Raw genomic sequence first — 57,252 nt, forward strand, 5'->3', positions numbered from 1 at the left:
GCGCACCCCCTCCCCCACCCCCGGCCCCACCATCCGCATCACCGGCACCCCGGGCTTCGGCCGCCTCAAGATCCGCCACGCCCGCCGCTGACCGGCTCCCGCCGCACCGGCCGCCCGGCTGACCCCGGTACCGACGGTGCGGCATCCGGCACGAGTTCCGGGGCTGAGCGCACGGCGAAGGCCCGCCACCCTCCCGGGGTGCGGGCCTTCGTGTGAGCGGAGAGCGGGCCGGGGGTCAGGCGGCGACGGGCTCGTCGGTGGTCCGGGGGGCCGGGACGGTGGCCGGGCGGTCCTCGGCGAGGAGGTCGCCGGTGGGGGCGTTGTAGGCGGCGAGGTCGAGGGTCTTCTCGCGGGCGGAGACCAGGATCGGGACGACGACCTGACCGGCCACGTTGGTGGCGGTGCGCATCATGTCGAGGATCGGGTCGATCGCCAGCAGCAGGCCGACGCCCTCCAGCGGGAGGCCCAGGGTGGAGAGGGTCAGGGTGAGCATCACGATCGCGCCGGTGAGGCCGGCGGTGGCCGCGGAGCCGATCACCGAGACGAAGGCGATCAGCAGGTAGTCCTTGATGCCGAGGTCGATGCCGTACACCTGGGCGACGAAGATCGCGGCGAGCGACGGGTAGATCGCGGCGCAGCCGTCCATCTTGGTGGTGGCGCCGAACGGCACGGCGAACGAGGCGTACTCGGACGGGACGCCCAGGCGCTCGGTGACCCGGCGGGTGACCGGCAGGGTGCCGACCGAGGAGCGGGAGACGAAGGCGAGCTGGATCGCGGGCCAGGCGCCCTTGAAGAAGTTCAGCGGGTTGAGGCCGCCGACGAAGCGCAGCAGCAGCGAGTAGACGCCGAACAGGACGATCGCGCAGCCGACGTAGACGTCGACGGTGAGGGTGGAGAAGGGCTTGAGCAGGTCCCAGCCGTAGACGGCGACGGACTTGCCGATCAGGCCGAGGGTGCCGAGCGGGGCGAGCCGGATGACCCACCACAGGGCGGTCTGGACGAGTTCGAGGACGGCCTCGGAGATCTTGCGGACCGGCTCGGCCTTCTCGCCGAGCTTGAGGACGGCCGCGCCGACGACCACGCCGAGGAAGACGATCTGCAGGACGTTCACCTTGAGGAAGGCGTCGGCGATGTTGGTCGGGATGATGCCGGTCAGGAAGTCGACCCAGGTGCCGCCCTTCTCCACGCCCTTGACCCCGGCGGTGGAGAGGTTGGCGCCCTTGCCGGGGTCGGTGAGCAGGCCGAGGCCGAGGCCGACGGCCACCGCGATCAGCGAGGTGGCGAGGAACCAGAACAGGGTGCGGACGGCGAGCCGGGCGGCGTTGGTGACGTTCCGCAGGTTGGCGACCGAGACGATGATCGCGGTGAAGACCAGCGGCGGGACGGCCAGCTTGAGCAGCTGGACGAAGGTCTTGCCGATGGTGTCCAGGGTGGTGGTCAGCCAGCTGACGTCGCCGGCGCGGGCGATCCAGCCGAGCAGCAGGCCGAGGACGAGGCCGCCGACGATCTGGACCCAGAAGGGGGTGCGGCGGAGGCGTCCCAGCAGGGTGGGCGCGGGCGCGGTGGACATGGGTGTGCGTCTCCGGGGGCTGGTGGAGCGGGGGGAGGAGGGGTGGGGCGGAGGCGGCGGCACGACGGACGCGGGGGCCGGGCGGGGAGACCCGGGGGGACCGACGGGGTCGGTGGCGTCAGGAGTGGCGTGCCGCCCGCATACAGCCGCCGGAGCGACAGCGGCGCGGGCCGTCCACGGCACCGGGCAGACGCGGGCAGCACGGCACGAGCGAGGTGCTCGTCCCGGCCTGGCGCGCGGCGTCTGCGGTGGTCATGACCGGCACACTAGCAACAAACCTTTGAGATGTTCAAAGTACTTGTTTGAGATCGTTACCGAACCACCCTTTCCTGATGGGCCGTCAGCCTGACCAGGCAGCTTTGACGCCTTTCCGGTTATACGTATAACTTGAAGGGACACCACGCCGCCGGAAGGACACCCATGGGCTACACCGCCCTGCTCCGCGCCCCGCACGTCACCCGGCTGCTGCTCGGCACCCTGCTCGGCCGGCTCCCCGCCGGCATGACCGCCCTGGTGATCGCGCTCGCCCTGCGCGAGGCCGGCGCCCCCTACAGCCGGATCGGCCTGGCCACCGCCGCATACGCGATCGCCGCCGCCGTCGGCGGGCCCGTCCTCGGCCGGCTGGTCGACCTCACCGGGCAGCCCCGCGTCCTGCTCGCCTCCGCCGCCCTGGCCGGCACCGGCTACGCGCTGCTCGCCCTCGCCCCCGGCTCCGCCCTGGCCGCCCCGCTCGGCGCCGCGGTCGCCGGACTCTGCATGCCCCCGCTGGAACCCTGCCTGCGCTCGCTGTGGCCCGACGTCGTCGAACCCGAACAGCTCGACACCGCCTACGCCTTCGACTCCGCCTCCCAGCAGGTGCTGTACGTCGCCGGACCGCTCGCCGTCGCCGGGATCGCCGGCGCCCTCTCCCCCACCGCCGCGCTCTGGACGGCCGCCGTGCTCGGCCTGCTCGGCGCCCTGGTGGTGGCCGGGTCCGCGCCCGCCCGGGCCTGGCAGGCCCCGCCGCGCGCGGCCTCCGCCGGACTGCTCGGCCCGCTGCGCTCCCCCGGACTGGTCCTGCTGCTGCTCGGCCTGGCCGGCGCCGGCTGGGCGGTCGGCGCGCAGAACGTGCTGTTCATCGCGTACGCCGAGCAGCACCCCGGCGGCCTGCCCGGCGGCGCCGGGACGCTGCTCGCGCTGGCCGCGCTGGCCGGACTGCTCGGCGCGCTGGCCTACGGCACCGCCCGCTGGCGGGCCGGGACCGCGACCCGCACCTGGGTGCTCGCCCTCGGCATGGCCGCCTGCTACCTGCCGCTGCTGCTCCTGCCCGGCCCCTGGGCGATGGCCGCGCTGGCCTTCGTCTCCGGCCTGGGCCTGGCCCCGCTGCTGGCCGCCGCGTTCGTGCTGGTCGCCGAGCTCGCCCCGACCGGCACCGTCACCGAGGCGTTCGCCTGGCTGGTCACCCTGTTCGCCACCGGCAACGCGGCCGGCTACGCGGTCTCCGGCGCCCTGGTCGACACCTCGCTGCACGCCGTCGCCCTGTGCTCGGTCGGCGGCATCACCCTCGGCGGCCTGCTGCTGCTCGCCACCCGCACCCGGCTGCGCCCCGCCGACGCCCCGGCCCCCGCCCCCGCCCTGGTCTGAACGCCCGGACCCGGACCCGGCCGCAAACCGCTCGCCCGATCCGCGCCGCCCTGCTTGGATGCGCGGCATGACGAGTCACCAGCTGCCCGCCGGCCACAGCCTCTCCACCGACCCCGCCCGCCTCGACCGGGAGGCCGTGCACCGCTGGCTCTCCGAGGACGCCTACTGGGCGCTCGGCCGCCCCCGCGACAAGCAGGAGCGGGCCATCGACAACTCGCTCAACTTCGGCCTGTACGAGGACGCTTCGGGCACCCAGGTCGGCTACGCCCGGGTGGTCACCGACCACGCCACCTTCGCCTGGCTGTGCGACGTCTACATCGCCCCCGAGGCCCGCGGCCGGGGCCTGGGCACCGCGCTGGCCGCCGCCGTCCGCGACGAGCTCGCCGACCGCGGCCTGCGCCGCCTGGTGCTCGCCACCCGGGACGCGCACGAGGTGTACGCCAAGGTCGGCTTCGCGCCGATGGCGGTGCCGGAGAAGTGGATGATCCTCGGCGAGCAGTAGCCCCGCCGCCGGAGCGCCGGGCCGCCGACCCGGCCTCCGCTCCGGCCCCCGCTCGGGCCGCCGACCCGGCCGCCGCCCGGCCCCCGCTCAGGCCGCCGCGGTGGACCCGCGCACCACCAGCGTGGTCGCCAACGGGCCCGCCGGCGGCGGCAGTTCGCCCTCCAGCAGGGACACCAGCGCGGCCAGCCCGGCCCGGCCCAGCTCCTCGCCCGGCAGGTCCACCGTGGTCAGCGGCGGGCTGAGCAGCTCCGCCACCGGGATGTTGTCCATCCCGACCACCGACAGGTCCTGCGGGATCCGCAGCCCCAGCTGCCCCGCCGCCCGGTACAGCCCGGACGCCACCACGTCGTCGTCGCACACCACCGCGCGCGGCCGTCCCGGCCCGTCCAGCAGCTCCCGGGCCGCCCGCTCCGCCTCCCGGCTGCCCTCGTTCAGGCTGACCGCCAGCTCCCGCACCTCCAGCCGCGCCGAGGCCGCCGCGAACGCCGCCTGCCGGACCCGGAAGGTGTGCGCCGAGTGCACCGAGCGCAGGTAGCCGATCCGCCGGTGCCCCAGCCCCGCCAGGTGGTCGACCGCCGCCCGCATGCCCGCCGCCAGGTCCAGCTCCAGCGTCGGGCGGCCCGGGTGGGCCGCCGGGTCGGCGTCCAGGAACACCGCCGCGGTGTCCGCGGGCAGCGGGCCCAGCTGTCTGTCGTCCGGCGAGCAGACCAGCAGCCCGTCGAACCGCCCGGCCGCGGCCGCCTCGGCCAGCACCGCCGCGTCCCAGCCGCTGGAGACCACCACGGCCAGCCCGTGCCGGGCCGCCTCCTCGTGCACGCCGGTCAGCACCCGGCCGAAGAACGGCCCCAGCAGGTTCGGCACCGCCAGCAGCACCATCCCGCTGCGCCCCAGCCGCAACTGCCGGCCGGCCGCCTGCGGGCGGTAGCCCAACTCCCGGGCCGCGGCGTGGATCCGCTCGCTGGTCGCCGCCGAGACCCGGTGCCCGGCGCTGCCGGAGAACACCAGCGAGACCGTCGCCTGCGACACCCCCGCCAGCCGGGCCACGTCACGGCCGGTCGGTCGGCGGCGCGCGCCCTCGCCGGGCGGGCGCTCCGCCAACGCCGTCAGCCGGCCTGCGCCTGCCGGGACGCGGCCGCCCGGGCCGCGTCGTCCGCCGCGTCCTCGGCCGCGTCCCGCGCCACCGCCCGGGACTTGCGGGACTCGATCCGGGCCGCGATCTGCGCCGACATCTCGTCGCGCTGCTTGCTCAGCACCACGTAGCTGACCGCCGACGAAGCCACCGCGGCCAGCACGAACAGCAGCAGCACGCCCATCGCGCCGACCACCGGGATCACCTTGAAGTGGCCCAGCAGCAGGGCGACCAGCAGGCAGGCCAGGAAGATGCTCACCCGCAGGGAGGTGTAGCGGAGCGTGGCGTGGTTCTTGCTGCTCACCGGGGTTCGTCCTTCGCTGCCGGGTCGCGCCGCGGGGCGCGCGGGGGTAATGGCCCTCCCAGTGAAGCACGACCTCACACCGCTCAGGCGCGCAGGTCGAGCCACATCGTCACGTCGTCCCGGTCGTCCCCGGGGGCCACCCGGATCGCCCCCGGCACCCGGCCCACCTCCTGGTACCCGCTGCGCCCGTAGAACTTCTCCAGCCCGTGCCCGCCGCGCAGCGTCAGCCGCAGCCCGGCCAGCCCCCACTCCCGGGCCACCCGCTCCGCCTCCGCCAGCAGCTGCGCGCCGTAGCCGCGGCCCTGGAAGTCGGGGTGCACCATCACCCGCTTCAGCATCCGCCAGTGGTCCATCAGGTCGAAGCGCATGTCCTCGAAGAACACCACCGCGGCGACCCGTCCGCCCGGCTCGTAGCCGACCAGCAGCCGGTCCGGCCCCAGCGCCCCGAACTGCCGCTCCGCGACCGGCCGGACCTGCGCCGCCGCCACCGGCGGCACGAACCCCACCGCGCCCCCGGCGTTGGACACGTCCGTCCACAGCGCCGTGATCTCCTCGCGCAACGCGGGCGTCGGGTCCGGGTCCAGCACGAATCGCAAGGTCATGCGGCCAGCCTAGACGGGCGCGCCCACACCCCCCGTGCCCGCTCGGCGCAGCGCCAGGCAGCAGCCCACCGCCACCGCGCACAGCGCGCCCGCCGCGTACCAGGTGCTGTCGTAGTCGCCGAAGCTGTCGCGGGCCAGCCCCGCCAGGCCGGCCACCGCGGCGGCGCCGACCTGGTGGGCGGCCAGCACCCAGCCGAAGACGATCGGGGCGTCCGGGCCGAAGTGGCGGCGGCAGAGCGCGACGGTGGGCGGGACGGTGGCCACCCAGTCGAGGCCGTAGAAGATGACGAAGGCCAGGATCGGCGGCCGCAGGCTCTCGCCGAACAGGGCGGGCAGGCAGGCCAGCGAGAGCCCGCGCAGCGCGTAGTAGACAACCAGCAGCCGGACCGGCTCGAAGCGGTCGGTGAACCAGCCGCTGGCTATCGTCCCGGCGACGTCGAAGACGCCGATCAGGGCGAGCAGCGAGGCGCCGGTGGTGACCGGCATGCCGTGGTCGTGGGCGGCCGGGATGAAGTGGGTGCCGACCAAGCCGACGGTGGTGGCCCCGCAGATGGCGAAGGAGCCGGCCAGCAGCCAGAACGCCCGCACCCGCAGCGCCCCGCGCAGCACCCGCAGCGAGCGGGCGACCGCCGACCCGTCGGTGGCCGGCGGCGGCGGGGCCGAGGTCGCGCCGTAGGGCAACTGCCCGACGTCGGACGGGTGTTCGCGCATCAGCAGCAGGACGGGGACGGCCACCGCGGTGGCGCAGAGCGAGACCACCACGACGGCCGTCCGCCAGCCGTGCCGCTCGACGAGCGCGGCGAGCACCGGCATGAAGACCAGGTTCCCGGCCGCGCCGGCCGCGGTGAGGACGCCGGTGACCAGGCCCTGCCGGGCCTCGAACCAGCGGCCGGAGATGGTGGTGGCGAAGGCCCCGGCCATCGAGCCGCTGCCGAGGCCGACCAGCACGCCCCAGCACAGGATCAGCTGCCAGGGGTGGGTCATCAGCATGGTGAGCCCGGCGCCGGTGGAGATGGTCAGCAGCGCGCAGACCACCACCAGCCGGACGCCGAAGCGGTCCATCAGGGCGGCGGCGAACGGCGCGGTGAGGCCGTAGAGGGCGAGGTTGACCGAGACGGCGCTGGAGATGGTGGCGCGGGACCAGCCGAACTCGTCGTGCAGGGCGTCCATCATCAGGCTGGGCGTGGAGCGGAACCCGGCCGAGCCGATCAGCACGACCAGCGAGACGGCGACCACGATCCAGCCGTAGTGGACCCGGGGGGTGCGGCGGGGGCGGGGCGGGTCCCCGCCGCGGTCGGCGGCGGGGGCGGGGGTGAGTTCCAGTTCCTTCACCCGTCCGAGTCTCCCGGTCCGGCCCCGCCGCCACGACGGCTCCGGCTGCCACGAATGCCCGAATTCCTGACAGCGGGCGGCCGTTCAGTGCCCGGAGGCCACCGCCCCGCCGTCGGGCACCCGGCGCAGGCCGCGGATCGGCGGGCTGAGCAGCAGCGTCGCGGCGACGGCCAGGGTGACGACGCCGCCGATCAGGTACACCCGGGTCGCGCCCAGGGCCTCGACGGCGGGCCCGGCCAGCGCGGAGCCGATCGGGAACATGCAGACGGAGCCCGCCACTTCGTACGCGTGGATCCGGTTGAGCACCTCGCCGGGCACCTGGGTCTGCACGCTGGTGGCCCACATGACGCCCCAGAAGCTGATGCCGATGCCGGAGACCAGTTGGGCGGTGCCGAGCAGCGGCCAGGGCAGTCCGGCGGCGAACGCGAACTGCTGGACGGCGAAGGTGAACAGAGCCACCGCGCCGGCCGCGAGCGGGCGGGCCGGCTTGACCCGGATCGCCAGCAGGCCGCCGATCACGGTGCCCGCGCCGAACATGCCGTTGATCAGGCCGTAGACGGTGCCGCCCTCGCGCGCGATGACCTGGCCGGCCACCACCGGGCCGAGCGGGCCCCAGGAGAGCACGGTGAAGGCCATCCAGATCAGGATGACGCCCCACATCCAGCTGCGGGACCAGAACTCGTGCCAGCCGCCGACCAGGTTGCGCCACAGGCTGTCGCCGGGCGGCGGGGCGGGGACCGGGCCGAGCCGCAGCGCGAGCAGGCAGCAGGCGCTGATCGCGTACATCACGGCGGCGATCACCATCACCCAGCCGGTGGAGGCGGCGGCCAGCAGGCCGGCCAGCGGCGGGCCGACCAGGGTGGTGAGCGCCTCGGAGATCCGCAGCACGCCGTTGGCGCCCTGCACGTCGGTGGAGACCAGCGGGACGGTGGAGGCCGCGCCGGGCTGGAACATCGCGGCGGCGGTCCCGGCCAGGGCGAGCAGCAGGTAGAGCTGCCAGAGCTGGTCGACGCCGCGGAAGAAGAGCAGCGCGAGCAGGACCCGGGTGGTGAGGTTGAGCAGGTCGGCGAAGATCATCAGCCGCCGGGCGGTGAACCGGTCGGCCAGCACGCCGCCGAACAGCACCAGTCCGGCGAACGGGCCGAGCAGGAAGGCCATGGCGAACCCGACCGTGGAGGTCGAGTGGTGGGCGGCGATCAGGCCGGCCGAGACGGCGACGGGGAGCATCGCGTCGCTCAGCAGCCCGGCCGAGCGGGCGGTGAAGTAGAGGCGGAAGTTGCCCGACCAGATCGCGGGCGGTTTCACTGCGCTGACCTGCGGGGTGGGGGCGGCGTGTAGTTCGGGTGCGGTCACCTGGACAGTTTTGGTGTAGACCACTGCCGGTTTCCAGTGATTTCGGGTCACGATGCGGCGTCTGCGCGCCGGGTGACCGCACGGCGGCCCGCCGTGCGCACCCCGAGCACGGCACGGCGGACCGCCGTGCGGTCGGCGTCCGGGCCCTGAAGCCGTGACGCCCGGGCGGCCCGATTTCGCCGAGGTTCCGGACGGGGTCGGCCAACGACCCCCTGAGTGTCGGCACCGCCCGGTCTCCCTCGGCGTCCCCTCGCAACGGGCGCCGCACCCAAGAGTGATCAGTCGGATACGTCACGTCAATGGGTTGTCCGAAATTCAGACGGGGTTGTCCGAGGCGTGGGCCGCGCGCAACCGGCGCACGGCGCCGGGGCCGTCCCCGCTCAGCGGGCCGAGGCCACCGGGGCCGCCGGCTGCGCGGCCGCCGCGCAGGGCGTCCCGTCCGGGCCGCCGATCTCGCACCACACCCGCTTGCCGGAGCCGTCCGGGTACCAGCCCCAGCGCTCGCAGAGCAGCTCGACCAGCTCCAGGCCGCGGCCGTTGGTGGCGTCCTCGTCGGCCCCGGCGTGCCGCGGCGCGGGGGCGGTGCGGCTGGCGTCGGCGACCTCCACCCGGACGGCCGGCGCGGGCGCGGCGGCGGGGCCGACCGGCAGCAGCAGTCTGAGCACCGCCGGGTGGCCGGTGTGCACCACCGCGTTGGTGACCAGTTCGGAGACCACCAGCACCAGGGTCTCGGCCACCGGGGAGTCCTGGTCGATCCCGCCGGCCCGCAGCCGGTCGCGGACCCACCGCCTGGCCCGTGACACCTCCGCCGGGTCCGCCTGGACCGCCAGCTGTACCTGGAGTACCTGCACCGTTCCACCACCCGCACTAGGTATTCGGCCCGCTTGATCCCGCCGGTCCGGTCGGCCGCACGGAGCGGAGGTCACCGACCGGGACTGCCCATGGCATCGACACGAATACGCCCCAGAATGATTCCGCGACCGGGTCGCAGCAAGAGCTTCGGGCATATTCCAGCGTTCGGGGGACGGCTCGGTGCATACTGTCCCGCTCACCCTGCCGGGGTTCGCACGACCGGTCGGCGGCACCGCCCTCGCGGGTACCCCCGACCGTACCGCCGGGGGCGCCCCGGCACCGTCCCGCCACGGGCGAACCACCCTTCCTACAAATGTCCGACGGGCCTCGAACGTCCGGGCCCCGTACGGGGGAAGGGTGCTGAACGGGCGTCAGGCGGGCCCGCCGTCAGGCGAACACCACCGTGCGGGTGCCGTTCAGCAGCACCCGGCGCTCGCTGTGCCACTTCACCGCGCGGGCCAGCGCCTGGCACTCGACGTCCCGGCCGAGCGCCACCAGCTGCTCGGGGGTGACGTCGTGGGTGACCCGGGCGACCTCCTGCTCGATGATCGGTCCCTCGTCCAAGTCCGCGGTGACGTAGTGCGCGGTGGCGCCGATCAGCTTCACGCCCCGGGCGTGCGCCTGGTGGTACGGCTTGGCGCCCTTGAAGCTCGGCAGGAAGGAGTGGTGGATGTTGATGACCCGCCCGGACAGCGCCTTGCACAGGTCGTCCGAGAGCACCTGCATGTAGCGGGCCAGCACCACCAGGTCGATCCGCTGCTCGGCGACCAGGTCGAGCAGCTTCTGCTCGGCGTCCGCCTTGGTGTCCTTGGTCACCGGCAGGTGGTGGAACGGGATGCCGTACGACTCGGTCAGCTCGCGGAAGTCGGTGTGGTTGGAGACCACGCCGGCGATCTCCACCGGCAGCGCCCCGATCCGGGTGCGGAACAGCAGGTCGTTCAGGCAGTGCCCGAACTTGGAGACCATCAGCAGCACCCGCATCCGCTCCGCGGACTCGTGGATCTGCCACTCCATCCGGAACGAGGCGCCGACCGCCGCGAAGCTCGCCCGGAGCTTCTCCGCGGTCACCGGCTGCTCGGCCGAGAAGTGCACCCGCATGAAGAACAGGCCGGTGCCGCCGTCGCCGAACTGCTGGCTGTCGATGATGTTGCAGCCCGTCATGAACAGGTAGCTGGAGACCGCGTGCACGATGCCCTGCTTGTCGGGACAGGACAGCGTCAGGACGTACTGGGAGCGGACGGTCTCTTCCATCGTGCGGGGCCCCGTTTCTCGGCTCGGGTGGGTGGACGGCAACGGCCCAGCCTGGCACAGATCGCCCCGCCGCGGAGCCGCCGACCGCCACCCGAGACTCCCCCGGCGCCGCCGGTCAGCCGCGCGCGGTCAGCCGCGCCAGCTCCGCCGGCGAGCAGGGCGGCAGGTCCGGGTCGTCACCGTCGGCCACCGCCAGCCGGTAGTGCGCCTCGCGGGCCGCCCGCACCGCCTCCGGCCAGTCCGGGTGGCCCAGGTACGCGGCGGCCGGGGCGTCCGCGCCGACCTGGTGCACGATCCGCAGCACCCGCAGCACCGCGCCGTCCACCGCGACCGCCTCCGCGGAGTCCCGGAACACCGAGCCGACGTACTTCTCCGCCGACCAGCGGTCCAGCCAGCTGTCCTCCACCAGCCGGTACACGGCGTCGGTGAGGTCGCCGTACCCGCCGGGGCCGTCCAGCCAGGCCGCCCGCTGGAAACCGGGGTCGGAGAACATGTGCAGCGCCGAGCGGATCCGGGCCCGCCAACGCCACCAGGGCAGATCGCTCAGGGGCATGCCGCCCATCGTGCTGGAGCGGCCGCCCGTTCGAGAAGTGCTTCGGGCAGACCGGTACGCGGAATCCATGCTGTCTGACACGGGAGTCGATCGTACGTTCCCGGCCCCGCCCGCTCCACACCCCTCCCTCTACACGCGTCACGCACCGGTGGCGCTCCGTGTTACTCCCCCGTTGGCGATCCGTTCACATCACGTCCCTCTCGGCGTGCCCGGTGGCCACCACCCTTGATCCGCCGAGCCTGCGCAACGGAGCACGGGACAGCCCGCAGCAGCACGTCCAGGAGGAAGAGAGCGCCATGACGCGGAACGGAACCCCCCAGCCGCCCCCCGCCGTCAGCGGACGCCGCCGCGCCACCGCCGCCCTCGCGGCCTCGGCCGCGCTGCTGCCCGCCCTGCTCTCCGCCGCCGCCTGCGGAGGGCCCGCCGCCGCCGACGCCGCCGGCAAGGACGTCACCGTGATGACCTGGGCCCCGTCCGGCACCGGCGCCGCCGACCGCCCCGGCATGACCGCCCTCGCCGAGGCCATCGGCCGCGAACTCAACGACCACGACGGCCTGGCCGGCCGCAAGGTCCGGATCCTGACCTGCAACGAGCACGACACCACCGACGGCGCCACCGCCTGCGCCAGCCAGGCCGTCAACGCCCACGCGGTGGCCGTGGTCGGCTCCGCCAGCCAGTACGGCAGCAACTTCATGCCGATCCTCGAACAGGCCGGCATCCCCTTCATCGGCGGCTACGGCCTCTCCGGCCCCGAGTTCAGCAGCCCGCTCTCCTACCCGGTCAACGGCGGCCTGCCCGCCCTGGTCGCGGGCAGCGGACGCCAGCTGGTCGAGGCCGGCTGCAAGCAGATCGCCCTGATCCGCCCCGACACCCGGGCCGGCGACGCCCTGGTCAACTACCTCGGTGGCGCCGTCAAGCAGACCGGGATCAAGGTCGTCGACATCAAGGCCCCCGAGAAGTCCAACGACTACTCGCAGGAGGCCCGCCGGGCCATCGGCGACGACCGGACCGGCAACTGCCTGCTCTCCGCCCTCGGCGCCGAACCCACCGCCAACCTGCTCGACCCGTACCGCCGCGCCAACCCGAAGAACACCCAACTCGCCTCCGTCATCGGCTCCTTCCAGCAGTCCGTGGTCGACTCCACCGGCGGCGACAACGGCCCGCTGCGCGGCGCGTACGCCACCGGCTGGTTCCCCGCCGAGTCCTCCCCCGTCTGGGACGCCCTGCGCACCACCGCCCGCAGCTACGGCAACGGCGCCACCATCGACGTCTCCGACCCCGGCGTGCAGACCACCTGGGTCGCCTACCAGGTGCTCCGCCAGGCCGCCGGCCGGATCGACCGCAGCAAGCCGATCACCCCCAAGGCCCTCCAGGTGATCCTCGACAGCGGCGACCCCATCGACACCGCCGGCACCACCCCGCCCCTCGGCTGGGGCATCGCCAACATGCTCCCCAGCGCCGACTCCCCCCGCCTGGTCAACACCTCGGTGACCTTCCAACGCGTCCAGAACGGCCGCCTCACCGAACAGCACCAAGGCTTCACCGACGTCCGCTGGGTCCTCACCGGCGACACACCCCCGGCCTAACCCGCAGGGGCCAGACCCTGCGAAAGCAGGGGCGCGGGAAGAACCGCCGCGCCAGACCCTGCGAAACCACGGGCGCGGGGAGAACTGCCGCGCCAGGCCCTGCGCAAGCGGGACCGCGGGGAAGAACTGCCGCGCCAGACCTTGCGAAAGCAGGGGCGGGAAACTGCTGCGCCAGACCCTGCGAAAGCAGGGGCGCGGGGAACTGCGCGGCCAACCGAGCACCCACAGCCAGATCGCCTCGCAGGACAATGCGTTGCACTATCCCGCGACCGCACCGACGTGCGACTCCCGCTGCGCGCAGTTCCCCGCGCCCCCGGTTTCGCACCATCCCGCCGACGCAGCAGCAGCGCTCAGAGTTCGCCCGCGCCCTTGTCCGGCAGCCCCGTCTTCGAGGCGATCGCGCCCCACAGCTCCGCCGCCTGCTTCTTCGCCGTGGTGGCCGTGCCACTCGCGGCGTCGCCCTTGCGGAGGTGGTCGTTGTCCTTGGCCTTGCCCGGGTCGCAGCCGCCCGCCAGGTCTCCCGCCCACTGGGCGTACTCGGAGTCGGCGGTGGCGGACGCCTGCCAGGCCTGCTGGAGCTGGTCGACCAGCTTGCTGCCGTCGGCCAGCTTGTCGACCTTGAGGGCGCCGAGCTTGGTGAGCAGGTCCTGCCGCTGGCCCGCGGCGGCGGTGAGCGCGTTCTGCGCGTCCGGCAGGTTCTGGCACTTGCCGGCCGCGGCGACCGCGTTGACCACCGAGGTGCGGCTGGCGCTGGCGGTGCCGAGCAGGTCGGACATGGCCTGGGCCTGGGCCTTGGTCTCGGGGGTGACGGCGGCGTTGCCGCTGTTCGCGCTGGGGGCGTTGGCGCTCTGGCTGGCGGAGGTCCCGCCCTTCCCCTTGGCGGTGTCGTTGCTCTTGTCCCCGCCGCTGGACAGCACGCCGATCAGCACCGCGATCACCGCGACGCCAGCCACGCCCGCGCCGATCAGGATCTTCGGGTCGGGCTTGCGGCGGCCGCCGTCCGGCTGCTGGTGGCCGTTCCCGGCGTACCCGCCGTCCCCGGCGTACGCCGGCTGCTGCTGCGGGGCGCCGTAGCCGCCGCCGTAGGTGGGCTGGGCGGGCTGGGGGGCGTACCCGGGCTGCGGCTGCTGCACCGCCTGCTGTCCGCCGAAGGTCGGGTCGCCGTAGCCGGGCTGGGGACCGCCGATGGACGGGCCACCGATGGACGGGCCGCCGCCGGGCGGGCCGCCGGCCGGGTAGGGCGGCAGGTACTGGGTGGCGCCCTCGTCGCCCGTGGGGGCCGCGGGGGCCTGCTGCGGGGGCGCGCCCCAGTACTCGGGGCTGCCGCTCTGGCCGAGCGGCGGCGCGGACTGCTGCTGCGGGACGGGTGCCTGCGGGGGCGCGGGCGGCTGGGGCTGGGCGTACGGGGGCTGCGCGGCGGCCTGCGCCGGACTGCCCTGGCCGTCTGCGGCGGGCTCCGGCCGGAACAGGTCGTCCAGATTGAATTCGCCGGAGTTGGGATACGAGCGGCGCTGGCTCAACGCGATTCCTCACCTGTGCACGGCACCGGGATCCCGGGCCTTTCGGTTGCCCCGCCGGATTGCTGACGGCGGACCACAACTGCGAGGCCACGGTACCGGTTCACCGGCACAGGTGACTACGTGGGCTGCTGTTCTGTGCTATTGCTTCACGTCCGGGGGCCCGCCGCGGCGGGCCCCCGGACGCCGGGCGCTACGCGGCCTCGCCGTCCATCCGGGCGTGGAACTCCCGCACCGCCCGGTGGCCGCGGTACGGCTCCAGCCGGGTGCGGAAGTCGTCCAGGTACTCGACGCCGCGGTTGGAGCGCAGCCCGCTGAGCAGCCGGACCGCCTCGGTGCCGGTCTCGCAGGCGCGCTCCAGGTCGCGCTGCTGGAGCTGGGCGGTGGCGAGCAGGACCAGGTCGACGGCGCGCCGGCGGACCCGGTGCGCGGGGTGCAGTTCGAGCGCGGTGCGGGCGTAGTGCTCGGCCCGCTCGCCCTGCTGGAGGTCCCGGTGGCAGTGCGCCAACTCGTCGGCCAGGTACGCCTCGTCGAAGTGCACGATCCAGTCGGGGTCGTCGACGGGGTTGCGCCGCTCCATCGCGGCCAGTGCCTTGGCGGCGACGCTCTCGCAGGCGTACGCGTCGCCGAGCAGGGCGTGGCCGCGGGCCTCGGCGGCGTAGAACATCGCCATCGCGGTGGGCGTGGCCACACTGCGGGCGCCCTCCTGGGCGGCGCGGGCGAGTTGGGCGATCTCCCGGGGGTTGCCGAGGGTCGCGGCGAGGTGGCTCATCGAGGCGGCCAGCACGTAGCCGCCGTAGCCGCGGTCGTCGGCGGCCTGGGCGAGGCGCAGCGCCTGGATGTAGTACCGCTGGGCGAGGCCGGGCTGGCCGGTGTCGACCGCCATGTAGCCGGCCAGTTCGGTCAGCCGGGCGACGGCGCCGAAGAGTTGACGGCCCGTCTCGTCGCGGTAGGAGCCGCCGAGGAAGCCGGAGACCACGCTGTTGAGGTAGTGCACCACGACCGGGCGGACGTGGCCGCTGCCGAAGCGGTGGTCGAGGTCGACCAGCATCTGGGTGGTCGCCCGGATCGCCGCGACGTCGGCCAGGCCGACCCGGGTGCCGCCGGTGCGGGCGACCACCGGGTCCGGCGGGGTGATCAGCCAGTCCCGGCTGGGTTCGACCAGCGCGGAGGCGGCGACGGTGGTGCCGGCCAGGAAGTCCCGCTTGCCGACGTCGCTGCGCCACAGCTCGCAGATCTGCTCCAGCGCGGCGCCCAGGCTGGGCGCGAACTGCAGTCCGACGGCGGAGCTGAGGCTCTTGCCGTCGGCCATGCCGATCTCGTCCACGGTCACGCCGCGGCCGAGTTTGCGGCCCAGCGCCTCGGCGATCACCGCGGGCGCCTGCCCGCGTGGTTGTTGCCCGCGCAGCCAGCGGGCGACGGAGGTCTTGTCGTAGCGAAGGTCCAGTCCGTGCTCCGCGCCGCAGAGGTTGACCCGGCGGGCCAGGCCCGCGTTGGAGCAGCCCGCCTCCTGGATCAGCTGCTGCAGGCGCTCGTTCGGCTCTCGTGCGACGAGTGGTCTCGCGGCCATGGGATTTTTCCGCCTCCCCAACGCCGTCCGGACCCGACCGGAGGGCGACGACTGTGCAACACCATGCGGAATACCCACGGTGACGTACCCACTCCCCACGCGCCCGGGTGAATGCCCCTGTGCGCCCCCACTGCGCCCGTTACCGCCCCTGCTCAGCCGACCGGTTCCGACCAGGATCACCGTCCCGGGTGACAAGCCCCGTTCCGTTCGAGGCGTTCGGCCCCGGGCCGTAACCCGCACTCACGGACGGTAGTTGTGCAGCACGTGGACAACACCCCGGGAGCCCCCGAACAGAACCTGCCGCCGCTGCTGCTCGAAGCCGTCCGCTACGCCGAGGACCGGCACTGGGAGGTCGTGCCCGGCGCCTGGCTGCTCGACGGCGACGCCCCGGCCCGCTGCTCCTGCGGCGAGGAGCGCTGCGCGCTCCCCGGCGCGCACCCCCTCGGCGCGGACTGGCGGAACCGGGCGAGCTCCGGGCCCGGGGTGGTCCGCACCTGGTGGACGGAGAACCCGGAGGCCTCGATCCTGCTGCCCACCGGCCGGACGTTCGACGTGCTGGACGTGCCGGAGGTGGCGGGCTGCCTGGCGCTGGCCCGGATGGAGCGGATGGGGCTGCAGCTGGGCCCGGTGGTGGCGGTGCCGGCCGCGCCGGGGCGCAGCGGGCGGCGGCTGCACTTCCTGGTGCTGCCCGGCGTGGTCGACAAGCTGCCGGACATGCTCCGGCAGATCGGCTGGTCGCCGGAGCGCCTGGACCTGGTGGCGCGCGGCGAGGGCGACTGGGTGGTGGCCCCGCCGTCCCGGGTCGGCGGGTACGCGTCCGCGCAGTGGGCCCGGCCGCCGTCCGCGCTGAACCGCTGGCTGCCGGACGCGCTGGAGCTGGTCAGCCCGCTCGCGTACGCCTGCGGGCGCGAGGCCGGGGCGCCGCGCCCCGTGCAGCGCGCGGCGGCCGCCGCGCGCTGACCTCCCGAGCGTGCCCCCGGCCGATCCGGTGGGGGGCAGTCCGCGCGACACCCCGCGCGGCCGTGGCGGGCCCGGCCTCCCGATCCGGAGGTTCGGGCCCGCCGTTCGCCTGCTCGGGGCGCCCGCCACGGGCCGTCCCGGGCCGCCGCGGGGCCTCTGCCGAGCCGTCCGGAGCGCGATCTTCCGGAACCGGTCGTCATACCCGCAGGTCAACGCGGGAAGCCCACCGATCGGGTGACATCGCTCAAGGATTGGCCCCGGTTGCCGAGGGGATCATCCTCAGCGTCGGCACGGAACCGATGGAGCGGAAGGAGAGCGGACGGACCGAGAGCGCGGGGGGCTGCCGGGAGGGCGTTCGGACGGGGAAGCCGAATGCGGCAGCGGGAGGGAGCAGGGAGGGAGCAGGGTACGGCCGGGCGCGGCCGGGGAGCCGCGCACGACCGGCCCGCAGCGGGTGGGGACAGGAGGGGAGCGGGGTGGGGAACGGCGCAGGGCCCGGTGTGGGGACACCGGGCCCTGCGCCGTTCTGCCGCTCGTTCTGCCACTCTGCCGTTCTGCCGCCCGGCCCGCGTTCTGCCGCCCGGCCCGCTCCGCGGGCTACGCCTGGGCGACGAAGACGTGCGCGGCGATCTCCTTGCCGAGCTCGGCCGCGCTCTCGCCGCTGCCGACCAGCACGCCGCCGGAGGCCGGGGAGACCCGCACCGTCGCCCCCGGGCGGACGCCCGCCCGGCGCAGGGTGCGCATCAGCTCGCCGTCGGTCTGGATCGGCTCGCCGATCCGGCGGACCACCACGTCCACCCCGTCCTTGCCCGCGACGGCCTCCAGCGTCACCAGCCCGGCGTCGTAGCCCTCGCCCTCGGCCTTGGTGTCGCCGAGCTCGTCCAGGCCCGGGATCGGGTTGCCGTACGGGGACTGGGTGGGGTGGCCGAGCATGGCGAGCACCTTGCGCTCGACCGTCTCGCTCATCACGTGCTCCCAGCGGCAGGCCTCCTCGTGGACCTGCTCCCACTCCAGGCCGATCACGTCCACCAGCAGGCACTCGGCGATCCGGTGCTTGCGCATCACCCGGACGGCCAACTTGCGCCCCTCGCCGGTCAGTTCGAGGTGCCGGTCCTCGGCGACCTGGAGCAGGCCGTCCCGCTCCATCCGGCCCACCGTCTGGCTCACCGTGGGGCCGGACTGCTCCAGCCGCTCGGCGATCCGGGCGCGCATCGGGGTGATGCCCTCCTCCTCCAGCTCCAGGATGGTGCGGAGGTACATCTCAGTGGTGTCGATCAGCCCTGACATCGCCCCTGGCTCCGTTCTTCGGTGTCCTCACCGCAATTCTGACGCATGGGGATGACAACCGGCTGCGCCCGTCCGCTATGCCCGGGCCTTTTCGTCGTGGTTGACAGCCGGGTCCGGCGCGGGCCACCGTGCACGCCGTAGCTTTCTCCCAGAGCGGTCTGGACCACCCGGCCGCCCCGAACGCGGACGGAGCAGAGATGAGCGAACTGGTCGGCCGGTACCTGGACGCCGCCGTGGCCCACCTGGAGCGGATCCGCGCCGAGGAGGGGGAGAACATCGAGGCCGCCGCGGAGCTGCTGGCCGAGGCCGTCGAGCACGGCCGGCGGATCTTCACCTACGGCGCCGGGCACTCCTCGCTGGCCGCCCAGGACGTGGTCTACCGGGCCGGCGGCCTGGTCGTGATGAACCTGCTGAACGTCCCCGGGATGACCGGCGTCAACGTGATGCCCGCCCACCTGGGCAGCGCCCTGGAGCGGGTCTCCGGCCTGGCCACCACCACGCTCGACCTCACCCCGGCCCGCAGCGGCGACCTGCTGTTCGTGATCTCGCTCTCCGGCCGCCAGGTGATGCCGGTCGAGCTGGCCCGGCACGCCCGCGACCGCGGCCTGAAGGTGATCGGCGTGACCTCGCTGGCCTACCCGGGCGCGGTGAGCTCCAACGACCCGTCCGGCACCTACCTCAAGGACAACTGCGACGTCGTCCTGGACAGCAAGATCGGCCTCGGCGACGGCGAGCTCGACCACCCCGGCGCCGGCGCCCCGTTCGGCTCGGTCTCCACCATCACCACCAGCGCCCTGATGCAGTCCGTGACGGCCGCCGCGATCGGCAAGCTGGCCGACCGGGGCATCACCCCGCCGCTGTTCCGCTCCGGGAACGTGGACGGCGGCACCGAGTGGAACAACAAGGTGATCGCCGACAACGCGGACCGGATCTTCTACGCCTGGTAGCCCTCGCGGCGACCCGCCCCATTCGGCCAACTCCGGTCGTGCTCGCGTAAGTTCACCCGGCGCTGGGAAGGACTCACGGGACCGGTGAGACTGCGCTGCGGGGGCGGGGATGGCGGCTGGGACGGGGCGTTCGATCGGCTTCGTGCGGGAGCAGGACCTGCTCCCGCGCGTCTTCTGGGCCGCCGACGGCGCGTCCCTGCAGGGCCAGGCCCGGGCGGTGGCGCTCTCCCGCTGGGAGCTGCTGCTGCTGGTGGGCGCCGCCTTCGCGGGCTCCGCGGACGGCCCGGTCTGGGCCTGGGCCGCGGCCGTGGCGTACCTCGGCGCGCTGTTCATCGCCGTCACCGTCGCCCGGCAGAACCCGCAGCGGCTCTGGTACGACGGCCGGGCGGTCGCCGAGTCGGTGAAGACCCTGGTGTGGAAGTACGCGGTGCGCGCCGACTCCTACCAGCCGCCGCCGCGCAAGCTGCCCGACGCCGAGCGCCTCTACGACGTCCAACTCTCGGGCATCCTCGGCGAGTTCGACACCGACCTGGTCTCCCCCGGGGTCACCGAGGAGCTGAGCACCTGGCGCGCCCCGGCCCGCCACCCGCAGATCACCGACACCATGGAGAAGCTGCGCGAGCAGCCGCTGCCGGTGCGCCGCGAGGTCTACCTGCGCGAACGGGTGCAGAGCCAGCGCCAGTGGTACCAGGCCAAGGCCGTCCAGTGCCGCAACGCCACCCGCCGGGTCGGCCGGCTGGCCGTCGTGCTGCCCGCGGCCGGCCTGCTGCTGGCGGTGCTGCGCGCGCTCGGCGAGTTCGGCTTCGACGCGCTCGGCGCGATCTCCGCCGTCGCCGCCTCCGTCTCCGCCTGGGCCCAGCTGCGCCAGTACCGCCCGCAGGCCGCCGCCTACACCCTGGCCGCCGCCGAACTCTCCAAGGTGGAAGCCCAGTTGGCCTCCGTCGACCTGAGCGCCGCGGACTCCGAGGAGACCTGGGCCCGGCTCGCCCGGGACGCCGAGGACGCCATCTCCCGCGAGCACACCACCTGGCAGGCGCGCCGCGAGGTGCGCAGCCTCGACATCCCCAGCTGAGCAGGAGGGCCACCGCGTGGCGACACGGAGGATCGAGACGCCGGACGGCGGCGTCCTCGCCGTCGAGACGTCCGGGGACCCGTCCGGCCACCCGGTGTTCCTGCTGCACGGGACGCCGGGCAGCCGGGTCGGCCCGGCCCCGCGCGGCGCCGTGCTGGCCCGGATGCGGGTCCGGCTGATCTCCTTCGACCGGCCCGGCTACGGCGACTCCACCCGGCTGCCCGGCCGCGACGTGGCCGCCGCGGCGACCGACGTCACCGTCATCGCCGACGCGCTCGGCCTCGACCGCTTCGCCGTGGTCGGCCGCTCCGGCGGCGGCCCGCACGCGCTGGCCTGCGCCGCGCTGCTGCCCGACCGGGTCCGCCGGGCGGCCACCCAGGTCTCGCTGGCCCCGCGCCACGCGGACGGCCTGGACTGGTTCGAGGGCATGACCCCGTCCAACGAACGCGCCTACCGGCAGGCCGAGTTGGGCCAGCCGCGGATCGCCGGCCAGTTCCAGGTCCGGTCCCGGGTGATCCGCCGCGACCCGGCCCAGCTGATCCGCAACCTGGTTCCCGAACTGACCCCGCCGGACCGCACCGTGGTCGCCGACATCGGCATCCGCCGGATCCTGCACTCCACCTACCGGCAGGCGTTCCGCTACGGCGCCGACGGCTGGATCGACGACGTGCTGGCCTTCATCGCCGACTGGGGCTTCGCCGTGGAGAGCATCCGCGCCCCGGTCCGGCTCTGGCACGGCGCCGAGGACCGGTTCTCCCCGGTCGGCCACTCCGCCTGGCTGGCCGACCACATCCCCGGCGCCCAGCTCTACCTCGAACCCGGCGCCGCCCACTTCGGCGCCCTCAAGGAGATGACCGACGCCATCCGCTGGGCCGCCCACGCCTAGCGCGCTGCGCGCGCGGCACGAGGGCGGGGGCGCGAGGAACGGCGCGACCGGCCGCGCACCCCGGCAGGACCGCGGAACGGGACGAGCCGCCGTCCTGCCTCGCGGTCCTGCGGGAAGCGCCCGACCGGCCCCGCTCCCCCTCCCGTCCTCACCTCACAGCGGCTGCGGCTCCAGGTCCCGGTTGCTGCGCTGCCAGCCGCGGGCGGCGACCACCGACGGGTGCTCCTCGCCGAAGAGTTCGACCAGTCCGGCGACCGCCTGCATCCGCAGCGCCTCCGCCTCGCTGCGGCGGCCCGCGTCGCGCAGCGTGATGGCGAGGTTGGCCTGGCAGACCAGCGCGTCCGGGTGGGTGGCGCCGTACCGGTGGGAGAGGCCCTCGTACGCGGTGCGGCCGAGCGCCTCGGCCTCCCGGTGCTCGCCGTTCTCGGCGAGCGCGTTGGCCAGGTTGATGGCGGCGTTGAGGACGAACGGGTGGTCGTCGCCGAGGACCCGGGCCAGGCCGGCCGCCGCGGTGCGGCCGTGGGTGATGGCGCCCTCCAGGTCGCCGGAGCCGCGCAGGTAGATGGCGAGGTTGTTCTCGCAGGCGAAGGTGAACGGGTGGTCGTCGCCGAACAGCCGCCGGTGGCCCTCGTAGGCGTCGGTGGCGATGTCGCGGGCGGTCTCCTTGTCGCCGGCGGCGCTGTGGTCGGCGGCCAGGTTGAGCCGGCAGGCCAGCGCGTCGGCGAAGTCGGGGCCGAACAGGTCGACGTAGCGCTCGTAGGTGCGCTCGGTGAGTTCCCGGGCCTCGGTGTACTGGCCGGCCCGGCGCAGCGAGACGGCCAGCGACTTGGCGTTGCGCAGTTCCTCCGGCAGGTCGGACTGCTGGAGGTCGGCGAAGGCCTCGGTGACCTCCCGCAGCAGTTCCACCGAGCCCTTGTAGTCGCCCATCTCGCGCAGGTCGCGGGCCAGGTTGGACTTGGTGCCCAGGGTGTAGGGGTGGTGCGGGCCGCGGACGGCGGCGTTGCGCTCGACGGTGTCCTGGTCGAGGTCGCGGGCGGCGAGGCTGTTGCCGACCAGGCGGTGGTCGATGGCGAGGTTGTTGGCGACGGTGAGGGTGCGCGGGTCGTCCTCGCCGAAGAGCTCGACGAACTGGTCGTAGGTGTCCTGGTCGAGGGCGAGCGCCTCCTGGAACCGGTTGAGGTAGCGCAGGTCGGCGGCCATCGAGTTGGCGGTCATCAGGGTGTACGGGTGGTGCTCGCCGAGGAGTTCGCGCTGGCCGAGCAGGGTGGCCTGGTTGAGCGCCAGGGACTCGCCGTAGGAGCCCTTGGAGCGCAGCACGTTGGCGATCTGCAGGCGCAGGCTGAGGATCTGCCGGCGCCAGATCTTCTGCTCGGACAGGTCGGTTTCGTTCTCGGAGCGGACGGTCCAGGCGGTGTCGAGCTGGCGGCCGAGCTGCAGGGCCTGGTCGAGGTCGACGCGCTTCCACAGGTAGCGGACCCGGTCGATGAGCAGTTCGCGCACCTCGCGCTCGTCGCAGTCCTGGGCCCGGGACGGCGTGAGGTGGGGCCAGATCTTCTCCAGGGTGGGCCAGTTGGCGGGGTCGTCGGTGTCGCCGCGGGAGGGCCGGGCGTTGACCAGGATGCGGTGCACCTGGTGCATGGCGAGGTTGCGCTCGTTCTCGCTCATGCCGCTGCGGACGACGGCCTGGACCAGCCGGTGGACCTGGAAGGAGTCGGAGCCGGCGTCGGTCTTGGCCAGCGCGTAGCGGCTGACGGCGCGCAGCACCTTGCCGAGCAGGAAGGTGTCGGTGAGTTCCTCGTCGTACGGGAACAGCGCGATCCGCATCTGCTCGGAGAAGAAGAACTGCCGCAGCGAGATCGGCTCGGGCGCGAAGAACGCGCACAGTTCGAGCAGCCGCACGGCGGCCGGGGACTGCTCGCGCAGCCGGGCGATCGAGACGTTCCAGGTGAGGCCGACCGGGGTGGGGTAGTCGACGGGGGTCTCGCCGGCCGCGAGGACCTTGGTGGCCTCGGCCTTGAGCTGGTTGACGTAGGTCTCCACCGGGGTGCGGGTGGTCTCCAGCCAGGCGGCGGCGACCTCGACGGCCAGCGGCAGGTCGCCGACCGCCTCGGCGACCCGGTCGGCGTCGGCGCGGGCCAGGCCGCGGACCCGGCGGGTGAGGTGGTCGACGGACTCGGTGCGGTCGAAGACGTCGACGTTGAGCACGCCGGCCTGCCCGGACCAGCCCTGGTTGCGGGAGGTGACCAGGATGTGGCCGGGGCCGTCGGGGAAGAACCGGCGGATCTCGCCCGGCTCGTCCGCGTTGTCGAAGATCAGCAGCCAGTTGGGGGTCGGGATGCCCTGCCGGAGCGCGTCGCGGGTGGCCTGGGCGGCCTCGCTGACGTTGTCGCCGACCCGCAGTCCGAGCCGCCCGGCGAGGTCGGCGAGGTCGGAGACCACGTTCTCGCTCTGCTCGGCGTCGATCCACCACACCAGGTCGTAGTGCGACATGTAGCGGTGCGCGTACTCCAGCGCGACCTGGGTCTTGCCGACGCCGCCGAGGCCGTACAGGGTCTGCGGCGGCGGCAGCACCGCGGTGGTGCCGCCGGCCAGTTGGGCCCGCAGGTCGTCGAGGACCTTGACCCGGCCGGTGAACGAGTGGTTGCGCTGCGGCACCTCCCAGTAGGTGGGCTTGGTGCCGGGGAAGCGCGGTGCGCCGGGGCTGCGCTCGGGCAGTTCGGTCTCGGTGCGGCCGAGCGCCCGCAGCAGCGCGGTGGCGGCGGCGGCCTCGTCGCGGCCGATCAGGTCGACCGGGTTGCGGTTGTTGTACGGCGCGTTGAGGCGGACGTCGGAGACCCGGACCGGGATCAGCTGGCGGCGGGCCCCGGCCGGGTCGGCCAGCACGGTGCGGTCCCACAGCGCCTGGGCCTGCGGGGACTGCAGGTAGGAGGCGGACAGCAGGGCGACGGTGCGGTACGCGGAGTCGATGCCGCGGCCGGTGGCCTCGCGCGGGTTGGCCCCGGCGCCGAGGTCGCGCGGGACGACCCGGTAGCCGGCGTCGGCGAGCAGCGCGGAGATCCAGTCCGCCCAGGCCCGGTCCTCGGGGACGTAGCTGAGGTACAGGTCGGCGGGCGCGGTGGGGCGGCGGCGGGCGAAGCCGTCGAGGAAGCGCAGCCGCAGGTCCTCGGGCATCGGCGGCAGCCCGGCGACCTCGCCGCGGGTGACCTCGCGGGTGAGGCGCTCGTTGGCGGCGAGCATCGAGCCGGGCAGTCCGGTCTGGTCGCCGAACGGGGAGAGGATCTCCTCGTAGGCGTAGAACGGCCGGTAGGGGATCTCCACGCCGGCCCAGTAGCGGGCCAGGTCGGCCTCGCCGCGGCCGGCGGGCAGGCCGGCGAACTTGATCCGGGCCAGCGCCCGGCCGGCGTCGGCCTTCTCCTTCTCGCCCTCGTCGATCCGCATCGGGACGGGCAGGATCCGGATCTCCCGGTCGCCGTAGCGGTCCTCGATCACCCGGGCGATCCGGGAGGCGCCGTCGATCGACTGGTCGCTGAGGGTGAAGCAGACCACCAGGTCGTCGGGCATCTCGACGGTGCAGATGTCGGCGGTGTCGGTGAGGCCGGTGCGGCTGTCGATCAGCACGTAGTCGTAGCGGCGCTTCATGTCGGCGCGCAGCGACTGGATGAACCGGCGGCCCTCGTAGCGCTCGTAGAGCAGGTCCCAGTCGAGCCGGGCGACGGAGTAGTCGCGGTTCTGCTGCCCGGCGGGGACGAGGTCGATCCGTCCGGTGCCGGGGAAGTGCGGCCAGGCCAGCGAGAGGGCGTGCGGGTGGATCCGGGCGAAGTCCTCGATCCACTGCGGGTGGCGGTCGACCGGGCGGCGGGCCTCCTCCAGGTACTCGCCGAACAGGTCCATGATGCCGGTGGTGGCGGCGACCACCTCGGGGTTGAGGAAGGGCCGGAAGAACTGGGCGAGTCCGGGGGCCTCCAGGTCCCAGTCGACGACCAGGACCCGGTGCCCGTTGGCGGCCAGGATCCAGGCGGTGTTGGCCAGCGCCATGGTGCGGCCGGTGCCGCCCTTGTAGGAGTAGAAGGTGACGATCCGGCCCTGCCGGTCCTCGGTGGCGGTGTCGCGGCGGGGCGACTGGTGCTGCGGGCCCTTCGTCGGCCTCTCGGTCATGAGATTCCCTCCCCCGGGCCCTTAGTGCCCGTCGTGGTGCCGCACGCCGTGCTCACCGGTCGGAGTCCCGACCGTCCGGTGCCTTGCTGGCTGGTGCCGTCCGGGCCCGGTTCAGGGCCCGATGCTGGGTCTGCGGTCGACCGGGCCGTCCTCGGGCCGGTCCGGGTACTGCTGCTGCTCGTGGGCGGTGCAGGCGCGCATCACGGCGCGCTCCATCTCGCCCCGGAACTCCTCGATGCTGCCGGGGGCGCCCACCGCGGGCTCCTCGCGCAGGGTGGGCCGGCGCCGGGAGCCGCGGCTGACGGTCAGCACGCTGTCGCCGAGTTCGTCGAGCATCCGCTCGTGGTCGAGGTTCTGCTGGTCGGCGCGGTTCCAGGGCTCGATGACGGCGACCGCGCCGTGGTTGCGCCGGTCGAGCCGGCGCACCGCCTCGGAGCGCCGCCCGTCCAGGAACGCCCACCGGTCGACCAGCAGCACGCAGGGCGCGTTCGGCCGCTCCCCGGTCAGCAGTTGTTCGGACTCCTCCTCGAACTCCCCGACGGTGGGGTGGAAGCCCATCCCGCGGGCGATGTCGGCGGCGTCCTGGGCCAGCGGCCGGGCGGAGTCCGGGCGGTAGGGCTGCCAGTCGGTGCGCCGCTCGCCGTAGCAGAGCGGGCTGCGCTGGGGCGGCAGTTCGCGCTCCCGGTAGGAGAACACCGCGATCCGCACCTGGTCGGCGGCGTCGGGCGGGTCGAAGGCGGACGGCTGGGACTCGAAGTCGAGCACCTGCCCGGCCGGGATGACGGTCTGTTCGGCGACGTCGACGATCCGCCGGGCCAGCCGCCACACCGCGGTGTGGTACTCGGAGCTGAACGCGGCGATCTTCATCAGCGCGTACAGGCCCTCGTTGGCGTACTCGGCGCCGAAGCTGTCGTGGTTGAACTGGAGTTCACCGGCCACCCGGGGCAGCTGGTAGTGCTCCATCGACACCCACAGCGCCGGGACGATGCCGGTCATCCGCTCGGCGGTGGGCCGCCGCTGGTAGACCGAGCGGCGGGTGAACAGGTGCCACTCCCGGCCGCACGCCTCGGACTTGAAGTAGCGCGGCGAGTACAGCGGCACGAACACCCGGCAGCTGGCCAGTTCCCGCGACAGCCGCTCGGCCCACTTCTGCCCCTGGTGCATCGAGCGGTCCATGAACCCGACCGGGTGGCCGGACGGCGCGTCGGTGATCTGCAGGATCGCCTCGCACAGGTCCTGGTAGAGCTTGGCCACCCACAGGTTGGGGTCGGCCGCGCCCCGCGAGTTGATCCGCGGGGTGTGTGCGTAGCTGAGGAAGAAGTACGGCCTGGGAGCGTCCTTCCGCTGGCCCCCGCTGCTCACACGCGCCTCCCCCGAGCCCGCCTGTCACTGTCTCCCCGAAAGGGACTCAAGTGTAGGAAGACCGGAGGTCCGAATGGAATAGGGCCTTGATCTGATGGCGACTCAACTTCACCTGTTGCGGTACCAGTTGGCTGCGAGATCGACCGCTTCGCGGATCGGCATCAGGACGCTCGGGGCGGCGCCGACCGGGCCGCGCCGCAGGGTCGGCAGCTCCCGGAGCAGCATCGCGCCCATCGCCTCGAAGTGCCCGTCGTCCAGCCGGGTGGCGGTGAACTCCTCGACCACCCGCCGGGCGTCCTCGGTGCGCCGGACGCAGGTGTACAGCTGCTCGGGCCGGTCGGGCTGCCAGTACTCCAGCAGGTGGAGGGGGGTGCAGTGGCGCATCGGCGCGCCCAGCATCAGGTGCTGGGCGCCGCTGCGGTACATCCGGCCGACCGGCGAGTCGTCGCCGAGGTGGCAGTCCAGCGGGTGCACCGAGGTGAGCTCCCCGGCGGCCGGGCCGAGCGCGGCGAACGAGGTCTGCGGGTGCGGGCTGCGCAGCGCGCCGGGCCACTGCCGGACCACCTCGGCGAGCCGGCCCATGGTCGGGGAGGCGGCGGTGCGGCGGCGGTCCCAGGCGGGCATCCGGTCGTGGTAATCGGCCAGTTCGGCGCCGGTCAGGCCGGCGGTGTGCTCCCGGTAGTGGGGGGAGGTGCGGGAGTTCTCGGGTGTAGCGGTGTAGACGACCAGCGTGCCGTGCGCCCCCAGCGCCGACAGGAGCGCCTGCACCACCCCGTGCGCGCCCCCCGCGACCGGCCCGACCGCCCGCAGCGAGGACTGCACCAGCAGCGTCCCGCCCTCCCGGACGCCCAGGTCGCGCAGCTGGCCGGCCAGCCGGTCGACCGTCCGGGGCCGCCCGGTGCGCCCGGGTGCGGCCCGGAGCAGCGCGGTGTCGGTCACCGCCGTCCCGCCGCGGCCCGCCAGGCGGCCAGGTTCTCGGCGGCGGCCGCCCGGGCGGCCCGCTCGGCGGCGGCGCCGACCGGCACCGCCAGCGCGGGGGCGAGCGCGGTGCGCATCCCCGCGGTGAAGCGCCGGCCGAGCGGGGTGAGCGCGCCGGAGCCGTCCAGCGTCCCGATCGCGTCGGCGGTGTGCGCCCGCCAGGTGGCCAGCTGCAGCCGGGCCGCGGCGGCCTCGTCGCCCCGGGTGCCGTCGAGCGCCCGCACCCGGCTCGCCCAGTAGGCGGCGACCGCCAGGTGCGCGTAGGTGCCCTGCAGCAGGCCCTCCAGCGGGCGCGGGTCGGGCCGCCACGGCGCGTGGTAGAGCCGCTCGTCGGCCCGGTCGTGCAGGTCGTGCAGGTCGAGCACCGCGCCGAGCTTGACGTGCTGGAACTCGTGGGCGAGCAGCAGCGCCAGCACCGGCCCGGTGGTCGGCCGGGCGATGCCGACCGCCCCGTACGCCTGCCGGGCGGCGGCGCTGATGTCGCGCCCGGCCGGGCCGGGGGCGAGCGGGGTGACGGTGCCCAGGCCGGCCGCGAGGCCGGCCGCGTACTCGGGCAGGTCCCGGCCGAGCAGGTCCCAGGCTTCGCCCAACGCGCCCGTCCAGGCGAGGAGTTCGGCGTCGTCGAGCCGGTCGGCGGCGGCCCACTGGTGGCTGTCGCGGTGCGGGTCGGTGTCCTCCAGGGCGGGCGTCCAGCCGGGCAGGGCGACCCGGCGGACGGGCTGCCACCGGTGGTCGCCGGGCCGGTCCCACCCGACGGTGTGCCCGTCGCAGGCCAGCCCGTCGGCGGTGCCGCGCAGTACCGCCTCGGCCTTGCCGTCCACCCGCAGCCGGCCGAGCGTCGGCAGGTGCAGCCACCCCGCGCGGACCGGCAGCAGCAGTTCGAAGTCGACCCGCCCGCGGGCCGCGGCCGCCGCCGCCAGCTCGGCCAGCCCGCCGAGGTCCGCCCGCCCGTCCCCGCCGAGCAGCCGCACCGCCCAGGCCCGGGTGTACGGGTGGGCGAGCACCGCGTCGAGCGCGTCCGAGGCGCTGCGGTCGACCTCGGTCAGCAGCTGCCAGGCGGGGCTGTTCCCGGCCGCTCCGGCGGCGGTCACCAGCCGCCGGGAGAGCTCGAGTTGGGCCTTCCCGAGGGCGGCGACGGCGTCCGGGCCGCCGAGGCCGCGGGCCAGTTCGTCCAGGTGCCGGTCGGTGAGCGGCTGCCGCTGCTGGGCGGGCACGGCCGCCGGGGCGGCGGCGGTCCGGTCGCGGATGGTGGTGATGAGCTTCAAGAGGTCCCCGCAGTACACCGACGGGTGGTCGAAGCCCCCGCCGGTCCGGTATCGGTGGGCGTAGAGGCCGCCGCCGCAGCTGCGCACCACCGGGCAGGCCCGGCACTGCGCGGCGAGGCCCGCGAGGCCGGACTGCCGCTCGCGCATCCCGGGGTGCCGGGCGACCTCGTCCAGGCTGTGCGCGAACACGTCGAAGCCGGTGGCGGGCGCGCCGTCGTAGGCGGTCTTGAGGCTGTCGGCCTGCTCCAGCGTCCCGTCGGTCTCGACGACCACCAGGTCGGCCGGGTCCAGGCCGAGCGACTCGGTGAGGCTGGAGCGGCCGCGCAGGGTGCGGTGCACCGAGTCGAAGATCCGCACCGGCATCGGGCGGCCCTGCGCGGTCCAGTGCCGGTGGACCGCCAGCAGCCAGTCCGCGTACGGGGTCGGGCCGGCGCCCTCGGGGGCGAGCGGCGGGTGGTCCCAGGTGGCGTGCGGGAGCAGGAAGTCGATCCGCGGCGGCCGTTCGGCGACCAGTGCCTCGTAGACGGCGACCGGGTCGTTGGCGACGTCGATCGTGCACAGCAGCCCGGCGTACAGGTGCCGGAACTCCGGTTCGCGCAGCAGGGCGAGGGCGGCCAGCACCTTGGCGTGGCTGGAGCGGCCGTCCGGGAAGAGCCGGTGCCGGTCGTTGGCGAGCCGGTCGCCGTCCAGCGAGACGCCGACCTTGACGTCCTGCTCGGCGAAGAGCTCCAGGAACCGGCGGCTCAGCAGCACCCCGTTGGTGTGGATCCGCAGGTCCAGCGCGCACCCGGCGGGCAGGGCGGCGCGCAGCAGTTCGGCGGCCCGGCGCAGCCGGTCCGGGCCGGCCAGCAGCGGCTCCCCGCCGTGCAGCACGACGTGCACGGCGGGGAGCCGGTGGGTCCTGGCGTGTTCGCCGATCCGCCCGGCCGTCCGTTCCAGCACCGCGTCCGAGGCCGCCCTGGCCTTGCGGCTCCAGCTCGTGTCGGCGTGCTCGTACACGTAGCAGTGGTCGCAGGCCAGGTCACAGCGGCTGTGGACCTTCAGCACGAACTGGCTGAACGGCACGGTTCCGGACATCGCGGGCGGACCGATCCGGCTGTTCCGCCCCGGTCAGATCGAGGACTGGAACGCGGCCACCGCCACCTGGCGGGCCGCCGCGGCCGGCAGCACCCGGGCGATCTGTGCGGTGAGCTCTTCGGCGTCCAGGGCGGCGAGGTCGGCCAGGGCGGCGCGCTCGAGAGCGACCCGGGGCTCGGACAGGTCTTCGGCGAGTGCAGTGGTCATCGGCGTTGCCTTCTTCACTGAGGCGTGCGGACGGGGAATCGCCGCAGCCGGAAGCCAGTGTCGTGAGTCACTGCGGCCTGACACCGATGTACAGCATAGCCCCCGCAGGTTACCGCCAACCCCTTCACGAGAACCCCCGATCCGGCCCCCGGAGCCTGCCGCGCAAGGGAGTTGAAGCCGCGTCAGACCTTCTGCGCTTCACCCGTTCGGCGGTTCCCCGGTTCGACCGACCGTGCTAGCGGGAGTCGAACTGGGAGCCGGTGCCGGTCACGGGCAGAGCCGCTCCACCTGCCAACCTTCCTCGGAGGCGACGAAGCGCAGGCGGTCGTGCAGCCGGTTCTCCCGGCCCTGCCAGAACTCGACGGAGCGCGGGACGACCCGGTAGCCGCCCCAGAACGGCGGGACCGGAACGCCCTCGCCCTCCGGGTACCTGGCGGCCAGGTCGGCGTAGCGCCGCTCCAGCACCGCGCGATCCGCGACCGGGCTGGACTGCTCGCTGGCCCAGGCGCCGAGCTGGGAGCCGTGCGGGCGGGTGCGGAAGTAGGCGGCGGTCTCGTCCCGGCCGACCTTCTCCACCCGGCCGGCCACGATCACCTGGCGGGCCAGCGTGATCCACGGGAAGAGCAGCGCCGCGTTCGGGTTGGCGGCCAGGTCGGTGCCCTTGCGGGAGCCGTAGTTGGTGAAGAAGACGAAGCCGCGCCGGTCGTAGCCCTTGAGCAGGACGGTGCGCGCGGAGGGCACCCCGTGGGCGTCGGCGGTGGAGAGCACCATCGCGTTGGGCTCGGCCACCCCCGCCTCGCCCGCCTCGTGGAACCAGCGGCCGAACTGCTGGTAGGGGTCGTCGGCGAGCTGCTCCTCGGCCAGCCCCGCGTGCCGGTAGTGCTCGCGCATCGCGGACAGGTCCGGCCGGGGCAGCTCCCCGGCGGGCTCGACGGGCAGGGACGGGGCGCTCGGCTCGGCGTTCGGGTGGCGTTCCGCGGTAGGCACGTCCCCATCATCCCGTACGACAAGCGCCGGGCGCCGCTACGTCCGGGGAAACGGCTGGGGATAGGGTGGCTCGCCACCGCTTCACCACCCACTGCGCGGGAATTCGTCCGGCTGTCGCCCGGGACGTCCCGAAAAATCCGCCGAGGACGCCGGAGACGACAGGGGTTCGAGCGGCCCTCGGGGGAAACATCACCGTCGTGGTGTATGGCGCAATGCACTCCGTGCCTGACAATCTGACACCGAGTGCCAATCACCATCGGCCACCGGCGTGCCGCCCCACCACGGCCGCGTGCCGCACCGGATCACTGAAGGAGCCGTTCTGATGTCGGATTTCGTACCCGGCCTTGAGGGTGTAGTCGCCTTCGAGAGCGAGATCGCCGAACCCGACCGCGAGGGCGGGGCGCTGCGCTACCGCGGGGTGGACATCGAGGACCTGGTCGGCCAGGTCTCCTTCGGGCACGTCTGGGGCCTGCTGGTGGACGGCAAGTTCGCCCCCGGCCTGCCGGCCGCCGAGCCGTTCCCGATCCCGGTCCACTCCGGCGACATCCGGGTCGACGTGCAGTCCGCCCTCGCCATGCTCGCCCCGGTCTGGGGCCTCAAGCCGCTGCTGGACATCTCCGCCGAGCAGGCCCGCGACGACCTCGCCCGGGCCGCCGTGATGGCGCTGTCGTACGTGGCCCAGTCGGCCCGCGGCCAGGGCCGGCCGATGGTCCCGCAGCGCGAGATCGACAAGGCCGAGACCATCGTCGAGCGGTTCATGATCCGCTGGCGCGGCGAGCCGGACCCGAAGCACGTCAAGGCCGTCGACGCGTACTGGACCTCGGCCGCCGAGCACGGCATGAACGCCTCCACCTTCACCGCCCGGGTGATCGCCTCCACCGGCGCGGACGTGGCGGCGGCGCTGTCCGGCGCGGTCGGCGCGATGTCCGGCCCGCTGCACGGCGGCGCGCCGTCCCGCGTGCTCGGCATGATCGAGGAGATCGAGCGCACCGGCGACGCGGCCGGCTACGTGAAGAACGCCCTGGACAAGGGCGAGCGCCTGATGGGCTTCGGCCACCGGGTCTACCGCGCCGAGGACCCGCGCGCCCGGGTGCTGCGCCGCACCGCCAAGGAGCTCGGCGCGCCGCGCTTCGAGATCGCCGAGGCGCTGGAGAAGGCCGCCCTGGAGGAGCTGCACAACCGCCGCCCCGACCGCGTGCTGGCCACCAACGTCGAGTTCTGGGCCGCCATCATGCTGGACTTCGCCGAGGTCCCGGCGCACATGTTCACCTCGATGTTCACCTGCGCCCGCACGGCCGGCTGGTCGGCGCACATCCTGGAGCAGAAGCGCACCGGCCGGCTGGTCCGCCCGGCCGCCCGCTACATCGGCCCGGGCTCGCGCGGGCCGCAGGAGATCGAGGGCTGGGACCAGATCGCCGGCTGACCCACTTCCGGGTGAAAAGCCGACCGGCCGTCAGCACCGGCACGGCCGCCACCGGGCGCGTGCACACCCCCTGACCAGGGGTCACGCGCCCCGGTGCGGGCTGTCCGGGGCGGCCAAGATCACGTCTCACCGGCCGGACGGGCGTACCGCCGCCGCAGCGCCGGGCGATAGGCTGCGGCCGTGGCTCAGATTCAGATCCCCGCCGACAATCTGCCCAACGACGGCCGCTTCGGCTGCGGCCCCTCCAAGGTGCGCCCCGAGGCCCTGAGTGCCCTCGCCGCCACCGGAACCTCCCTGCTGGGCACCTCCCACCGCCAGGCCCCGGTCAAGAACATCGTCAAGCGCGTCCGCCAGGGCGTCGCCGAGCTGTTCTCGCTGCCGGAGGGCTACGAGGTCGTGCTCGGCAACGGCGGCTCCACCGCGTTCTGGGACATCGCCGCGTTCGGCCTGGTGCGCGAGAAGTCACAGCACCTGGACTTCGGCGAGTTCTCCTCCAAGTTCGCCTCCTCCGTGAAGGCCGCCCCGTGGCTGGCCGAGCCGACGGTGATCAAGACCGCCCCGGGCACCCACCCGCTGCCGGTCGCCGAGGCGGGTGTGGACGTCTACGGCCTCACCCACAACGAGACCTCCACCGGTGTCGCCATGCCGATCCGCCGCCCCGAGGGCGCGGACGCCGGCTCGCTGGTCCTGGTCGACGCCACCTCCGGCGCCGGCGGCCTGCCGGTCGACATCCGCGAGACGGACGTCTACTACTTCGGCCCGCAGAAGTGCCTCGCCGCCGAGGGCGGCATCTGGCTGGCCGCCTTCTCGCCGGCCGCGCTGGAGCGCGCCGCGGAGATCGCCGGCTCCGGCCGGTACATCCCGCCGTTCTTCGACCTGCCGACCGCGATCGACAACTCCTCGAAGGACCAGACGTACAACACCCCGGCCATCTCCACCCTCTTCCTGCTGGCCGACCAGCTGGAGTGGCTGAACGGCCAGGGCGGCCTGGACTGGGCGGTGGCCCGCACCGCGGAGTCCTCCTCGATCCTGTACTCGTGGGCCGAGAAGTCCTCCTTCGCGCAGCCCTTCGTGGCCAAGCCGGAGGAGCGCTCGCAGGTCGTCGGCACCATCGACTTCGACGACGCGGTGGACGCCGCTGCGATCGCCAAGGCACTGCGTGCCAACGGCATCGTCGACACCGAGCCGTACCGCAAGCTGGGCCGCAACCAGCTGCGCGTCGCCATGTTCCCGGCGATCGACCCGGCGGACGTGGAGAAGCTCACCGGCGCCATCGACTACGTGGTCGAGCACCTGAACGACTGATCCACCGCGCCTTCCCCGGAGGCCCCGGTCCGCTCGCGCGGGCCGGGGCCTCCGGCGTGCGCGCCCTCAGGCCGCGTTCGGGCCGAACCGGTCGAGGATGCGGATGCTCCTGCCCGGCCTCGCCGCCCCCGGCATGATCAGCCGGCTGCGCACCACCCCGCCGCCGCCGGACGGGGCCGCCGCCGCTACTTCTGCACGATCGCGCTGATGATCACCACGACCAGCAGCAGGACGAACGCGCCGGTGACGATCCGCATACGAGTCTTCGGGTCCACCCTCCGAGGGTAATCGGTCGAACGCCCCGCCCCGCACACAGGGCACTCGTCCCGGCCGCCTCCCCCGCCCGCCGTGCATGTCCCCGGGGCTGACACCGGCGCCGTTGGGCAGGCTAGGGACATGCTCACCTACGACTCGAACGGCTTCCGCCTCGACGGCCGACCGCTGCGCATCCTGTCCGGTGCGGTGCACTACTTCCGCAGCCGCCCCGAGCAGTGGCCCGACCGGCTGGCCGCGGTGCGCGCGATGGGGCTGAACACCGTCGAGACGTACGTGCCGTGGAACCTGCACGAACCCGCGCCCGGCCGCTTCACCCGGCTCGACGAACTCGGCGCGTTCCTCGACGAGGCGCACCGCCAGGGCCTGTGGACGATCGTCCGCCCCGGCCCGTACATCTGCGCCGAGTGGGACAACGGCGGCCTCCCCGGCTGGCTCACCGCCCGGGTCGGCCGCCGGGCCCGCACCGGCGACCCGGACTTCCTCGCCGCCGTCGACGCGTTCTTCGACGTCCTGCTGCCCCAGGTGGTGGAGCGCCAGTGGGGCCGGCCCGGCGGCACCGTGCTGATGGTGCAGGTCGAGAACGAGTACGGGGCCCACGGCAGCGACGCCGACTACCTCGCCCACCTGGCCCGCGGACTGCGCGAACGCGGGATCACCGTCCCGCTGTTCACCTCCGACGGCCCCGAGGACCACATGCTCGCGGCCGGCACCGTCCCCGGCGTGCTGGCCACCGTCAACTTCGGCTCCGACCCCGAAGGCGCCTTCGCCGCGCTGCGCCGCCACCGCCCCGAGGACCCGCCGTTCTGCATGGAGTACTGGAACGGCTGGTTCGACCACTGGGGCGGGCCCCACCACACCCGGGACGCCGGCGACGCCGCCGACACCCTGCGCCGCATCCTCGCCGCCGGCGGCTCCGTCAACCTCTACATGGCCCACGGCGGCACCAACTTCGGCACCACCGCCGGCGCCAACCACGCCGACCCGCCGTTCAACTCCACCGACTGGACGCGCTCCCCCTACCAGCCGATCACCACCTCCTACGACTACGACGCCCCGCTCGACGAACGCGGCCTGCCCACCGCCAAGTTCGACGCCTTCCGGCAGGTCATCGCCGACTTCGCCGCCGAACACCCCGAACTCGCCCGGTACCTGGACCACCGCGAACCCCGACTCCCCGCCCCCGCACCCGTCCTGGACGCCCGCGAGGTCCTCCTCGACGAGTGCGCCGAGCTGCCGTTCGGGCCCGCCGTGCACTCCCCCGTACCGCCGCTGTTCGAGGAACTCGGCCTGGAGCACGGCCTGGTCCGCTACACCACCACGGTGCCCGACCGCAGCCCCGACCTCCCGCTCACCGTCGAAGGACTCCACGACCGGGCCACCCTCCACCTCGACGGCAAACCCGCCGCCACCCTCGAACGCGGCGTCGCCCCCGAACCCGTCACCGCCGGCGGCGGCACCCGGATCCGGCTCCTGGTCGAATCGCTCGGCCGGGTCAACTACGGGCCGCAGGTCGGCGAGACCAAGGGCCTCACCGGCGTCCGCCACGAACGCCAGTACCTGCACGGCTGGCAGGCCGAACCCCTCCCCCTCGACCCGCTCCCCACCCCCGCCTGGACCCCCGGCACCCCCGCCCCGGAACTCCTCGCCCGCGGCACCCTCCACCTCGACGCCCCCGGCGACACCTTCCTCACCGTCCCCGAGGGCGAACACGGCTACCTCTGGGTCAACGACTTCCTCCTCGGCCGCTACGACACCCGCGGCCCCCAGCACACCCTCTACTGCCCCTGGCCCCTCCTCCACCCCGGCCCCAACACCCTCACCCTCCTGGAACTAGGCCCCACCACCCCGTCCCGCATCCACCTCCACCCGTCCCCCGACCTCGGCTGACCGCACCGACACGCACGCGAAACCAGCGCCGCGTGGGAACTGCTGCAGGCCCACCCGAGCGAAACCAGGGGCGCGGGGAACTGCGCGGCCAACCGAGCACCCACAGCCAGATCGCCCCGCAGGACAGCCACTTGCACTATCCCGCGGCCGCACCCACGCGCGACTCCCGCTGCGCGCAGTTCCCCGCGCCCCCGGTTCCGCACCGTCCCGCTCGCGCAGCAGCAGTCCCCACGTTCACGTGCCGAGCGGCCAGCCCTCCACCGCCGTGTAGCGGGCAGACCCGTAGCCCGTCTCGCTGCGCATCAGTTGGATCCGCCCGGCGGGCCATTCGGTGCCCCGGAACTCCCGCAGCGCGCCGGCCATCGCCCGCAGGTCGGCCGGGCCGCCCGGGCCGCGGCGGCGGGTGGTGCCGGCCCGGGCGAGGGTCAGGTGCGGGTGGAAGTCGCGCTCCTCGTCGGTGGCGCCGAGCGCGTGCTGCACGGCGGCGGCCAGCTCGCGCAGGGCCCGGACGTCCCCCTCGACGCCCGCCCACAGGGCCCGTTGGCCGAAGGTGCCGCCGCCGGCCAGTCGCAGCCGGTGGGCCGGGTGCTCGCCCGCGACCCGGGCCAGCTCGTGTTCGAGCGCGGGCACCTCATCGGCCGGTACTTCGCCGAGGAACGCCAGGGTGAGGTGCCACCCGGCGGGTTCGGTCCAGCGCAGCCCGCCCGCCCCGGGGAGTTCGCGCAGCGGCGCGGCGGCGTCGGTGAGTTCGAGCTTGGCGAGGGGCGGAGGGTTCACCGCGACGAAGAGCCTCATCCCGTCATCCTGCCGCACCGCCCCGGTCCTGCCATCGGATAAAAAGGCAGTCATGCACATCCGTACCGGAGGCCCCGATTCCACCCAGGACCTGCTCGCCCTGCTCGACGGCGCCGTCGCCTGGCTGGCCGCGCGCGGCCGCACCGGCCAGTGGGGCACCGTCCCGTGGTCGCAGCGGCCGGAGTCGGTGGCCCGGGCCGAGCGTTCCTGCCGCGAGCAGTTCGTCCGGATTGCCGAGCCCGACGGCGGTGGCGCCCCGCTCGGCATCTGCGTCATGTCGCAGCAGGCCCCCGCGTACGCGGGGACGGCCGACCGGCCCGAGCTGTACGTCCACTGGCTGGTGACCGACCGCGCGCACAGCGGTTCCGGCGTCGGTGCGGCCCTGGTCGCGGACGCCCGCCGCGAGGCCCGCGAGCGCGGCCTCGGCCTGCTGCGGGTGGACTGCTACGCGGGCGGGGACGGCCGGCTGGTCGAGCAGTACGAGCGGCTCGGGTTCACCCGTACCACCGCGTTCACCGTCGACCGGCCGGACGGCCCCTGGCCCGGGCAGGTCCTGGAGCAGCGCGTCCCCGCCCAGGGCTAGCAGGCGGTCGCCAGGTCGCCCTTCTGCACCACCGAGAACACCCGGCCCCTGGTCCGCACCGGGTGCAGGTCCAGGCGCAGGCGCAGGCCGCTGATCCGGCCGAGGACCAGCGCGACCACGCCGGCCGCCGCGGCGGAGACCAGGCCGCAGGCGAGCAGGCCGAAGCGCGGGCCGTACTGCGCGGTGATCCAGCCGACCAGCGGGGCGCCGATCGGGGTGCCGCCGGTGAAGACCAGGACCAGCAGGCCCATCACCCGGCCGCGCATCTCGGGGTCGGTGCCGAGCTGCAGCGCCGAGTTGACCGAGGTGTTGAAGGTCAGGCCGAACACGCCGATCAGGGTGAGCAGCAGCGCGAAGGTCCAGTAGCCGGGCGCGAGCGCGGCCAGCACCTCCAGCGCGCCGAAGGCGAGCGCCGCGAACACCAGCCGGCGCAGCCGGGGCGCGCCGCGGCGGGCGGCGAGCAGGGCGCCGGTCAGCGAGCCGACCGCCATCGCGGTGTTGAGCAGGCCGTACGCGCCCGCGCCGACGTGGAAGGTGTCGTGCGCGAAGCCGGCGAGCAGGGTCGGGAAGTTGAACCCGAAGGTGCCGATGAATCCGGCGAGCACCATCGGCCACAGCAGTTCGGGGCGTTCCCGAACGTACCGCAGGCCCTCGCGGAGCTGGCCGCGCTCGCGGGCGATCCGCTCGACGGGGCGCAGTTCGCTGCTGCGCATGGCGAGCAGGCCGCCGATGACCGCGACGAAGGAGAGCGCGTTGACGGCGAACGCCCAGCCGCTGCCGACCGCGGCGATCAGCGCGCCGGCGACGGCGGGGCCGACCAGGCGGGCGGTCTGGAAGTTGGCGGCGTTCAGGCTGACCGCGTTGGCCAGGTCCTTGGCGGGCACCATCTCGCTGACGAAGGCCTGCCGGGTCGGGTTGTCGACCACCGTGACCAGGCCGAGCAGCAGCGCGAACAGGTAGACCACGACGGGTGTGACGGCGCCGGTGATGGTGAGCAGGGCGAGGCCGGCGGCGAGCAGGCCCATCGCGCCCTGGGTGGCGACCAGCAGGCGGCGCTTGGGCAGCCGGTCGGCGAGGACGCCGCCCCACAGGCCGAGCAGCAGCATCGGCAGGAACTGCATGGCGGTGGTGATGCCGACCGCGAACGGGCTGCCGGTGAGGCTGAGCACCAGCCAGTCCTGGGCGATGCGCTGCATCCAGGTGCCGGTGTTGGAGACGACCTGGCCGGCGAAGTAGTACCGGTAGTTGCGGATGCGCAGGGACGAGAACATCCCTCCCGGGCGGGTGAACCGGCCCGGCGAAGCGGCGGGGGTCTCCGCCGCGGTGGGATGCTCGGGGTCGTCGTCGCCGCTGCCCGGCAGGCCCGTGGGGGCGGGTGCCTGGCTCTGCGCGGCGGGGGCGCCGGTGGGCGCGGTTCCGGTGGTGGCGGCCGCTTCGTCGGTGAGCGGTTCTTCGTGGCGCGGGCCCGCGGGGCGGGTGATCGGGCGCCGGGTGTCGGTGCGGAGGTCGGTGCGGATGGTCGCGGTGCGGATCGCGGCGGCGCGGGCGGCCGGCGGTGTCAAGGTGGTCTCCCCTCGGCGCGCCGCGACCGGTTCGGCGGTCGCGGCGCGGTGTGCGGTGCTGGTGGGTGCTGCGGTGATGCGGTTCTCCTTCGTACGCCCGGGACGGGACGGACCGGCTACAGGTTGGCCAGCTTGTAGAGCACGGGTGCGGCGGCCTTCAGCCGCTCCCACTCCTCCGCGTCGAGGTTCTCGGCGAGGGCCGCCAGCCAGGCGTTGCGCCGGCGGCGGGACTCGTTGAGGATCTCCTCGGCCTGCTCCGTACTGCTGACCACCACCTGTCGGCGGTCCTCCGGGTGCGGTTCGCGCCGCACCAGGCCCTTCTCCTCCAACATGGCGATGATCCTGGTCATCGACGGCGGCTGGACGTGCTCCTTGCGGGCCAGCTCGCCCGGTGTCGCCCTGCCGCAGCGGGCGAGGGTGCCGAGCACCCCCATCTCGGTGGGGCTCAGCGACTCTTCGACCCGCTGGTGTCGCAACCGTCGGGCCAGGCGCATCGCGGACGACCGCAGCTGGCTGACCGCCAGCAGGTCGTCCTCGGACATCTCGGGCATGTCATTAGCCTACGTCATTACCGAGTCTAAGGAAAATTGATTTCGCCCGGCCCGCGGCACGGGCCCGGCACGGGCCCGGTCCCCGGTACGGGCTCAGTCCGCGGTGAGGTGGAAGCCCAGCCGCCCGAAACGCAGCCGGTCGCCGGCCCGGACCACGGTGCCGCCGGCCACCCGGCGGTCGTTGACGAAGGTCCCGTTGCTGGAGCCCAGGTCGTACAGCACCCAGTCGCCGGCCTCGAAGCGCAGTTCGGCGTGGCGCCGGGAGACGGTCGAGTCGCCCAGCCGGAGGTCGCAGCCGGTCATCCGGCCGATCCGCAGCAGCCGGACGGCCGGGTCGGGCAGTTGCAGCCTGGTCAGCTGCTCGGCGTGCCAGGTCTGCCGGAGCCGGACCTGGAGCGCGGAGACCTTGGCGACGGTGCGCAGCAGCACCCGGGAGACCGGGCCGTAGGTGCGCAGGTCGCCGACCACCTCGGCGAGCTCGGCGCGGCTGCGGGCGGTCAGCACCAGTTCCATCCGGCGGATGAAGGTGTCGTGCGAGAGCCGGCCGCTGCCGACCCCGTCCCGCAGCACCGCCAGGGCGTCGTCCCGCTCGGCCTGCGAGGGGCGGGCGAGCTGGGTGCTGAACTCCTGAGCGGCCATAGCGTGATTGTCGGGTGACCGGCCCGCACTGTCCAGCACGCCGCCGGGACCGGTCCGCCGACCCGTCCGACTCCGGCCCGGGGCACGGCTTTTCGGTCCGGTCCCGGTCAACTCCCCCGCGCCGGGCCGCCGTCCTGGCAGGATCCATCCCGCCCAGCACCGACGACCGCCCTGCCGACCGACCCGACGACCGACCTGCCGACCGCCCTGCCGACCGACCCGACGACCGACCTGCCGACCGCCCTGCCGACCCACCCGACGACCCACCCACCCGACGACCAGCCCGGGGAGCGCCCGCCATGCCCGTGATCGCCGTGACCGGGCACCTCGACCTCGCCCCGGACACCGCCCGCGCCGTCCGCGCCGCCCTGGACGCGTTCCTCGCGCCGTACCCGGCAGGCGAGTTGACGGGAGTGTCCTGTCTCGCGCCGGGCGCCGACACGCTGTTCGCGGACGCCGTGCTGGCCCGCGGCGCCCGCCTGGTCGCCGTGCTGCCCGGCCCGTCCGCGCCGGGCCCGCACGCCGGCGCCGCCGAGCGCGCCGACTTCGACCGCCTGCGGGCCGCCGCGCACCGGGTGCTGGTGCTGCCCGCCGCCCGGCTCGACCCGGCCGCGTACGTCGCCGCCAACGACCGGCTGCTGCTGCTCGCCGACCGCGTGGTCGCGGTCTGGGACGGCGGGCCGGGCAACGGCCGGGGCGGGACGGCCGACATGGTCGCCGCCGCCCGGGCCGCCGGGCTGCCGGTGGACGTCCTGTGGCCGCCCGGCTCGACCCGCACCGGAAGGCCCTGAACGGGCTTACGGCTCCAGCCGGTTCGGGCCGCGGAACAGGAACACCGCGTCCCGGATCGAGGGCAGCCCGAGCGCCAGCATCAGCACCCGGCCCAGGCCCAGGCCGAACCCGCCGTGCGGCGGCATGCCGTACCGGAAGCAGTCCAGGTACCGGCCGAGCGGGCCCTCGGGGCTGGCGTCCATGCCCTTCTCCCGGGCCTGCGCGACCAGCCGGCCGTAGCGGTGCTCGCGTTGCGCGCCGGTGGTGATCTCCACGCCCTTCCAGAGCAGGTCGAAGGACTCGGTGACGGCCGGGTCGTCGGCCGACCGCAGGTGGTAGAACGGCCGCACCGAGGCCGGGAACCCGGTGACGAACACGAACTCGTGCCCGGTCTCCCGCTCCACCAGCGCGCTGAGCAGCCGCTCGCCCTCCGGGTCGAGGTCCTCCCGGACGCCCTCCGGGTCCCATCCGGCGTCCCGCAGCTTCTTCACCGCCTCGGCCATCGTCAGCCGGGGGAAGGGCAGTTCGGGCACCACGACCCGTACGCCCCAGTGCCGCTCGATCTGCTCGCCGTGCCGCTCGGCGACCAGCTCCAGCGCCCGGCGCAGCATCCGCTCCTCGAAGGACATCACGTCCTCCACCCCGTCGATCCACGCCAACTCGACGTCCACACCGGTGAACTCGGTCGCATGGCGGGACGTGAAGGAAGGCTCCGCGCGGAACACCGGACCGATCTCGAAGACCCGGTCGATGCCGCCCGCGATCGCCATCTGCTTGTAGAACTGCGGGGACTGCGCCAGGTACGCCTTCCGTTCGAAGTACCCGACCTCGAACACCTCCGCGCCGGACTCCGAGGCGGTGCCCATCAGCTTCGGCGTGTGCAGCTCGGTGCAGCCCTGCTCGGCGGCGACCTCCCGCATCGCCTGCTCGACGGTGGTCTGCACCTCGAACACCAGCCGCCGCTCCGGACGCCGGAGGTCCAGGAACCGCCAGTTCAGCCGCTGTTCGGGGCCGGTCTCCGGGCCGATCGGCAGCCCCGGCTCGGCGGCCGACACCACCTCGACCCGCTCCGGGACGATCTCCAGCCCACCGAGCTTCACCACCGGGTTCGCCACCACCCGCCCGGTCACCACCACCGCCGACTCCACCGTCAGCCCCCGCAGCAGCTCCCCGAGCGCGTCCCCCTCACCCCCGCGCCGGTGCGTGACCTGCACCATTCCGGTGTGGTCGCGCACCACCACGAACTGCACCTTGCTCTGCAGCCGCAGCGTGTTGACCCACCCCTTGACCGTCACCGTCCGACCGACCGCGGCCGGCAGCTCACCGACGAGGACACGCACCATGCCGAAGCAACTCCCTGGGTTGCGGGCGCGTTGTTCGCGCCACGAGAAGAGCGGTAGACAGCCGCCCGAGGACACGCCCACGCTAACCCGCCCGCCCCGACCGCCGCCTCGGGTTTTCACCCGTCCCCGGCGCTCTGTCCCTGCATTCAGGCTCTCCGAGCTCTACGGCGCCACATTAAATAGGAGAATAATAAAAAGAGAGAATGGCTGATTATCCACCACTCGCTTCACAATGGGCTTGCCGGACGGAAATCCCGCACCATAGGGTCTCCCCGAACCGAACTCGGGAGAATCCGTGGCAACGGGAAACGTCCAACTCCACTCCGAAGAGTTTTCCGCAGCGAGGGAGCTCGAATTCCAGGAAACCTACCGGAGCAGGGTCAAGGCCTTCGACGAACTCGACAGCGACCTGCGATCCGCCCGCACGTTCCAGCGCATCTACCTGGTTTCCATGGCCGGCGCCATCAGCCTGTCCGCATTCCTGGGGTACACCGTCGCCGTCGGCCTGTGGAACAGCCAACCCCTCTTCGCCCGGTGGGTCGGTCTGGCGATCGTGCTCACCCTCTGGGCATCGATGGGGCGAGCCGCCTGGATGAACCGGCGCGACATCGTGACCAAGACCGGCGCCCTGCGGAACGCCCTGCAGGACCGGCAGACGGCCGCCGCCAGGCTCCCGCTGGACTCTCCCTCGGCGCTGCGCATCTACCGCGAGTCCGCACTCGACACCATCGAGCAGTACCGCAAGGGGTCGAACAAGAATCGCCGGGTCCACAACCTCTTCCAAGCCGTCATCATCACCGGATCGATCGCCACGTCGACGCTCGCCGCGATGAATTCCGGCGACTCGGCCTGGCTGCGTTACTTCACCGCGGCCCTCAGTGCCTTCGTCGGAATCTCCGCCGGGATCACCGGCTACTTCAAGTTCCGGGAGCGCGGGTACAATCTCCAGTCGACGGCCGACGAGATCGAGAAGCACTACAACGCATCCCAGTTCATGCTCGACGAGTACGCCAGCTCCGATCCGTCTTCCCCCCTCTCGGAGACCGACCGGCTGCGCAAGTTCGCATGCCTCGTCGAACGCATCAAAGAGGAACAGCGCAAGCGCGAGCTCCAGCTGGAACAATCTAGTTCCGGCACCGAGGACCGGTCCGCTTGACGCACCCCGCCCGGAAATGGCGGTCCCCGCTGAGGTGGCTGCTCGCGCCGCTGGGCCACTGGAGGGCGAGACGTCTCGTGGCCGTCCATGGATCACTGCCGTACCCGACGGCCTGGTGCCTGCTGATGCTCCGCCGCTCCCCCGCCGAGATCGGCTACGTGCGGGCGGTGTCCGCCGAGACCCCGCTCGGGGACACCTCCCCGCCAGGTGTGACCAGGGACGACTGGACGGCTCTGAGCGACGTGGAGCACGCCCGGCGGCTGCGCTGGGTCAACCGGTACGGCGCCACACCGCTCGCCCTTCTTCGGCTGCCGGTCCAAGTCGTCGAGCTCTCCGGCCTCCGGGTCGTCGAGTGGGACCTGCCCCCCGGCTGCTCCGCCTGTTCACTACCGACTACCGGCGAGCCCTGACCGGGCGGCCTCCGCAAGCGCACGGCCCTCCCCCGCACCCGGGCGGGAGAGGGCCGTGCGACGGCCGGACGGCGTCAGAGGAGACCGAGGGCCGGCATCAGGTGGTAGAAGGCGAAGACCACGGCGACGCCGCACATGGCGATCGGGACGGTGCGGGCGCGGCCGGCGACGATGCGCAGGAGGCAGAAGGTGATGAAGCCGAAGCCGATGCCGTTGGTGATGGAAGCCACCATCGACTCGGGAAGGGACTCAGTCGGCCGTCCCCGCCGGTACGACCCATCGAGTGGACTGCCCGGTGATCGCCGCGATCATGTCGTAGTCGCCGTCGTAGTGCAGGACGCTGACACCGTGCCGCTCCGCCGTGGCTGCGATGAGCAGGTCCGCCATCGACAGTGCCCTGTGGTTGCCGCGGAACAGTGCCTGCTGCTGCACCTGCTTCGCCCGGTCCCACACCTCATCAGGACACGACAGGTAGTCGAAACCCCGAAGCAGGTGGCGCAGCCGATCGGCTTCGGCCAGGGTGCGGGCGCTGTACAGCACCTCCATCTCCACCGTCGGACTGACGGCGAGCAAGGCCCGCTGGGAGAGGTCGTCCAGCACCGGCCGCACGGACGGCTTCCCCCACCGAGCCAGGGCCGACTTGTCGATCAGGAAGTGCTCCCTGCTCACGCCACCGCCTGGTCGCCGGGCTCGTTGAGGAGGTCGAACTCCCCGCTTGCCACGGCGTCCGCGAACTCTATCCGGCGGGCGAGCTTGACGGCTTCGAGCAGGGCGGCGTTCACCGTGGCGACCTTGGTGGAGGTTCCGAAAAGCCGCTGCGCCTCGACCAGCAGCTCGTCGTCGAGATCGATCACGGTCCGTGTCATGGCTGTTCCTCCCTAGTGCGCCAACAAGAAAACGATATCAGTTCAGAGCAACTGTCGATATCAAATCGGCCCCGCACTCCTCGGAGGAGTGCGGGGCCGCCGACACAGCCGGGCTCGGGTCAGAGCAGGCCGAGGGCCGGCATCAGGTAGTAGAAGGCGAAGACCGCGGCGACGCCGTACATGGCGATCGGGACGGTGCGGGCGCGGCCGGCGACGATGCGCAGGAGGCAGAAGGTGATGAAGCCGAAGCCGATGCCGTTGGTGATGGAGTAGGTGAACGGCATCATCACGATGGTGAGGAAGGCCGGCATGGCGATGGTGAAGTCGGACCAGTCGATCTCCTTGATGGAGTTCGCCAGGATCAGGAAGCCGACGGTGACCAGCGCGGGGGTGGCGGCCTGGGCGGGGACCATGGTCGCCAGGGGGGTGAGGAAGAGGGCGAGCATGAAGAGCGCGCCGGTGACGATGGAGGCGAAGCCGGTGCGGGCGCCCTCGCCGACGCCGGCGGTGGATTCGACGAAGCAGGTGTTGGCGGAGGCGGAGGTGGCGCCGCCCGCGGCGGTGGCGATGCCGTCGACCATCAGGATCTTGTTGATGCCGGGGAGGTCGCCCTTCTCGTCGAGCAGGTGGGCCTCGTCGGCGACGCCGAGGATGGTGCCCATCGCGTCGAAGAAGCAGCTCATCAGCACGGTGAAGACGAACAGGATGCCGGTGAGGACGCCGACGTGCGAGAAGCCGCCGAACAGGCTGAAGTGGCCGACCAGGCCGAAGTCGGGGGTGGCGACGGGGTTGCCGGGCCAGGTGGGGACGGTGAGGCCCCAGGTCTCGGGGGCGAGGTCGGCGGCCTGCTGGATGACCACGGCGACGGCGGTCATGACGGCGATCGAGATCAGGATCGCGCCGGGGACCTTGCGGATGACCAGGGCCATGGTGAGCAGCAGGCCGAGGATGAAGATCAGCACGGGCCAGCCGTGCAGGTGCCCGCCGGCGCCGAGCTGGAGCGGGACGGTGGTGTGGGCGGCGTCCGGGACGCGGGTGACGAAGCCGGAGTCGACCAGGCCGACCAGGGTGATGAACAGGCCGATGCCGATGGCGATGGCCTTGCGCAGGCCGAGCGGGACGGCGTTCATGACGCGTTCGCGCAGGCCGGTGGCGACCAGCAGCATGATGGCGAAGCCGGCCAGGACGACCATGCCCATGGCGTCGGGCCAGGTCATCTTGGGGGCGAGCTGGAGCGCCACGATGGTGTTGACGCCGAGGCCGGCGGCGAGGCCGATCGGCACGTTGCCGATGACGCCCATCAGCAGGGTGGTCAGGCCCGCGGTGAGCGCGGTCGCGGTGACCAGCTGCCCACCGGCGAGGTGGGTGCCGTTCATGTCCGTGGCCGAGGCCAGGATGATCGGGTTGAGCACCAGGATGTACGCCATCGTGAAGAAGGTGGCGACACCACCGCGGATCTCGCGGGGCAGGGTGGAGCCTCGCTGCGAGATCTTGAAGAAGCGGTCCAGGGCGCCGGACGGGGGCTGCGGCGCGTTCTGGGAGGGCTCGGGCGACGCGGTGGTCGACTGGGCCTGCGGAGACATGTCGGGGGTCCTCGATCGGAAGGGGCCGGGGGAGACCGGGAGTCAAGGCGGGGGACATTTCAGTATGTCGATTCCGGTCGTGCACGCGCCATCTTCGCGCGTAGAGCGAGCCCATTACGGTCACACTCGATCACCATCGCTCACGTTCGGCCGCCCGAGAGGAGCGGCCGACCTCCTCTCCCCGACGGTCGACCGCCTCTCCCGGACGGCCCGGGCCGCCCCGTAGGCTAGGGCCCATGCCCAAGACCGCGCTGCGCTCCGCTCCCCCGCCCCTCGAGGGGAACGACGTCGCCATCGTCGGCACCGGCACGGTGCTGTGGTTCGTCGGCTTCGTGGCGCTGGTGCCGTTCCAGGGGTGGCTGTCCGACCACGACCACGGCACCTGGCCGTGGATCTGCCTGTCCGGCGGCCTGCTCGGCCTGATCGGCCTCAAGTACTGCACCGCCCGCCGCGCCGCGATCCGCCGCGCCCGCGCCGCCGAGGCGGCCGAGGCCGCCGGAGAACCCGGGGAAGCCGCGCTCTAGCGCACCGCCGCAGCACGCCGCCGTAACACACCGCCGCAGCACGCCGCCGCAGCACGCCGCCGTAACGCGCCACCGCAGCACGCCGCCGCCTCCCGCCACCCGTCCGGCCGGAATCCGGCCCGAGGCGGGACGCACCGAGCAAATCGCCCACCTAGAGTCGGTGCCATGACGCACTCAGCGGAAGGCACCGCCGCGCCCGGCCCGGGCCCCGGTCCGGGCCCCGTTCCGGGCCCCGGCGCGCACCCCACCGGCGCGGGCGGCGCGTACCAGCCCGGGCTGAGCGGTGCCGAGGTCGCCGAGCGGGTCGCCCGCGGGCAGCTGAACGACGTCCCGGTGCGTTCCAGCCGCTCGGTGCGGGAGATCGTCCGGGCGAACGTGTTCACCCGGTTCAACGCGATCATCGGGGTGATGTTCGGCATCATCCTGGTGGTCGGCCCGATCCAGGACGGCCTGTTCGGCCTGGTCATCGTCGCCAACACGGCGATCGGCATCGTCCAGGAGATGCGCGCCAAGAAGACCCTGGACAGCCTCGCGCTGATCGGCGAGGCCCGCCCGCAGGTCCGCCGGGACGGCGCCGCGGTGCAGGTCTCCGCCGGCGAGATCGTGCTGGACGACACCGTGCTGCTCGGCGTCGGCGACAAGGTCGTGGTGGACGGCACCGTCACCGAGGCGGACGCCCTGGAGGTCGACGAGTCGCTGCTGACCGGCGAGCCGGACCCCGTCCACAAGCGCCCCGGCGACCACGTGATGTCCGGCTCCTTCGTGGTGGCCGGCGCGGGCGCGTTCACCGCCACCAAGGTCGGCCGGGAGGCGTACGCCGCGAAGCTCGCCGAGGAGGCCAGCCGGTTCACCCTGGTCAAGTCCGAGCTGCGCACCGGCATCGACCAGATCCTGCGGTTCATCACCTACCTGCTGGTCCCCACCGCGATCGGCCTGGTGATCAGCCAGCTCGCGGTGCAGCGCAACGACTGGAAGGAGGCCGTCCGCCGGATGGTGGCCGGCATCGTGCCGATGGTCCCCGAGGGCCTGGTGCTGCTCACCTCGGTGGCCTTCGCCATCGGCGTGATCCGGCTCGGCCGCAAGCAGTGCCTGGTCCAGGAGCTGCCCGCGATCGAGGGCCTGGCCCGGGTCGACACCGTCTGCCTCGACAAGACCGGCACCCTCACCGAGGGCGGCATGGACCTGGTCGACCTCCGCCCGCTCGCCGACCCGGCACGGGCCCCGCAGGCCGAGAAGGCCGTGCTGGCCGAGGCGCTGGGCGCGATCGGCGCCGCCGACACCCGGCCCAACCCCAGCATGCAGGCCGTCATCGACGCGTACGGGCCCCCGCCGGAGGGGCGCTGGCGGCTGCTGGAGGCGATCCCGTTCTCCTCCGCCCGCAAGTGGAGCGGCGTCCAGCTGCTGGAGCCCGGCGGCACCGAGGGCAGCTGGCTGCTCGGCGCCCCCGACGTGCTGCTCCCGCCCGGCTCCCCCGCGCTGGCCGAGGTCGACGAGCTGGGCGCGCAGGGCCTGCGGGTCCTGCTGCTGGGCCGCAGCCCGCTGCCGCTGGACGACCCGGACCCGGCCGCCCGGCTGGAGCCGCTGGCCCTGCTGGTGCTGCAGCAGCGGCTGCGCGAGGACGCCGCGGACACCCTGCGCTACTTCCGCTCCCAGGGCGTCCGGGCCAAGGTCATCTCCGGTGACAGCGCCGTCTCGGTCGGCGCGGTCGCCGCCCACCTCGGCCTGCCCGGCGCCGACACCGCGACCGACGCCCGCACCCTGCCCGCCGACCCCGAGCAGCTCGCCGAGGCCGCCGACCGCACCGCCGTCTTCGGCCGGGTCACCCCGCAGCAGAAGCGCGCCCTGGTCGGCGCCCTGCAGTCGAAGGGCCACACCGTGGCGATGACCGGCGACGGCGTCAACGACGTGCTCGCCCTCAAGGACGCCGACATCGGCGTGGCGATGGGCACCGGCTCGGACGCGACCCGGGCCGTCGCCCAGATCGTGCTGCTGGACGACCGCTTCGCCACCCTGCCCTCGGTGGTCGCCGAGGGCCGCCGGGTGATCGGCAACATCGAGCGGGTCGCCGGGCTGTTCCTGGTCAAGACGGTCTACTCGGTGCTGCTGGCCCTGCTGGTGGTGTTCACCCAGGTCCCGTACCCGTTCCTGCCCCGGCACTCGACGGTGCTGTCCTCGCTGACCATCGGCATCCCGGCGTTCTTCCTCGCCCTCGCCCCCAACAACGAGCGGGCCCGCACCGGCTTCGTCCGCCGGGTGCTGCGGCTGGCCGTCCCCGGCGGCGTCATCTGCGGCGCGGCGACCTTCACCGCCTACGCGCTGGCCCGCGGCGACGACGAGACCACCCTGAAGGCCGACACCTCGGTCGCCACCCTGACCCTGTTCATCGTGGCCGTCTGGGTGCTCGCCATCGTCGCCCGCCCCTACACCTGGTGGCGCCTGCTGCTGATCGGCGCCATGTCCGGCGCGTTCGCGCTGGTCCTGGTGGTGCCCTGGCTCGCCGACTTCTTCCAGCTCCAACTCGTCGGCTGGCGCGACCCGTTGACGGGCGTGGCGGTCGCCCTGGTGGCGGGCTGCCTGCTGGAGGTCAGCGCCCGGGTGTTCGCGGAGCGGAAGTAGCCGCCGGGGCCCGCTACTCGTAGTCGCGGGCCGCCAGCAGTTCGTACGCCCGGTCGGGTTCGGTGAGGGCGGCGAGGATCTCGAAGCGGCGGTGCCACTGGTGCACGGACCAGGCCAGGCCGGCCGCGAGGCCCTCGGGGGTGGCGGCGTGCAGCAGGCCGGGGACGGGCGGGACGTCGAACTCGTCGTCCTCGTCGGCGGCTTCGGTGTCCTCCGGGTCGTAGGGCAGTTCGGGGGCGGTCGCGGCGGTGTCCCAGCGCCAGGCGACGTGCGCCTCCTCGCCGTCGGGGCCGACCACCAGGAGTTCCTCGTGCTCCTCGTAGACGGCGGGGCAGCCGGGCAGCAGTTCGCGGACCACCGCGGGGGTGCGGTGCAGGGTGCCCTCGGACAGGACGCGGCCGCCGGCCACCTCGCTGGCCAGCGAGACGTGCAGGCGCTCGGCGAGGGCGGGTGCGAGCAGCGGGTGGACGGGCAGCACGGCGTGGTCGTGGAGGAGTTCGACCAGGTCGGGGGCGTCGGCGACGACCGCGCTCGCGGCGTCCACGATGACGGTGCGGTCGTCCCGGCGGCCGGACTCGGAGTCCAGCGGGGCCAGGGCCCGCACCACGTCCAGGGCTTCGACGCGTTCGGCCGGGAGGGCGGCCAACAGGCTGTAGATGCCGTGCAGTTGGCGGTGGCTGACCTCGGAGAGCGGGTCGGTGAGCCGGTCGACCAGCTCGTCCGGGCCGTGCGGTTCGGCGAGCAGCGCGTTCAGCGTGGTGCGCACGCCGAGCGCGTGCAGGAACTGCGGGTCGAGCGTGGTGCGGGCCTCGTCGTAGAGGCCGCGCAGCAGCGGGTCGGCCCCGGCGGCGCGCAGGCCGGCCGGTTCGCGGCCGTCCAGCACCGGGTGGTCGCGCAGCCACCAGGCGGTGTAGGAGGGCAGGTCGGTGTAGCTGCCGTCGGGCAGCAGGGTGCGCACCGGCGTCACCACGGCGTCCCGGTAGGGGGGCTGGGCGAGCAGGGCGAGGGCCTCGGGCCAGGCGTCGTCGGCGACCAGGTCGAGGTCGCGGACTGCGAGCAGTTCGGCGGCGACCGGCGGGACGCCCAACTCCCCGGCGTCGTCGGCGTGCAGGGCCTCCAGGGCGTCCTCGCACCACTCGGCGAGGCCGTCGGGGGCCTCGTCGATCAGGCCGGTGGGGGCGCCGCCGGCCGCCCGGTCGGCGGGGGCGGTGGGGTCGAGGCGCTCCAGGTCGTCCGGGTCGAGGACGACGTCCTCGGCGCGCACCAGGGTGAAGGCGGTGAGCGCGCCGGCCGCGGCCAGCACCTCGGGGCCCCAGCGCTCGAACAGGTCGTCGTCGACGAAGGCGGCCTCGTCCTCGTCCACCAGGAGGGCCAACGGGCTTTCGGGGAGCAGGAGTTCACCAGCGCGGGCGAGTTCGCCCTCGTCGTCGGGCAGGGCCAGGCGGGCCAGCCAGGGGTGCTCGCCGGGGGCCGGGGCGGCGGCCTTGACCAGGGCGAGGACGGCGTCGGCGAGGTCGACGGCGGCATCGTAGTCGTCCTCGCCGAGCTCCAGCGAGCGGGCGACGGCGGCGCGGACCTCGGGGGTGTCCAGGACGCCCGCGGGGGTGGCGGTGGCGGCGCCGAGCTTGGCCAGCAGCGGGTGGGCGGCGTCGGGGTGGGCCAGCCGCAGGTCGAGCAGGTCGAGGGACTCGGCGAGCGTCTCGGGGTAGCCCTCGTAGCCGGCCCAGTCGGCCGGGTCGGAGGGCAGCAGGACCCGGCGCGGGCCGGTGACCGTGCGGCCGTCGGCGAGCGGGACGGGCAGCGCGCCGAGCGCCTCCGGGTCGGCGCCGGCCAGCGCCGCGTACAGGCCGCGCCACCAGGCGGGTTCGCGCTCCAGGCCGCCGAGCTGGTCGACCACCTCGGCGAGCGGGGTGCGGCGCACGCCGAGGGTGCGCAGTTCGGTGCGGCGCTCCAGGCCGGCCGGGAGCAGGCCGGGGAAGATCGGGGCGAGCGCCTCGACCACCGAGTGGTCGGCGCCCTCCAGCACGACGGCGTCGCGCGGGCGCAGCGCGGGGGTGCCCTCCTCGGCGCCCTTCGGGTGCGGCAGGAAGGGCGTCTCGGGCAGGCGGGCCAGCACGGCGGTGCGCAGCGCGTTGTCGAGGGCGCCCTGGCCGAGCGGGGCGGGGACGAGGTCCAGCGAGTGGAGGTCGGCGCCGCGGGCGCGCAGCAGGTCGGTGTAGGCGTCGGCGGCGCGCTCGGTGAGGAAGTCGGTGAGCGGGCCGGGCGCGACGTGCCGCCGGGTCGGGTCGAGCGGGTAGGAGGCGATCAGCAGCGCGGGCACGCCGAGCGGCTCATCGCTGGGCGTGGGCGCGTGCACCACGGCGGCGGTGCGCGGGCGCTGCGGGCGGCCCTGCCCGTCGACCGGGACGGCCCAGGTGAGCGTCCAGTACGGGCGGGCGCGCTCCTCGGTGGTCCGGTCGGCCAGCAGTTCGGGGGCGGCGGTGCCGGCGGCGCTGACGGTCTGCCAGGTGGTGCTGCGCTCCCCGTCGGTGATGGTGACGGCGGGCAGCTGCTCGGGGCGCGGCGGGTGCGCGGTGCGGGTCAGGGTGCGCACGCCCTCGGGGGTGTCGACGACCACCTCGGCCAGGCCGGGCAGGGTCAGCAGCAGGGCGTCGTCGATCTCGGCGAGCAGGCGGCGGGTGAGGTCCTCGGCGGCGGCGTCGCGCAGCGGCAGGACGACCACCGTGTGGTAGCCCTCGGGGGCTTCGCCCTCGGCCGGGAACGGCACCCGGAGCACCGGCAGGTGGCCCTCGCGCCGGGTCAACTCCCCGGCGAGCTGCGGGATTTCGGCGACCAGCGCGCGGGCGTCGGTGAGCGACCAGCGCACCCCGCCGGTGTGGCCGAGCACGGCGGGCTCGTCGCTGACGGCCAGCACCGCGGCGAAGCCGACACCGAACCGGCCGACCACGTCCCGCTCGTCCTCGCGCTTGGCGGAGGCCCGCAGCGTGGAGAGCGACTCGACGCCCGCCGCGTCCAGCGGGGCGCCGGTGTTGGCGGCCGCCAGCACGCCGTCCCGCAGGGTCAGCCGGAGCCGGCCGGCGGTGCCCGCCCGGGCGGCCGCGTCGGCGGCGTTCTGGGCGAGTTCGACGATCAGCCGGTCCCGGTAGCCCCCGAGCGCGAGCTCCTCCTCGGCGTTGGCGTCCTCCCGGAATCTGGCGGGCGCGGCCGTCCAGGCGGTGAGCACGGTGTGCCGCAGCCGGGCCGTGTCGAAGACGTCCGACCCCTGGGGGGACGCCGCGCTGCCGATGATCCGAGACTCCACGTGCCGAGCCGCCCTTCGCGTGGTCTGCGTACGAGTCGGCATTCTGCCAGGGGTCCGGGACGGGCCACGCCGGCTGTGCGCGGGAGCAGGGGCGCGGGGAACTGCGCGCTTCGGGAGGCACGCGTCGGCCAGGACCGCGACGGGGACGGTGACTTGCCGCCCCCTCGCGGTCCTGCTGCGCGCACGCCGGCCGGAGCGCGGCGCTTACGCGTGGCCGAGTTCCTCGACCGGCGCGTCCGGTTCGACCGAGCCGGAGGTGCGGTCGGGGTGCAGCGGGAGGGGTTCGACGACCGTCTCGTCGAGGATCAGTTCGCTGGGGACGGGCGGGGCGGGCAGGACGGCGGCCTCGGAGTGCGCGCCGCAGCCGTAGGCGAGCGAGACGACCTGGCCGTCGGCGGGGCCGAACTCGTTGCCGCAGACGCCGAACGCCTGGCCGAGCGAGCCGCCGATCGGGACCAGGAAGCCGCAGGTGTCGCAGGAGGCCGGGGCGGACTGTGCCATCGGGGTCTGCGGGCCGTACGCGTTCTCCCAGCGCTCGGCGGCCTGGTGCAGGCCGCGCCGGGACAGGACGCGGGGGCGGCCGAGGCCGAGTTCCTCGGCGATCGCGCCGATCTCGGCGCGGGCGGGCGCCTGCTGGACGTCCTCGACGGTGGCGATCTCGTCCTCGGCGGCCTCGGCGAGCGCCGAGTTGGGGGCGATCTCGTCCTCGCCGGTCCAGCCGGGCTCCAGGCGCAGGTCGTCGGCGCCGGTGGGCAGCAGGTCGCCGGGGCCGAGGTCGCCGGGCCGCAGGCGCTCGCTCCACGGCACCCACTGCGGGGCGAGGACGGCGCCCGCGCCGGGCAGCAGCGCGATCTCGTCGAGGGTGACGTTCTTGGCGCGCGGGGCGCGGGCGACGGTCACCGCCCAGTGCCAGCCCCGGTAGGCCGGGTCGAGGCACTCGAAGGTGTGGGTGACGACGCGTTCGGCGTCCGCGCCCGCCTTCACGTGGGGGCCGACGACGGCCTCCCCGACGCTGTCCACCACGGCCTGGCGGGCGAGGTCGACGGCTTCTGCACAGAGCCGGTCAGGGGTACGGCTTCGCATCGCAGCACTCACGGCGTCGGTTCTCTCCCAGTCCTGTCATCCTGCGGCCTTGCGGTGGCCGCCGTCGGGCGGGCGCACCGGCTGCCGCTGCCACGTCTCCGGGGCGGCCCCCGCGAGCACGGGGCCGGTCCATTCTGCTAGACCCGGGGCCGCTCCGGGGCCGGGCCGCGCCGCCCAGGTCGGCCACCCCCCTGCGGGAGGCCGGGCATGCGCGTAGTGCAGGCTACCCGCCGGTCGGTGGTGCAGCACAGTCCGGGCCGTGGGGGCGGGCGCGCCGACGCCCGGACAATCACTCGTTAGGTCGGCGATTCTCGGGCAGGATGGGTGTGTGGCGGAGGAGATTCCGCCGCGGCACGAGCCGGGTCCCGAGCAGGCCGAAGGCCGTTCGGGAGCGTCCGCCGTGTCGCGGCAGCATCCGGTGGCCCCCGGCGAGCCGGAGGCCGATGCCACCTGTCCGACGCCCCGTCAGCCGGGCCCGGACCTCTCGAAGCACCCGGCCCCGGACTCCCCCACCGACCCCGCCGACCCCGCCGACCCGGACGCGCCGACGGTGCGGGCCCGGGGCCTCTGGGCGCGCGGCGCGTCGGCGGCGGGGGTGCGCACCGGCCGGGTGGTGCACGGCACGGGCCGGCGGATCCGGCGGGCGACGTCGGCGGAGGGCGCGGGCGAGTCCGGCCTGGCGAAGCTGATCGAGCTGCACGCGCTGAACTCGTTCGGCGACATGCTGATCACGGTGGCGCTGGCGTCCACCATCTTCTTCTCGGTGCCGACCGGCGAGGCCCGCGGCCGGGTCGCGCTGTACCTGCTGATCACGATGGCGCCGTTCGCGGTGCTGGCCCCGGTGATCGGCCCGCTGCTGGACCGGCTGCCGAACGGCCGCCGCTCGGCGATGGCGATGTCGATGCTGGCCCGGGCGGCGCTGGCCTGGGTGATGGCGGGGGTGGTGACCGGCGGCGGGCTGGCGCTGTACCCGGAGGCGCTGGGCGTGCTGGTGGCGTCGAAGGCGTACGGGGTGGTGCGCAGCGTGGTGGTGCCGCGGCTGCTGCCCGCCCAGTTGTCGCTGGTGAAGGCGAACTCGCGGGTGACGCTGGCGGGTCTGCTGACCACGCTGGTGGCGGGCGGGGTGGGCGGGCTGCTGCACCTGATCGGGCCGGGGTGGCCGCTGCGCGGGGCGTTCGTGGTGTTCGTGATCGGCACGCTGATGGCCTTCCACCTGCCGCACCAGGTGGATTCGGCGAAGGGCGAGCAGCGGGCGGAGCTGCACGCCGAGCCGCACGAGGTGCGGCCCAAGGGGGTGCTGCGGGCGGTCGGCCCGTCGGTGGTGATGGCGCTGCGCGGGGTGGCGTCGCTGCGCTGGCTGGTCGGGTTCCTGGTGATGTTCCTGGCGTTCCTGATCCGCCGGGACCCGCCGGGCGGCCTGCCGGGGACGGTGGCGCTGGGCCTGGTCGCGGCGGCGGCGGGGCTGGGCAACGCGCTGGGGTCGGTGCTGGGCTCGTGGCTGCGCACCCGCGGCTCGGAGGTGACGGTGACGGCGGTGCTGGCGCTGGCGACGGCGGCGGCGGGCGCGGCGGCGCTCTGGTACGGGGTGGTGACGGTGACGGTGGTGGCGGGCGTCGCGGGGATGGCGGCGTCGCTGGGCAAGCTGGCGCTGGACGCGCTGATCCAGCGGGACGTGCCGGAGGCGGTGCGGACCTCGGCGTTCGCCCGGTCGGAGACGGTGCTGCAGCTGAGCTGGGTGGCGGGCGGCGCGGTGGGCATCGCGCTGCCGCTGAACGCGGTGCTGGGGCTGACGGTGGCGGCGTCGGTGATGACGGTGATGCTGCTGTGGACGTTCCGCTCGCTGCTGCGGGTCGGGCCGCGCCGGTCGGCCGCGCGGCCCCGGGTGGCCTGAGCGGCGGGCCGGGCCGGGGTGCGCGGCGCGCCCGCGCTCGGCGTAACCTCGGGCGACTCGGGCACCCCGGCGTCGTGTGATCACGGAAGGCGAGTAGCCTCTTGCGCATGAGCCTCAGCACCCGTGCCATCGCCGGTATCGCCGGCGTCGTCGTCGTCGGCGCCGCCTCCCTCGGTACCGGTATCTACTGGGCGAACGACGCCGGCAAGCCCCGTGAGAACGTGGCGACGATGGTCGTCGGCACCTCGACCACCACCGCCGCCCCCTTCTGCTACAACGACGGCAAGCCGCTCGACGAGGACTACCTCACCAAGTGCCTGTCGGACATCAAGCAGGCCCGCAAGGACGCCAAGCTCCCGAAGCTGGACGTCCGCGCCAGTGACCAGATCGGCGTCGGCGTGCCGAAGGACCTGGCCGACAAGGGCTGGTTCGCGCTGACCAACGGCGGCTCCAACGGCCAGGTGCCGCTGGCCGGCGGCGCCGACGGCTCGGTCGTCACCGGGGTGACCTACTCCGGTTCGAAGAGCGCCGGCGCCCTGATGTCGAGCAACGACGTGACGTCGGTGACGGTGGTCTCGCAGGACAAGAAGTCCCAGGAGTACTACGCGGTCTGGGCCTTCGACCTGGACAACAAGAGCAGCTGAACCGCCGGTCGATGACCGCTGAGCGCACCGACGAGCAGCCCGGCCCCGCCGCCGGGCTGCTCGTCGTCGTCGCCGTGGAGGCGGAGGCCGGGGCGGTGCGGCGCGGGCTGGGCGCGGGTTCGGGCGCCGTGGTGCTGGCGGCCGGGGTCGGCCCGGCGGCCGCGGCGGCGGGCACGGCGGCGGCGCTGGCCGGCGGCCGGTACCGGCTGGTGCTGTCGGCGGGCATCGCGGGCGGGTTCGCGCCCGCGGCGCCGCTCGGGTCGCTGGTGGTGGCGGACGCCGTGCTGGCGGCCGACCTGGGCGCCGAGACGCCGGACGGCTTCGCGGACGTCGCCGAGCTGGGCTTCGGCACGGTGCGGCACCCGGTGCCGCCGGGCCTGGTGGCGGCGCTCGCGGGGGCCACCGGCGGGGCGGTCGGCGAGGTGCTGACGGTGTCCACGGTGACCGGGTCGGCGGAGCGCGCCGCGCTGCTGAGGGGGCGTCACCCGCGGGCGCTGGCCGAGGCGATGGAGGGTTTCGGGGTGGCCGAGGCGGCCGCCCGCTGCGGTCTCGCGGCCGGTGAGCTGCGGGCCGTGTCCAATGCCGTCGGGCCGCGCGACCGCGCGTCCTGGCGGATCGGCGACGCGCTGGCGGCCCTGGAGCGGGCCTTCGCGGCGCTGCCGCCGGTGTCCGTCCTGCTCAAGGAGGTCTGAGATGGCCGAGCCGCTCAGCGTCGCGTACTCGCCCTGCCCGAACGACACCTTCGTGTTCCACGCCTGGGCGCACGGCCTGGTGCCGGGCGCGGACGCCCCCGCGGTCAGGTTCGCGGACATCGACGTCACCAACGGGCTGGCCGAGCGCGGCGAGCTGGACGTGCTGAAGATCTCCTACGGCCAACTGCCCTGGGTGCTGGACGAGTACGCGCTGCTGCCGTGCGGCGGGGCGCTGGGCCGGGGCTGCGGGCCGCTGGTGCTGACGGCCGGCCCGCGGGAGGCGGCGGAGCTGGCCGGGCGGCGGGTCGCGGTGCCCAGCGAGCGCTCGACGGCGTACCTGCTGTTCCGGCTGTGGGCGGCCGAGGCGGTGCCGGGCGGGTTCGGCGAGATCGTGGTGCTGCCGTTCCACGAGATCATGCCGGCC

General features: G+C 74.1%; 49 protein-coding genes (1 of these 49 only partly in view). 20 read left to right on the forward strand and 29 right to left on the reverse strand.

Annotation, left to right across the window (positions count from 1 at the left end; all coding sequences use genetic code 11):
• Positions 1-235: 235 nt before the first annotated feature.
• Positions 236-1,570, reverse strand: coding sequence for a dicarboxylate/amino acid:cation symporter (locus IH44_RS0104415; protein ID WP_030458058.1), 1,335 nt, complete (start codon positions 1,568-1,570; stop codon positions 236-238).
• 420 nt (positions 1,571-1,990) lie between these two features.
• Here IH44_RS0104415 and IH44_RS0104420 point away from each other — a divergent pair, with 420 nt between their 5' ends.
• Together IH44_RS0104420 and IH44_RS0104425 are read left to right on the forward strand one after the other, a co-directional pair.
• Complete coding sequence (locus IH44_RS0104420) at positions 1,991-3,193, forward strand: MFS transporter (RefSeq protein WP_030458059.1); 1,203 nt, start codon at positions 1,991-1,993, stop codon at positions 3,191-3,193.
• 67 nt (positions 3,194-3,260) lie between these two features.
• The gene (locus IH44_RS0104425) at positions 3,261-3,695 is read left to right on the forward strand and encodes a GNAT family N-acetyltransferase (protein WP_030458060.1); all 435 of its coding nucleotides are present in this window, start codon (positions 3,261-3,263) and stop codon (positions 3,693-3,695) included.
• Between the two features lie 87 nt (positions 3,696-3,782).
• Here IH44_RS0104425 and IH44_RS46210 read toward each other — a convergent pair whose 3' ends face one another.
• From IH44_RS46210 to IH44_RS0104465, 8 genes are all read right to left on the reverse strand, one after another.
• Positions 3,783-4,793: a LacI family DNA-binding transcriptional regulator gene (locus tag IH44_RS46210; protein ID WP_051816549.1), complete on the reverse strand. Its 1,011-nt coding sequence runs from the start codon at positions 4,791-4,793 to the stop codon at positions 3,783-3,785.
• 5 nt (positions 4,794-4,798) lie between these two features.
• The gene (locus IH44_RS47125; RefSeq protein WP_035953918.1) at positions 4,799-5,128 is read right to left on the reverse strand and encodes a DUF4229 domain-containing protein; all 330 of its coding nucleotides are present in this window, start codon (positions 5,126-5,128) and stop codon (positions 4,799-4,801) included.
• Positions 5,129-5,211: 83 nt separating this feature from the next.
• Positions 5,212-5,730 (reverse strand): GNAT family N-acetyltransferase, encoded by a 519-nt coding sequence (locus IH44_RS0104440; RefSeq protein ID WP_030458063.1) that lies wholly within the window; start codon positions 5,728-5,730, stop codon positions 5,212-5,214.
• A 9-nt stretch (positions 5,731-5,739) separates the two neighbouring features.
• Positions 5,740-7,062, reverse strand: coding sequence for an MFS transporter (locus IH44_RS0104445; protein ID WP_030458064.1), 1,323 nt, complete (start codon positions 7,060-7,062; stop codon positions 5,740-5,742).
• 84 nt (positions 7,063-7,146) lie between these two features.
• A complete protein-coding gene (locus IH44_RS0104450) occupies positions 7,147-8,415 on the reverse strand; it encodes an MFS transporter (protein ID WP_030458065.1) in 1,269 nt (422 codons plus the stop codon).
• Positions 8,416-8,795: 380 nt separating this feature from the next.
• Positions 8,796-9,266 carry an anti-sigma regulatory factor gene (locus IH44_RS0104455; protein ID WP_035953921.1) on the reverse strand — a complete coding sequence of 157 codons (471 nt, stop codon included), beginning with the start codon at positions 9,264-9,266 and terminating at the stop codon, positions 8,796-8,798.
• 388 nt (positions 9,267-9,654) lie between these two features.
• Positions 9,655-10,518 (reverse strand): formyltetrahydrofolate deformylase, encoded by an 864-nt coding sequence (purU, locus tag IH44_RS0104460; protein WP_030458067.1) that lies wholly within the window; start codon positions 10,516-10,518, stop codon positions 9,655-9,657.
• A 115-nt stretch (positions 10,519-10,633) separates the two neighbouring features.
• Positions 10,634-11,071, reverse strand: coding sequence for a hypothetical protein (locus IH44_RS0104465; RefSeq protein WP_232794820.1), 438 nt, complete (start codon positions 11,069-11,071; stop codon positions 10,634-10,636).
• A gap of 296 nt (positions 11,072-11,367) precedes the next feature.
• On the opposite strand from IH44_RS0104465, the gene IH44_RS0104470 reads away from it, so the two are divergent.
• A complete protein-coding gene (locus IH44_RS0104470) occupies positions 11,368-12,657 on the forward strand; it encodes an ABC transporter substrate-binding protein (RefSeq protein ID WP_051816550.1) in 1,290 nt (429 codons plus the stop codon).
• A 350-nt stretch (positions 12,658-13,007) separates the two neighbouring features.
• On the opposite strand, the gene IH44_RS0104475 is transcribed toward IH44_RS0104470, so the two are convergent.
• Both IH44_RS0104475 and IH44_RS0104480 read right to left on the reverse strand, forming a co-directional pair.
• Entirely contained in the window at positions 13,008-14,177 is a 1,170-nt protein-coding gene (locus tag IH44_RS0104475; RefSeq protein ID WP_030458070.1) for a hypothetical protein, read from the reverse strand.
• Between the two features lie 190 nt (positions 14,178-14,367).
• Entirely contained in the window at positions 14,368-15,744 is a 1,377-nt protein-coding gene (locus IH44_RS0104480) for a hypothetical protein (RefSeq protein ID WP_030458071.1), read from the reverse strand.
• 255 nt (positions 15,745-15,999) lie between these two features.
• Here IH44_RS0104480 and IH44_RS0104485 point away from each other — a divergent pair, with 255 nt between their 5' ends.
• A complete protein-coding gene (locus IH44_RS0104485; protein WP_035953923.1) occupies positions 16,000-16,704 on the forward strand; it encodes a bifunctional DNA primase/polymerase in 705 nt (234 codons plus the stop codon).
• Between the two features lie 597 nt (positions 16,705-17,301).
• Here IH44_RS0104485 and IH44_RS0104490 read toward each other — a convergent pair.
• Positions 17,302-17,991, reverse strand: a complete 690-nt coding sequence (locus tag IH44_RS0104490; protein WP_030458073.1) for a metal-dependent transcriptional regulator — start codon at positions 17,989-17,991, stop codon at positions 17,302-17,304.
• Between the two features lie 197 nt (positions 17,992-18,188).
• On the opposite strand from IH44_RS0104490, the gene IH44_RS0104495 reads away from it, so the two are divergent.
• The 3 genes from IH44_RS0104495 to IH44_RS0104505 all read left to right on the forward strand — a co-directional run bounded on the left by IH44_RS0104495 (position 18,189) and on the right by IH44_RS0104505 (position 20,896).
• Positions 18,189-18,938 carry a sugar isomerase domain-containing protein gene (locus tag IH44_RS0104495; RefSeq protein WP_030458074.1) on the forward strand — a complete coding sequence of 250 codons (750 nt, stop codon included), beginning with the start codon at positions 18,189-18,191 and terminating at the stop codon, positions 18,936-18,938.
• A 142-nt stretch (positions 18,939-19,080) separates the two neighbouring features.
• Entirely contained in the window at positions 19,081-20,010 is a 930-nt protein-coding gene (locus tag IH44_RS0104500; RefSeq protein WP_051816551.1) for a DUF4231 domain-containing protein, read from the forward strand.
• Between the two features lie 16 nt (positions 20,011-20,026).
• Positions 20,027-20,896 carry an alpha/beta fold hydrolase gene (locus IH44_RS0104505; protein ID WP_232794821.1) on the forward strand — a complete coding sequence of 290 codons (870 nt, stop codon included), beginning with the start codon at positions 20,027-20,029 and terminating at the stop codon, positions 20,894-20,896.
• Positions 20,897-21,049: 153 nt separating this feature from the next.
• Here the strand turns inward: IH44_RS0104505 and fxsT are convergent, their stop codons facing one another.
• The 6 genes from fxsT to pdxH form a co-directional block, all read right to left on the reverse strand.
• Positions 21,050-25,051, reverse strand: coding sequence for an FxSxx-COOH system tetratricopeptide repeat protein (fxsT, locus tag IH44_RS0104510; RefSeq protein ID WP_081966723.1), 4,002 nt, complete (start codon positions 25,049-25,051; stop codon positions 21,050-21,052).
• A 111-nt stretch (positions 25,052-25,162) separates the two neighbouring features.
• Entirely contained in the window at positions 25,163-26,413 is a 1,251-nt protein-coding gene (locus IH44_RS0104515) for a TIR-like protein FxsC (RefSeq protein ID WP_051816552.1), read from the reverse strand.
• A gap of 108 nt (positions 26,414-26,521) precedes the next feature.
• Positions 26,522-27,352, reverse strand: coding sequence for an aminoglycoside N(3)-acetyltransferase (locus tag IH44_RS0104520; RefSeq protein WP_232794822.1), 831 nt, complete (start codon positions 27,350-27,352; stop codon positions 26,522-26,524).
• Positions 27,349-29,733, reverse strand: coding sequence for an FxsB family cyclophane-forming radical SAM/SPASM peptide maturase (locus tag IH44_RS0104525; RefSeq protein ID WP_030458080.1), 2,385 nt, complete (start codon positions 29,731-29,733; stop codon positions 27,349-27,351). Before IH44_RS0104525 ends, IH44_RS0104520 begins: the two co-directional genes overlap by 4 nt.
• A gap of 33 nt (positions 29,734-29,766) precedes the next feature.
• Positions 29,767-29,940, reverse strand: coding sequence for an FxSxx-COOH cyclophane-containing RiPP peptide (fxsA, locus tag IH44_RS43585; protein ID WP_063759546.1), 174 nt, complete (start codon positions 29,938-29,940; stop codon positions 29,767-29,769).
• A gap of 267 nt (positions 29,941-30,207) precedes the next feature.
• A complete protein-coding gene (gene pdxH, locus IH44_RS0104535) occupies positions 30,208-30,831 on the reverse strand; it encodes a pyridoxamine 5'-phosphate oxidase (RefSeq protein ID WP_030458081.1) in 624 nt (207 codons plus the stop codon).
• Between the two features lie 418 nt (positions 30,832-31,249).
• On the opposite strand from pdxH, the gene IH44_RS0104540 reads away from it, so the two are divergent.
• From IH44_RS0104540 to IH44_RS0104555, 3 genes are all read left to right on the forward strand, one after another.
• A complete protein-coding gene (locus IH44_RS0104540) occupies positions 31,250-32,350 on the forward strand; it encodes a citrate synthase 2 (RefSeq protein WP_030458082.1) in 1,101 nt (366 codons plus the stop codon).
• Positions 32,351-32,530: 180 nt separating this feature from the next.
• The gene (gene serC, locus IH44_RS0104545) at positions 32,531-33,655 is read left to right on the forward strand and encodes a phosphoserine transaminase (protein ID WP_030458083.1); all 1,125 of its coding nucleotides are present in this window, start codon (positions 32,531-32,533) and stop codon (positions 33,653-33,655) included.
• 396 nt (positions 33,656-34,051) lie between these two features.
• Complete coding sequence (locus IH44_RS0104555; RefSeq protein ID WP_030458084.1) at positions 34,052-35,818, forward strand: beta-galactosidase family protein; 1,767 nt, start codon at positions 34,052-34,054, stop codon at positions 35,816-35,818.
• Between the two features lie 234 nt (positions 35,819-36,052).
• On the opposite strand, the gene thpR is transcribed toward IH44_RS0104555, so the two are convergent.
• Entirely contained in the window at positions 36,053-36,613 is a 561-nt protein-coding gene (gene thpR / locus IH44_RS0104560; RefSeq protein ID WP_051816553.1) for an RNA 2',3'-cyclic phosphodiesterase, read from the reverse strand.
• Positions 36,614-36,665: 52 nt separating this feature from the next.
• Here thpR and IH44_RS0104565 point away from each other — a divergent pair, with 52 nt between their 5' ends.
• Positions 36,666-37,196 carry a GNAT family N-acetyltransferase gene (locus IH44_RS0104565; RefSeq protein ID WP_030458086.1) on the forward strand — a complete coding sequence of 177 codons (531 nt, stop codon included), beginning with the start codon at positions 36,666-36,668 and terminating at the stop codon, positions 37,194-37,196.
• Here IH44_RS0104565 and IH44_RS0104570 read toward each other — a convergent pair.
• The 3 genes from IH44_RS0104570 to IH44_RS0104580 all read right to left on the reverse strand — a co-directional run bounded on the left by IH44_RS0104570 (position 37,193) and on the right by IH44_RS0104580 (position 39,948).
• Positions 37,193-38,758, reverse strand: a complete 1,566-nt coding sequence (locus tag IH44_RS0104570) for an MFS transporter (protein WP_030458087.1) — start codon at positions 38,756-38,758, stop codon at positions 37,193-37,195. The genes IH44_RS0104565 and IH44_RS0104570 overlap by 4 nt on opposite strands.
• 116 nt (positions 38,759-38,874) lie before the next feature.
• Positions 38,875-39,309 carry a MarR family winged helix-turn-helix transcriptional regulator gene (locus IH44_RS0104575; RefSeq protein WP_030458088.1) on the reverse strand — a complete coding sequence of 145 codons (435 nt, stop codon included), beginning with the start codon at positions 39,307-39,309 and terminating at the stop codon, positions 38,875-38,877.
• A 93-nt stretch (positions 39,310-39,402) separates the two neighbouring features.
• Positions 39,403-39,948 carry a DUF1707 and FHA domain-containing protein gene (locus tag IH44_RS0104580; protein ID WP_030458089.1) on the reverse strand — a complete coding sequence of 182 codons (546 nt, stop codon included), beginning with the start codon at positions 39,946-39,948 and terminating at the stop codon, positions 39,403-39,405.
• Positions 39,949-40,247: 299 nt separating this feature from the next.
• Between IH44_RS0104580 and IH44_RS0104585 the strand changes: the two genes are divergently transcribed.
• Entirely contained in the window at positions 40,248-40,739 is a 492-nt protein-coding gene (locus IH44_RS0104585) for a hypothetical protein (protein WP_030458090.1), read from the forward strand.
• 6 nt (positions 40,740-40,745) lie between these two features.
• Here IH44_RS0104585 and aspS read toward each other — a convergent pair whose 3' ends face one another.
• A complete protein-coding gene (aspS, locus tag IH44_RS0104590) occupies positions 40,746-42,062 on the reverse strand; it encodes an aspartate--tRNA(Asn) ligase (protein ID WP_030458091.1) in 1,317 nt (438 codons plus the stop codon).
• 295 nt (positions 42,063-42,357) lie between these two features.
• Between aspS and IH44_RS43915 the strand changes: the two genes are divergently transcribed.
• Together IH44_RS43915 and IH44_RS0104600 are read left to right on the forward strand one after the other, a co-directional pair.
• Positions 42,358-43,218: a DUF4231 domain-containing protein gene (locus IH44_RS43915; RefSeq protein ID WP_107066466.1), complete on the forward strand. Its 861-nt coding sequence runs from the start codon at positions 42,358-42,360 to the stop codon at positions 43,216-43,218.
• 77 nt (positions 43,219-43,295) lie between these two features.
• The gene (locus IH44_RS0104600) at positions 43,296-43,628 is read left to right on the forward strand and encodes a hypothetical protein (protein WP_157852102.1); all 333 of its coding nucleotides are present in this window, start codon (positions 43,296-43,298) and stop codon (positions 43,626-43,628) included.
• Between the two features lie 74 nt (positions 43,629-43,702).
• On the opposite strand, the gene IH44_RS45160 is transcribed toward IH44_RS0104600, so the two are convergent.
• From IH44_RS45160 to IH44_RS0104620, 4 genes are all read right to left on the reverse strand, one after another.
• Positions 43,703-43,861 (reverse strand): hypothetical protein, encoded by a 159-nt coding sequence (locus IH44_RS45160; protein WP_369794895.1) that lies wholly within the window; start codon positions 43,859-43,861, stop codon positions 43,703-43,705.
• Positions 43,862-43,877: 16 nt separating this feature from the next.
• Entirely contained in the window at positions 43,878-44,297 is a 420-nt protein-coding gene (locus tag IH44_RS0104610; RefSeq protein WP_030458094.1) for a PIN domain nuclease, read from the reverse strand.
• Entirely contained in the window at positions 44,294-44,494 is a 201-nt protein-coding gene (locus IH44_RS0104615) for a type II toxin-antitoxin system VapB family antitoxin (protein WP_030458095.1), read from the reverse strand. The genes IH44_RS0104610 and IH44_RS0104615 overlap by 4 nt, the downstream gene beginning before the upstream one ends.
• Before the next feature lie 119 nt (positions 44,495-44,613).
• Positions 44,614-46,077: an NCS2 family permease gene (locus IH44_RS0104620; protein ID WP_030458096.1), complete on the reverse strand. Its 1,464-nt coding sequence runs from the start codon at positions 46,075-46,077 to the stop codon at positions 44,614-44,616.
• A 236-nt stretch (positions 46,078-46,313) separates the two neighbouring features.
• Here IH44_RS0104620 and IH44_RS0104625 point away from each other — a divergent pair, with 236 nt between their 5' ends.
• Together IH44_RS0104625 and IH44_RS0104630 are read left to right on the forward strand one after the other, a co-directional pair.
• Positions 46,314-46,601 carry a DUF2530 domain-containing protein gene (locus tag IH44_RS0104625; protein WP_030458097.1) on the forward strand — a complete coding sequence of 96 codons (288 nt, stop codon included), beginning with the start codon at positions 46,314-46,316 and terminating at the stop codon, positions 46,599-46,601.
• A gap of 165 nt (positions 46,602-46,766) precedes the next feature.
• On the forward strand, positions 46,767-49,217 hold the full coding sequence (locus tag IH44_RS0104630; RefSeq protein ID WP_030458098.1) for an HAD-IC family P-type ATPase: 2,451 nt from the start codon (positions 46,767-46,769) through the stop codon (positions 49,215-49,217).
• 13 nt (positions 49,218-49,230) lie between these two features.
• Here IH44_RS0104630 and IH44_RS0104635 read toward each other — a convergent pair whose 3' ends face one another.
• The gene (locus IH44_RS0104635; RefSeq protein WP_030458099.1) at positions 49,231-52,518 is read right to left on the reverse strand and encodes a sacsin N-terminal ATP-binding-like domain-containing protein; all 3,288 of its coding nucleotides are present in this window, start codon (positions 52,516-52,518) and stop codon (positions 49,231-49,233) included.
• Between the two features lie 204 nt (positions 52,519-52,722).
• Positions 52,723-53,601, reverse strand: a complete 879-nt coding sequence (locus IH44_RS0104640; protein WP_030458100.1) for a DUF3027 domain-containing protein — start codon at positions 53,599-53,601, stop codon at positions 52,723-52,725.
• Positions 53,602-54,196: 595 nt separating this feature from the next.
• On the opposite strand from IH44_RS0104640, the gene IH44_RS0104645 reads away from it, so the two are divergent.
• The 4 genes from IH44_RS0104645 to IH44_RS0104660 all read left to right on the forward strand — a co-directional run.
• Entirely contained in the window at positions 54,197-55,492 is a 1,296-nt protein-coding gene (locus IH44_RS0104645; protein WP_232794826.1) for an MFS transporter, read from the forward strand.
• Between the two features lie 107 nt (positions 55,493-55,599).
• Positions 55,600-56,136, forward strand: coding sequence for a DUF2771 family protein (locus IH44_RS0104650; protein ID WP_030458102.1), 537 nt, complete (start codon positions 55,600-55,602; stop codon positions 56,134-56,136).
• Between the two features lie 11 nt (positions 56,137-56,147).
• On the forward strand, positions 56,148-56,828 hold the full coding sequence (locus tag IH44_RS0104655; protein WP_030458103.1) for a futalosine hydrolase: 681 nt from the start codon (positions 56,148-56,150) through the stop codon (positions 56,826-56,828).
• Position 56,829: 1 nt separating this feature from the next.
• Positions 56,830-57,252 carry the start of a 1,4-dihydroxy-6-naphthoate synthase gene (locus IH44_RS0104660; protein WP_030458104.1) on the forward strand. The gene runs 429 nt beyond the window's last position, so the window shows 423 of its 852 coding nt (coding positions 1-423); its start codon is at positions 56,830-56,832; the stop codon falls past the right edge of the window.

Origin of the sequence: Kitasatospora sp. NRRL B-11411 (genome assembly GCF_000721345.1) — a bacterium.
In the GTDB taxonomy this organism is placed as follows: Bacteria; Actinomycetota; Actinomycetes; order Streptomycetales; family Streptomycetaceae; genus Kitasatospora; species Kitasatospora cineracea.

Excerpts from the sequence above, each read along its gene's own strand:
- IH44_RS0104540 (WP_030458082.1), top strand. The coding sequence starts at position 31,250 with ATGTCGGATTTCGTACCCGGCCTTGAGGGTGTAGTCGCCTTCGAGAGC.
- IH44_RS45160 (WP_369794895.1), bottom strand. The coding sequence starts at position 43,861 with ATGGTGGCTTCCATCACCAACGGCATCGGCTTCGGCTTCATCACCTTC.
- IH44_RS0104655 (WP_030458103.1), top strand. The coding sequence starts at position 56,148 with ATGACCGCTGAGCGCACCGACGAGCAGCCCGGCCCCGCCGCCGGGCTG.
- IH44_RS0104585 (WP_030458090.1), top strand. The coding sequence starts at position 40,248 with ATGCCCGTGATCGCCGTGACCGGGCACCTCGACCTCGCCCCGGACACC.
- IH44_RS0104575 (WP_030458088.1), bottom strand. The coding sequence starts at position 39,309 with ATGCCCGAGATGTCCGAGGACGACCTGCTGGCGGTCAGCCAGCTGCGG.
- IH44_RS0104625 (WP_030458097.1), top strand. The coding sequence starts at position 46,314 with ATGCCCAAGACCGCGCTGCGCTCCGCTCCCCCGCCCCTCGAGGGGAAC.
- IH44_RS0104620 (WP_030458096.1), bottom strand. The coding sequence starts at position 46,077 with ATGTCTCCGCAGGCCCAGTCGACCACCGCGTCGCCCGAGCCCTCCCAG.
- thpR (WP_051816553.1), bottom strand. The coding sequence starts at position 36,613 with ATGAGGCTCTTCGTCGCGGTGAACCCTCCGCCCCTCGCCAAGCTCGAA.
- IH44_RS0104480 (WP_030458071.1), bottom strand. The coding sequence starts at position 15,744 with ATGGCCGCGAGACCACTCGTCGCACGAGAGCCGAACGAGCGCCTGCAG.
- pdxH (WP_030458081.1), bottom strand. The coding sequence starts at position 30,831 with ATGCGCGAGCACTACCGGCACGCGGGGCTGGCCGAGGAGCAGCTCGCC.
- IH44_RS0104495 (WP_030458074.1), top strand. The coding sequence starts at position 18,189 with ATGAGCGAACTGGTCGGCCGGTACCTGGACGCCGCCGTGGCCCACCTG.
- IH44_RS0104425 (WP_030458060.1), top strand. The coding sequence starts at position 3,261 with ATGACGAGTCACCAGCTGCCCGCCGGCCACAGCCTCTCCACCGACCCC.
- IH44_RS0104580 (WP_030458089.1), bottom strand. The coding sequence starts at position 39,948 with ATGGCCGCTCAGGAGTTCAGCACCCAGCTCGCCCGCCCCTCGCAGGCC.
- IH44_RS0104630 (WP_030458098.1), top strand. The coding sequence starts at position 46,767 with ATGACGCACTCAGCGGAAGGCACCGCCGCGCCCGGCCCGGGCCCCGGT.
- IH44_RS0104465 (WP_232794820.1), bottom strand. The coding sequence starts at position 11,071 with ATGCCCCTGAGCGATCTGCCCTGGTGGCGTTGGCGGGCCCGGATCCGC.
- IH44_RS0104440 (WP_030458063.1), bottom strand. The coding sequence starts at position 5,730 with ATGACCTTGCGATTCGTGCTGGACCCGGACCCGACGCCCGCGTTGCGC.
- IH44_RS0104420 (WP_030458059.1), top strand. The coding sequence starts at position 1,991 with ATGGGCTACACCGCCCTGCTCCGCGCCCCGCACGTCACCCGGCTGCTG.
- IH44_RS0104415 (WP_030458058.1), bottom strand. The coding sequence starts at position 1,570 with ATGTCCACCGCGCCCGCGCCCACCCTGCTGGGACGCCTCCGCCGCACC.
- IH44_RS0104615 (WP_030458095.1), bottom strand. The coding sequence starts at position 44,494 with ATGACACGGACCGTGATCGATCTCGACGACGAGCTGCTGGTCGAGGCG.
- fxsA (WP_063759546.1), bottom strand. The coding sequence starts at position 29,940 with ATGACCACTGCACTCGCCGAAGACCTGTCCGAGCCCCGGGTCGCTCTC.
- IH44_RS0104640 (WP_030458100.1), bottom strand. The coding sequence starts at position 53,601 with ATGCGAAGCCGTACCCCTGACCGGCTCTGTGCAGAAGCCGTCGACCTC.
- IH44_RS0104650 (WP_030458102.1), top strand. The coding sequence starts at position 55,600 with ATGAGCCTCAGCACCCGTGCCATCGCCGGTATCGCCGGCGTCGTCGTC.
- IH44_RS0104565 (WP_030458086.1), top strand. The coding sequence starts at position 36,666 with ATGCACATCCGTACCGGAGGCCCCGATTCCACCCAGGACCTGCTCGCC.
- IH44_RS0104490 (WP_030458073.1), bottom strand. The coding sequence starts at position 17,991 with ATGTCAGGGCTGATCGACACCACTGAGATGTACCTCCGCACCATCCTG.
- aspS (WP_030458091.1), bottom strand. The coding sequence starts at position 42,062 with ATGGTGCGTGTCCTCGTCGGTGAGCTGCCGGCCGCGGTCGGTCGGACG.
- fxsT (WP_081966723.1), bottom strand. The coding sequence starts at position 25,051 with ATGACCGAGAGGCCGACGAAGGGCCCGCAGCACCAGTCGCCCCGCCGC.
- IH44_RS0104470 (WP_051816550.1), top strand. The coding sequence starts at position 11,368 with ATGACGCGGAACGGAACCCCCCAGCCGCCCCCCGCCGTCAGCGGACGC.
- IH44_RS0104555 (WP_030458084.1), top strand. The coding sequence starts at position 34,052 with ATGCTCACCTACGACTCGAACGGCTTCCGCCTCGACGGCCGACCGCTG.
- purU (WP_030458067.1), bottom strand. The coding sequence starts at position 10,518 with ATGGAAGAGACCGTCCGCTCCCAGTACGTCCTGACGCTGTCCTGTCCC.
- IH44_RS0104525 (WP_030458080.1), bottom strand. The coding sequence starts at position 29,733 with ATGTCCGGAACCGTGCCGTTCAGCCAGTTCGTGCTGAAGGTCCACAGC.